The sequence below is a fragment of the Vibrio sp. Vb1026 genome, assembly GCF_033338745.1.
GTDB lineage: Bacteria > Pseudomonadota > Gammaproteobacteria > Enterobacterales > Vibrionaceae > Vibrio > Vibrio alginolyticus.
This window is the reverse complement of record NZ_JAWOTH010000002.1, coordinates 346,030-403,700: the sequence shown is the minus strand read 5'-3', so window position 1 is coordinate 403,700 and position 57,671 is coordinate 346,030. Positions and strand designations below refer to the sequence as shown.

Sequence of the window (57,671 nt, the reverse complement as noted above, 5' to 3'; positions counted from 1 at the left end):
CAAAATACCTTTTTCAACAGCAGGAATGAGCGCGGTTGGAATGGCGCCACCCACCACTTTGTTGATGAACTTAAATCCGGCACCACGTTCGAGTGGACGAACCTTCAATTGCACTTCACCAAATTGGCCTGCACCGCCACTTTGTTTTTTGTGTCGATAATGCCCTTCGGCAGGTTTGGTGATGGTTTCAAAGTATTCGACGCTTGGTTGGCAGGTTTCGACGTCCAGTTTGTACACGTTCGCCATCTTTTCTAATGCGACTTTGAGGTGAAACTCCCCTTGGCCGCTGATGATGGTTTCGTTGGTGCGAGCGCGATGTTCGATGCGCAGAGAAGGGTCTTCACTGGCAATTTTATTCAGCACATCTCCTAATTTTTGCTCATCTCCACGCTTAAGAGGCTTCAAGCACAAAGAATACATGGAGTCAGGAAGATCCAACGTTTTGAGTTGAACTCCATCTTCTTCGTGAGAGTCATGAACGATTGAATCGAATTCGAGATCATCCACTTTGGCTAAAACGCAGAAGTCGCCCGCAAGCGCGCGAGGGATCTCGGTTCTATCTTTGCCCTGCAGTTGATATAAGTGCCCAACTTTAAATGCCTTGTTGCTTTCGCCAATATAAAGCTGGCTGCCCGCATTGATTTCCCCCTGATACACACGTAAGTAGGCAAGTTTTCCCATATATGGGTCGACGCTGACTTTGTACACGTGTGCGACGGTGTGCTCTAAGGTTTCGCAATTTACTTTGATTTTTTTGCCGTTCTTTTCCAGTTGAGGAGGGTTACCCTCGTTTGGCATGGGCATGATCTCCGCCAAGGTGCGCAGCAGCAACTCGACGCCCGTGCCGGTTTGTGCTGAGACAAAACAGACCGGAATCACATGTCCAGTTCTCAGTGCTTCTTCAAACGGATCATGCAGTTGCTCTGCGGTGAGTTCGGAGCCTTGTTCCAGATACAGTTCCATCAGTTCTTCATCGACTTCGATGACTTGGTCAATTAAGGTCTCATGAGCTTCATCTACCGTTGCAAGTAAGGTTTCTCGTCCCAATTCTGGTTCGAAATAGCAGTCAACTACAGATTCCCCGTCAGCCGAAGGTAAGTTGATCGGCAAGCAGTGGTCCCCAAAATGCTCAACGATGTTCTCCATCAATCTCTCTAACTGATTACCGTGGTTATCGAGCTTATTGATGATGATCATCTGACATTTTTGCTGCTCTTTAGCAAAGGTGAATAAGCGATCGGAAGTTTGGTTAAGTGGGGTTTGAGGGTCGATGACAAGGGCAGATGTTTCAACGGCAGGAAAAACGCTGATAGTACGGCCAAGTAACTCGTTTTGTCCCGGAGTGTCGATGATATTGAGCCGGTGTTTATTCCAGCGCAGTGCGACTGGCGTTGCTTCAATACTGTGTTGATATTGGATGGATTGAGGGTCGAAGTCGGTAACGGTATCGCCTTTTTCTACGCTGCCTAAATGGTGCGTGGCATCGCAGGTGAAGAGCAGTTTTTCTATCAGCGTGGTTTTACCGGTCCCGGTTTGGCCGACAAAAGCGATATTGCGTATTTTGTTGATAGGCATAGAGCCTCCTTGCAAGATGGCGTGAAAAACCTACGAATTGCTAGGAAGTGGGTTGTTATAGAAACCCACGCACTGCATTGGAGTAGGGCGGGATTACCGCCTATTCGTTTTCCACGTCATTTTCCGGATGACTCGATGCATAAGACCACCTTCTTGGACTACTGGAATCTTAGCATGCCTCAATAACCATATAATTTATGTGACTTATTTCATGATGGGGCTGATTGTCTTTTAATCGAGATCATAAACTCAGAGGTTCTGACTTTTGGAGCAAAACCTCTGGATTGTTTAGGCTATTTGGAAAGAACGATTTCGCCGTCGCAATAAACCAAGCTTGGCGTTACATCTTGTCCGAGCAGCACCGGGCCATCAAGATCGACAACGCTTGCCTGAGTTGCAATAGGTAACGCGGCTCGCATCGCCAGCGACGTCCCCAACATACAACCGGACATGAGGCTAAAACCGAGTTTTTGGGCGTCGTCGGCTAATAATAGTGCTTCAGTGAGCCCGCCAGTTTTATCTAGCTTAATATTCACCATTTCATATTTGCCAACCAACTGATGCAATTGCTCTCTGGTGTGACAACTTTCATCGGCGCAAAGTGGAATGGGGTGCGGAATGCTGGCGAGTACGTCATCGCAGTCTTGTGGCAACGGTTGTTCGATCATGGTGATATCTAGCGGTTCGAGTTGAGCAAATACCGTCGCGAGGTCGAGGCCTTGCCATGCTTCATTCGCATCTAAAACAATTTGCGCGTGCGGCGCAGCATCGCGTACTGCTGCAACGCGATCAAGTACGTGTTCACCATCCAGTTTTACCTTTAGCAGTTTTGCGCCTTGACTAACGTAAGCTTGCGCCTGTTTGGCCATCGCTTGCGGCGTGTCGATAGAAACCGTCATCGCCGTCACAATCGCCTCTGGTAACGTAAAGAGGTCGTTAACCTGCTGCTTGTGGCTCAAAATCGCGTGAAGATGCCAAAGGGCGCAATCCAATGCATTTCTTGCCGCCCCTGCGGGCAATAACGATTGAAGCTGGCTTTTGAGAGCCATGACATCAGCTTCGCCTTTGGCGTACAAACTTTGCAGTTCATGCGCGGCGTGAGAAATCGCCTTAATTACCGATTCAACCGATTCACCATAACGAGGGTATGGCGTGCATTCTCCTTGGGCGATCATGCCTAGATGTTCAATTGTCACGCGGACTACGTGGCACTCTGTCCGACTGCCGCGAGATATGCGAAATGGTGTCGCCATGGCAATCGTGACAGGTTCTACATGAATTTTCATCTCACTAGTTTTCCCTAAACCGCAGTTATTTTCTAAACCGTAAATGTTTCCTAAATCGTAAGGATCTTATCTGCAACCGCATCAACGCCAAAACGCACAGGGTCGGTGACGGGCACCTGATATTTGTCGCTCCAATCCTGGCATAACTGGGCAGCATCTTCTTCGTTGATCGCCGAAGTATTTAAGCAAATACCCACTAATTGAGCGTTTGGATTTGTTAGGCGAGCCGCGGCCAGATTCGCTTCTATCGTTTGTTCAATGGTTGGCAAGCTCGCATGTGGTAAGTTGCGGATGTGCGGGCGACCAATCTCATGGCACAGTACCAGAGCGTCCGCTTGTGCGCCGTGAAGTAAGCCCAAACTTACGCCAGCAAACGAAGGGTTAAATAACGAACCTTGCCCTTCGATGATGTCCCAATCGTGGTCAGTGAAGTCAGGGCTGATCGCTTCTACTGCGCCGGAGATAAAATCGGCAACTACAGCATCAATCGAAATGCCACTGCCTGCGATGAGAATTCCGGTTTGACCCGTTGCTTTGAACTCTGCACGACAGCTTTTACGCTTCAATGCATGCTCAATGGCAAGGGCAGAGTACATTTTGCCAACGGAGCAATCTGTCCCTACAGTAAGTACTCGCTTGCCTGCGCGAGCTTTGCCATTGCCGACCTTGAGCGGGGCATCATAATGGCGAACATCATACAGTTTGGTTAATCCGCGTTGTTCTAGATCGGCAAGAGGAGCAAATTCCGCCAAACGTTGGTGCATGCCCGATGCAATTTCAAATCCCATTTCTGCCGCTTCAAGTAAGGTTGCTTGCCAAGCTTCGGGAATGACGCCTCCTGGATTTGCTGTGCCAAGCACCAACGTTTTTGCTCCTTGCTGCTGCGCTTGTTGTAGTGTCATGTCGGTTAAACCAAGCGATGCGGTTTCTGGTGTCAGGCGGATTTGGCCAAGACAAATCTCAGGTCGCCATTGGTAAATGCCACGCGCGGTTTTTGCTGCGAGTGGATCGGTTACATCGCCAAGAAAGAGTAGGTAAGGTTGAGCAATTTGCATGATGGTTCCCTTCGTCATCGTTATTGCTCATTAATGTAGTCAGACTAATTTAGGAAACCGAATGCTTATTTGTTAGGCAGGTATAACTTCAAGTTATACCTTTAAACCATCTGTTGTTTTAGGGCGGTGATAAATTGCTTTGTCGCAATGGATTGAGGTGTGTGCTCTGCGAATAAAATAGAGACAGAGAAGGACATGTTTGGCTCCAAAGCATGCACGGAGACGGCATCATCTTGGCGATATTGTTTTGCAGTCCATGGGTCTACAATGGCGAACCCTGCTTGGTGTTTCACCAGTTCAGCCGCTGCGGAGTAGCTGCGTACAGTGATGGCATGTTGATAATGCTCGTCACGTGCCGATAAGGTTTGATGCAGCAGTAAGCCCAGAGGGTCTCGGCTATCTAAACCGATAATGGATAAATCGTGACTGATGAGTTCTTCTAAAATGACGGTTTTTTCTGCGGGTATCGCTGCGCTTTTGGGAGCGATCAGTGCTAAGTATTCTTTCAATAACACGTGCCCCATGATCGCTGGTGGTGTTTCTTCACCAAAAGCGATAGCGACATCCAATTCATGTTTCAGCAACCCAGAGCACAGCTCATCGCGATTGGCCGTTAATAGCTCAAAGGAGATGCCGTGCTCTTTCGACAACAACGCGACAGTCGGCGCTAACAAGTGCGCGGCCAAAACAGGCGGGGCACCGACTCGTAAATGTTGAGTTCCCTGTTTGACTTTGTTGGTCAGAGAGCGAAATTGTCCGAGTTGTTGATAGACCTTTTCTGCCTCTGGCAATAAGGCTTTGGCTTCTTGAGTGGGAACGAGACGCCCCTTTACACGCTCAAATAAAGCGAAGCTCAGTTGTTGTTCTGTATGGGCGAGAACTCGAGTGACATTGGGCTGGGAAACGTGCAGTAAGCGAGCAGCACCAGACACCGTTCCAGCTTGCATAATGGCGTAAAAGACTTCCAATTGTCTTAAGTTCACTGCGATTTCCCTCTGCTCATGTTGGTCTCCTCAGAATACCCAACCTTGCTGATGAGCGATAGAGGCAAAAGTGCTGGTGTAAAAAATAGGAAGACGATGTTGGTTGCCTTCCTATCTCGCTTTTTCAATTTCTCAACTTCTCAATTTCTATGCTTCACTTTGCTGCTGCATGAAGGGGCAGGTCGTTAAACGGCTCGACGTCTCGGCTGAGTAATCCCATCAAAACCACTGCTAACACCATGACAACAGCTGCTATTGCAAAACCGTATTGTGTTAGCTCGTAATGACTCAACATCGCGATTAACACGTAACTGAGAGATTGAATGGTGGTGGCAAACATGCTGATACCGCCATCGACGCGACCTCGTTGATGAACCGCTACGGTGTGATGCATCCAGTTGACTCTCGCAATGCGATTTAGCGCGTTAAATACGCCAAACAGCGCCGTAAACAACAAGATGATTAGAGGGGTCATCGCAAAACTCATTCCGATAAACGCTAGAGATACCATGACCATCGAAGCAAACATAATGTGGCTATGGGGAGCACGGCTTAGCACTTTGGTGACAATGAAACCTGTTAGTAACGAGCCGAGACCAAAACTGATGTTGAACCCTGCAAACCAATCGCCAGAGATGCCTTGTTCAGAAAACCAAATCGGCACCAATTTGCTCAAATACGTCAATGCAGGATAAGAGAGGCAAGAGAGCAGAATAAAGCCATAAAAGCGGGGTTCGAGACGGAATATTTGTTTGCTCTCTTTGAGCTGTGCGATGAAAGCAACGGACTTTGATGCCCTCAATTGTTGGGTATACGGCGTCAGAATATAAAACATCGCCGCCAAAGCGGATGCGCTGGCCGCAAACAAAGCAAACTCTTTCATGCCCCACATTTCAAGCAAAACAATACCCAACGCGCCAGCTCCGAGGGTTGTGGATTGCATTACAATTTCTTGCTGACCCGAAATTTTTGCGTATTCGTGATGCTGATAATTTTCTTGGGTGAAGGCGTTGTTGGTCGTCCATGCAAAGTTACTCGAAACCCAGTACACCAATTGCGCAAAAGCCAGCAGCCAGTGGGACTCAAACCCTAACCAATAAGCAATGAACACCACCAAAGCCATACCCGATTGAATCCATTGATTGAGCACGAGTAGTACTTTGCGTGAATGTCGGTCAATTAAAGTGGAAAAGAAAGGCGTTGCTAGAAAAGAAATCGCGGTGCAGCTCAGAGAAACTAAAGCGACGAATGTACCCATGTTAGGTTCGGAAAGCATGACCCATGGCAGCGCCATCATGAATAAGCCAGAGGAGATACTGTCGAAGAAGCGGCCAGCTAAGTACGGCTGAGTTTTATTTTTCATTATGTTTGCCTCTAACTCCCGATGTATTTCAAAAGGTTGATGTCCAACTGTCTTGTGTTTAACAACCAAGTCGTTCGCGCTGAACACATTATCTTGAGCTCGCCGGGGTTTAGCGTTAATTAAGATGGTGCAACTTTAAAACCTCAAGTAAACTTGAGGTAAAGCGTTTTTTTAACAAAATTGATATACAGGGAGTCAAGGATGGAAATCAGCGTAGGAGAAGTGGCAAAACGTTCTGGAGTGAAAGTATCTGCCCTACATTTTTACGAGCAAAAAGGACTGATTTCGAGCTGGAGAAATCAAGGTAATCAGCGTCGCTACCATCGCAGTGTGTTGCGCCGTGTTGCGGTGATCAAAGCAGCGCAGCAAGTTGGGTTGTCGTTAGAAGAAATTAAACATGCGTTAGATGAACTGCCGAAACACCAAGCCCCTAACAAAGCGCAATGGGAAGAAATGGCAAGCCATTGGCATGAACAGTTAGAGCAAAAGATTCAAAAACTTAAAGCGTTGCAAAACGATTTAGGAGGATGCATTGGCTGCGGGTGCTTGTCGTTAGAAACCTGCGCACTGCGAAACCCAGAAGATGTATTAGGGAAAGACCACTCGGGGTCGAACTTAACGTTAGAAGAAGAGTAGCGATTATCTCTATTCTTTGTCGAAACTGTCGACTACGATCGCGCCCATCGAAGCAGGCATTGTGATGACGATAACGCGCTTTATCGCAACCAAAGGCTCATTCATGAGTGGCAGTTTATCAAGACAGAAAAGAACTAACGCTACCACAACGGCCGCAATGAGGTACGCGATAACCACACGAAAAATAAAGATGGATACGCGATTCTTGATGTGGCTTTGAAACACGCTTTGATACGCGAAAAAACTGAGGAAAATGACAGAAAGACTTAACAGCATGAGCAAGTTTGCCATTGGTAGGCTCTCACCCAATCGCCACGCTTCCTCCGAAAATGAGATCGGGACTGCTAGGGCAAAAGCGCCAACCAATACTTGGCTAGCGTCTTCTAGATTAAAGTGGCTGCTCATGCTGTTTATTCCATTATTCGCTTGCTAGATGTAAGAGCTTTTCAAAACGCTCATTACCGTGCAGCAATTCGAGGTCTCGTTCTTCGGCAAGTAAATCACGAATGGATGGGCTGTATTCAATTGCGCGTTCCAAGTCTTCAATAGCTTGCTCTTCGATACCAAGGCGAGAGTATGCACACGCGCGTTGATACAGTGCAGGGCCGTTGGTGTAATCGACTTCAAGTACGCGGTTACAAATGCTAAGTGCCCAATGGTATTCGTTGATTTCCATCGCTGCGTCGGCTTTGTAAGTCAACGCTTCTAAATCACCTGGACGAATTAATAAGATTTCATCATAGATTTCAATACGTTGTTCTGGAGTTTGAGAGCTTTGTGCACGTAGCCATAAGTTATGGATCTCGTTGATTTTCTCAATCTCTTTGTTGTTTTCGCTGATAATGCGAGTTTTGCGTTTTAAATCTCGCTCAAGGGCGACAAACTTTTTCTCGTATTCTTGGGCGATCTTCTCCAATCGTTTATCAGCCATCTCTTTGGTGTTGTGTTTAAACTCGCGCAGAGATTGCCATCCGACAAAGGCAATCAGCGATGCGACACCAGCAATGATGTAGAAGAAGTATGTAACGGTCACGTTGGCATAGTTCAACGATTTATCTGCGACCGTTAGCTCGCGATCGGTGATCTCTGTAATCATTCGCTTTTCTAGGCTTTGATAGTCCTGACGCAGCGCTTTTAGTTCATCTAAAATATAGCGTTCCATTAATGGTCTATCTAACAGATCCGATTCTGAATACTTTTCCTCCGATGCCATTGTTGGCAAGGCAAGTATCAGCGAGAAAAAAATACCAATAAATAAGCGCATATAACGTCCTTTCACGAGAAGAGTACAGATAGACCATGCAACAATAGCAAATAGCACAAACGTTTAGCAAAGTTATTACAAAAGAAATAACAGTCGTCTTCGTAGAAGTCATATTCTTGTTGTTTTTCAGTTTGTTCCTGGTGGTTATTTGTGGTGATATCTTTTATCCTCCTTACGAATTTATGATTAATGGAGTGAGCATGGACGCGCGAGCTAAGGATTACTTAGAACAATTCCTAGAATTATTATCACCAGAACAAAGGGAAGCTGTACCATCAGTCAGTGCTGACTATTATTGTGCCGACGAATACAACGCGAATGTATGCGCAGATTTGGTTCGTATTGGACAGAAAACTGCATCGTGCAGTTTGGAGCTTTGGTATCGAGAACATGGTGAAACCATGCCCCAAGTCGGTCATTTACAAGTAGTGACGAATTGGGATGGGGACCCGGTTTGCGTGATACGAATTACTGACGTAAGTACATGCAAATATGAGGATGTAACCGCAGAGTTTGCCTTCGCAGAAGGCGAAGGTGATAGAACCTTAAACTGGTGGCGTGATGCTCATACTGCATTTTTTAAAGCTGAATGCGATGAGTTGAACATCGATTGGCATGAGAAACGTACGCTGGTTTTAGAGCGTTTTGAAGTGGTGTATCCCGTCAATTAATCTCTGATAGCAGCACTGATTTGAAGTGCTGCTTTCTTTATCGAGAGACCATTTTTAGCGCTTTCGAGCGGTCACACTAAACATGTGCCAATGTTTTTGGCTTCCGACTACAGTGGTCCCGTCTTCATCTCTTTCATGCAATGAAATGAGGTCGTAACCTTCGAATAAGCTTTCCACTTCCTTTTTCGTTAATGTGGTAATGTTTGGATGCATTTCGGAGGTCACCCAGGAGTCTTTCACTCCCAAGAAATCGCCGCAGAAGATACCGCTCGGTTGTAATGCGCTGTCTATTTTTGTCCAGACTTGTTTGAAGCCTTTGTCAGGGCAAAAGAACAAACTGGCATTTACGATAACCAAGCTGCACTGAGGATAATTAAACTCAGTAAAACAGCACTGCGAAACCGAAAATCGTTTGTTACCTTCAAAGCGTGTTAAACAAGTTTTTACTGCATCTTCATTGCTATCACATGCGTGAACCTTAAATCCCTTTTCGAGGAGAAAGTGGCTGTCTCGACCTATTCCGCAGCCAATATCAAGAGCGACTTTGCCTTCTATCTTAAGTTGGTTTACGGCATTTTCCACGTTTGGGCGGTGAGGTTGGCTTAAAATTTTCTGATAGTATTCATTCCATTGCGCTGGCATTGAACTTCCTTATGTTGGTTGTGTCCCCTGCCCAAAACTAGCGTCCATTTTGTTTTGCTTGACTGGGGAGGTTTGCAGTATTGGCAGCTGTTATAGCTGATCTTCAATCGGTAATATTCCGGAGAACCAAGCGCCCATTTTTCGCCATACTCCTGCTTCTGGTTCGGAGTCGTATTCTTCGCCTGTTTTTACGTCGGTCCAGACAATGTCCCCGTCGCGCAGAGTTAAGGCATAGGCGTTACTCGACAGTTGACTCGGCAGTTGTTCTAGAAACATTTGCACATATTCTGGCTGTTCGATAACAACGGCCATTTCGGTATTCAAAGCGGCCGAACGTGGGTCCCAGTTCATCGAACCAACGAAAAGTGTTTTGTTATCAATCGTCATTGCTTTAGCGTGTAAACTTGCTCTGCTACTCCCCGTGAGGCTCCACTTACTTTTGAGTTTCGCGCTCGCTTTTACTTCCCAAAGCTTTATTCCAGCTTCGAGTAGATCTTTTCGATATTTTGCGTACCAACCATGCACGGCAAACACATCGTTAGACGCGAGGCTATTGGTCACAATCGTGATATCAACGCCTCGCTTGGCCGCGTTACTTAATGCTTGAGTACCTACTTTAGTTGGAACGAAATAAGGAGAAATGAGCACAAATGAATCCTCAACACTTTTAACCAGTTCCGACAAATTATCAATAAGTTGGCTCTCTCGGGTTGCGACTTTATCGGGCAGATCAAACCATACTTTCGCTTCTCCCCAGTAGAGCTTGAGTTTGCCTTGTTTTAGATCTTGGTACATATCCAGTTGTGTGAAGTCATAGCGGCCGGTTGAAAACTTTTCCTCTAACCGGAGTTTATTGACCTGCTTTTGAATCGCTTGGTCGGTAATTTGCTGTGAATTCGGTGTAATCCATTCCATTGGTATCGCATAGGCGCTATTCCAGTAGAGGTCGAACTGATCGGCAGTTTGTTGTACCGCCTCACCATAGAGCAGAAGATCAAAATCACCAAACTCAACTTGCGATTCAAAAGAGAAGTATTCATTGCCGATATTTCTACCTCCGACAATGGCGGAAACACTGTCTGCAATCAGAGACTTATTGTGCATACGACGATTAAGACGTTCAAAATCGCTAGCAAGAGCGAACCAACGGGAGTCGCGATACTGATGCGGGTTAAATAAGCGGATTTCTATATTAGGATGTGCATTGAGGGCAGCCATCACATCGTCGTTTCGCTTTTGCATATCGTCAAGCAACAGCCTTACTCGAACACCACGCTTTGCCGCTTCATACAAGCGCCACGTTATTAGCTGACTCGTTTCGTCACCACGGTAAATATAGTATTGAAGATCAAGGCTTTTCTGGGCGGACTCGATCAAAGAGGTTCGAGCAAGAAGGGCATCGTGTCCCTGATTTAACGGTGCAAAGCCAGTTATGGACTTAGGGTCTCTCCCGTAAGCTTCAAAGTACTGCGCAAGAACAGAATCCTTTTGATAACCGAGCTGAAAGCTGGTGGACTTTTCACTGGCGTCATTCAACGATACGGATGAGCATGCCGATAAAATAGTGAGCAGCGAGGGGAAGAGCAACTTGGCGAGTGTTTGTAACAAAGCACATTTCCTTGTCTTACAGAGTGTTACCTACTCCAAATTATAGACTTAAGCTGACGCCACATGCACCCAGAACCGTTTGATAACGAGCGATTAATCAATGAATTGCCATAGAGCCTGCACTAAGTTCAACTTTTAGAGCGCAGATAATCATTTATTTTAATTATCATTATGGCCGTATTGGTCATAATCACTAATATCTGGTGATTATGACCAATAGCACACTGGATAAAATAATGCTTTTTATATAACCATATGATTTTTAATAAATAAATGCTTGGCATGTCATTTGCTGTTTAGAACAAAAGTTAAGTCAGAGCAACTTGCGCAGTTGGTTAATTTTTTGTTAATTTTATTAACTTTGAATTGGCAATAACTATCTAGTTCGCTGCTTAAAAGACTAGGCAAGCGCCGCTTTGATGTTTATTCAAATTCAATTCTCTCATCACCATGCTTACCGGGAGCAATGGACTGAATAAAAGTGTGGTGTTGAAAACAACAATAAAAAAGGATTTTCGATGTTAGCAAAACCCATATTACGTTGGCTTTTACCCTTCGTCGTCGTTGGAGGCTCTTATGCAGGATATGCTGCAATTGCCGCAACTGCGCCGGAAAAAGAGTCAACCAAAGATGCAATTACAGAACCTACTGTTCAGGCTTCTTCTCTTTTTCCTACTGATCACAAAGTGGTGATTACCAGTCACGGTGAATTAGTCCCTTTTGAAAAAACACACCTTTCCGCGCAAGTCAGTGGTGAAGTGATAAGTTGGCACCCGAATTTTGTAACGGGTGGCATCGTGAAACGAGGAGAGGTTCTTTTCACAATTGAAAGCGACAACTATGAAGCGTCGGTTTTACAAGCTGAAGCCGATTTAGCTAGTGCACGCGCAAACTTGATTGAGGAACAAGCGAAAGCCGAAGTGGCAAAACGTCAGGCAAAGAGACTGAGCGATAAGCAAGTGACGGATCTGTATTTACGCAAGCCTCACGTTTTGAGCGCACAAGCGCAAGTAAAGTCGGCTCAAGCGGCACTCAAACGAGCAAAAAGAGAGTTAGAAAATTGCAAAGTCGTTGCACCTTACGATGCGCTGGTTGTTGAGCGTGATATTGGTGTTGGTCAATTTGTTACATCTGGTTCTCGAGTTGCCACGTTAAACAACATCGAAGTGGCAGAGGTGCACGTACCCATTGCCGGTTTTGATAGTGCATTTTTACCCGAATCCATTGGTGAACTCACTGCGACAGTGACGCAGCAAGGTGTGTTTTCTACCACTAGAGAAGGTCGAGTAGTTCGTGATTTAGGCATGATTGATAGCGCTACCCGAATGATTAACATGGTCATTCAAATCGCGGACCCATACGGTGTCGATAACCAGCAGCCTCCAATTAAATTCGGCTCCTACGTTGAAGTGAGTTTCACTGGTAAGGAACTTAAGCACATCTATCGCTTACCACAGGAATTAGTTAAAAACCGTACCGTGTGGGTGGTTAATGGCGATAATCAACTTCAACCCAGAACTGTCACGGTTTTGAGAGCAGAAGGTGAGTTTTTGCTGGTGGGCGAAGGCTTAGAGCAAAGTGATAAGTTGGTACTGACCTTACCAGAGTACCCTCAAAAAGGCATGGCGGTACAAATCGCAAAAAAGAGTGACGACTCCGAAACCGTCGTACAGTAAGTAGGAGTTTGTCATGGAAGATACTAAACAAAAGGGCTTAATTGCCTATTTTGCGAATAACCCCGTCGCTGCCAACCTTTTGATGGTGTTCATCATTATCATGGGTGTGGTGAGTTTTCTCTTTATTCAAAGGCAGATGTTTCCGAATATTGAGGTGAACTACATTGATGTTCGTGCGGCTTATCCTGGCGCTTCTCCTCAAGAGATAGAAGAGAGTATTCTCGTTAAGGTCGAGGAATCGATTAAAGACGTCACCGGGATTAAAAAAGCAGTCTCAACGGCCTCTAGAGGTAGCGCGTATGTTTCTATCGAGGTAGACGTTAATGCCGATATCAAGCGTGTCTTAGATGATGTAAACCAACGTATTGATACATTGTCTAATTTACCAGCGGGTATGGAACCAATCAATGTTTACCAAGTTGAATGGCGCCAAGATGTAATCGAAATGGGGTTAGTTGGGGACCGACCGCTCGAGGAGCTTAAACCGCTTGCTAAGCAAATCGAAGATGAATTACTTCAGTTAGAAAACGTCATGCTGGTGTATCTGAGTGCGCCAGAAGAAGAAATAGCGATTGAAGTTGACCCACTTGTTCTTCGTAAATACGACCTGACGTTGAGCGATATCAGCAGCGCGATCAGCCGTTACTCAGCCAACTTTTCTGCGGGCGAAGTAAAAACAAACTCAGGGATGATTGCAGTAAGGATTGAAAACCAATACTACCGTGGTGATGAGTTTAGAAATATTCCTGTAAAGCTTGGCGCAAATGGTGCGAAGGTTTTACTGCAAGATATCGCCACGATCAAAGATGGCTTTACGGAAGAAGAGCGCTATTTTGAATACTCAGGGCAAAATGCGATCTACATGTCTGTTGAAGCAACTCGTGATCAGAACATTATCCCTGTTGCACAGTCCGTTCGTAATTATATTGAAGCAAAAAACAAGACATTGCCGCAGGATGTTAAGCTCAAAGTCTTAGTTGATACGACTTATTATTTAAATGGGCGTCTCGACATGATGTTGAAAAACTTGCTGCAAGGTGCTGCATTAGTCGCGATTATGCTGACCATTTTCCTACGTTTCCGCTTGGCTATGTGGGTAATGATTGGGCTACCTGTCTGTTTCCTCGGTGCTGTAATGATGATGCCAGCTTTGGGTATTACAGTGAACATCGTCTCGCTGTTTGCTTTCATCATGGTGCTCGGAATTGTGGTGGATGACGCCATCGTCATGGGAGAAAGTGCGTACAGTGAAATCGAAGAAAAGGGCGGCGGTGTCGAGAACGTGGTACGCGGTGTCAAACGTGTTGCTACGCCAGCGACATTTGGTGTTCTGACAACGATTGCTGTATTCGCACCATTCTTGTTGTCTAGTGGTATTGATAGTGCCTTCTTTTATGGTATCGCGGGGGTCGTGATTCTGTGTTTGATCTTCAGTTTGATTGAATCGAAGCTGATCCTTCCTGCACACCTTGCGCATACTCATTTTAAGCCAGTTAAACCAGGTGGTTGGCGTGACCGATTTAACCAACGTTTTTTTGGTTTTGTAAATGGTCCATATCGGAACTTTGTAACAACATGCACCCATTGGCGCTGGACAGTGTTTGCGGTGTTCTGTGGTTTACTGCTGATCAGCGCGGCTTTGATCAACGCGAATTATGTTCGGGTGATCCCCAACCCTAAAGTGCCGACTGACTATCCTGCGATCACTATTGAAATGAATGATACCGTTTCAAGTGAGCAGACAATCAGTGCACTCAAGACTATTGAACGTGTCATGCAAAAGATCGAATCTGAGACCATTGCAGAACATGGTCAAGGAATGATTCGTGATGTGCTGTCGTACAACAGAAGCCGCACCGAAGGTCGTGTATTAGTACCTCTGGTTGATGAAGAGTTACGCCCGTTCAATACATTTGAACTGGCTCGACGTTGGCGTGAAGCTATGCCTGTTATTCCAGGTATGAAGAGCATCAAAATCCGCGAGCAGAGTGCGGGTGGTGGTGACAGAGATGAGTTTGGCTACTTGTTGTTTGGTTCTAACATCAATGAGCTCAACGAGGCTGGGCGTTACTTGATAGAGCGTTTACAGCTGGAAGAAGGGTTATATGATATTTCATCTTCTATTGATTCTGGAAGCAAAGAAGTACTCCTGTCTCTTGCGCCTGTAGCGTACGATCTCGGTCTGGATCTCACCATGATCGCAGAGCAAGTTGGTGGCAGCTTTTATGGTGGCGAAGCACAGCGCATTATTCGTGATGGTGAAGAAATTAAAGTTATGGTGCGTTACCCGCAACTGACGCGTGAAGCATTCTCATCATTGCGTTACGCCGTGATTACAACACCAGCAGGTAAGAAGGTCATGCTAGGTGATGTGGTGAAGATCAACGAGCAGCCGGGCGTGAGTAGCATTCGACGTGAAGGCGGGTATCAAACCGTTTATGTCTATGGTTCGATAGACGAAGAATTGGTTGAACCTCAAGAAATCGTGAAGGTCATTGACGACAATATCTTACCGGATATGAAGCAAGCGTTCTCGAGTGTGAAAACAGAATTGGGTGGTGATATTGAAGAGCAGGCTGCGCAGCGTAATGAACAGATTTTGTTCTTTATTGCAGGTATGATCATCGTCTACATCTTGTTAGCTGTACCGTTAAAAAGTTATACCCAACCTTTGATTGTAATGTCCGTCATTCCGTTTAGTCTGACGGGGGCGATTTGGGGCCATTTCTGGCTAGGTTTAGACATCAGTATGATGTCGACATTTGGTTTGATCGCTGCTGCTGGCGTGGTTATCAACGACTCTCTGGTTATGACAGATTACGTAAACCAAGTGAGAGAAAGGGGTATGAACATCAAACAAGCGGTTGTTGAGGCGGGTTGTGCTCGTTTTCGAGCTATCACGCTCACCTCAATAACGACGTTTGCGGGTGTATTGCCGATAATGTTTGAAACGAGTTTGCAGGCGCGTTTTGTCATACCGATGGCTGTCGCTTTGGGCTTTGCGGTGTTGTACGCAACGGTTCTGACTTTAGTGTTGGTGCCTTGTTTGTATTTAATGCTTGAAGATATTAAAAATATTTTCAGATCGATTAAGAGGTTTATCCATCGTTTGATTAATCGTTTCAGAAAGTCGCCAGTGACGTCGAGCGTTGAAGCAAGCGTATCGAGTTAACAAGCTTGATGTTAACGATTAGGAGCAGCCTTCGGGCTGCTTTTTTGTTTCCGTATTTTGATTCAAAGCGATTTTTTAGTGGGCAGTTACGTAATTATCTGATGAGAAAACTGCCTGACAAAGCATTTCTAATATGTATGTTTCTAATGTTTTAAATTCGCATGGTTAATTTGACACTTGGTTAGCGAAATTTACCAGACGAAGATAACGTTGAATATGAGGTTTTATTTAACTTGTTGAAAAATAACAAAATAAAAGTTGGCATCGTATGTGCAATATATAAATTGTAATTAAAATTAACTGCTAATCCTCAAGGAGCTTATTATGAAAAGCGTATTTCTATCTACTCTAAGTCTTATTGCTGTAATGTCATCACCAATCGCTGCTGCTAACACTTTAGACAAAGAGGAGTGGAGCTCAGATTTACGTCAGGACTTTTCTGAAATGAAACATGAAGCTATAGCAGATATTCAGCAAATGAACATGGATGCCATTCACGCACGTGATGAGCGTATCGTGAAAAACATTAAAGATGAGCAAGAACAGTTAGTAAAGGTAACGTGTCACAAAGAGAAAGCAAGCAAGTCATAAACGCCGATAAAAGAGACTAACAGACGAAAATGAATCCAATACGAGTTCGGTGTTAGTTAGCAGTAAGCACTGACCTTGTTGCTCTACTTGCCAGCCTTTTAAGGCTGGCTTTTTTGTTTCTCATTTCATGGGTAGGGATCAGATCCTCAAGCTCATTATCAATAGTTGGCGTGTTTGATGAGCTATTGCTGGATGGAGCGGATGTAACTTTTAAAAGTGTAGATTTCAGTAAAGTGGAGGTGATGTTAGATATTTAAAATTTTGAAAAGATCCGATCTCCTTTTTGACCTTCATAATACCTTAGTATGTGGCTTACCTTTACTTGAATTAGAACTCATATTTCAGGCGTTCGTTTAAAGGTATTGATGCATATTTGAAGAGTAAGAGATAGACATATGAGTTTTATTAAAATGTGTAAAGATGGTTTTAGAGGAAAGCCGGATTTCTCTGACTTATTACATAATGCGTTCCAGATAGATGACTTAGTGCTGTCATTTGAGTGTCCGAACAACATATATGAAGGACATGTATACCAGGATCTTGTTAATTTAGAACAGTTCGATGTTGAATCAAAAATAGAGAGGCATGAAAGGTTTGTAAAGTTAGCTACGGTATATTTTTTGTTTCAGAAGAAAATATTAAACCCTTTGCTTCCTATTAACAAACAAGGTGGATTATATATTAGGCTACGGGTTAAATCTACTGGAGAAGATATTGATAATATTAGTCAATTGTCCTCATTTTTAGAGAGAGAATATTATGATTTTTATCATGCCCCGGAGCAAAGTGAAGGCTCTATGAGGGGGTATCATACAGACTTGATGAAAGAATTGACTAAGCGTGCGAATAAACAATGGGGAGAAATTCCAGAAAGTGAAGACCGAAAAAGAGAAAAAGAAGAATATTTAATTAGAGGTTTCTTAAGTAGTTATCCACCAATAAAGTGTGAGATAGTTGAAGTTGGAAAAAACAAATACTCAAAATACTCAGAAGGTAATCTTAAGTATAAGAGTGAATTACGAAGAGTATACAATTTACCCATAAAAAATGAATTCTACCTGAGCATCGAGTTTTGGTATAAGTACGATTCGATGTTTGCTAAGCAGAAGTTTTTAGATTGGGTGAGAAGTGCGGATGAAACCTTTGAAAAAAAAGTATTGGAATTACTGGATTTGTCTCCGCTCATCGACTCGTATACAGCCAAAGCAGTAAAGGGGTTGAACGAAAAAACTAAGGCTGAGTAACACAGCGTCAGTGTCAAGAAAAGCTAGCAAAGTATGTAGCCATGAGAGAAAAATGAATCAAATTGGATGTCTATTTACCTTTGTACGCCATGGCGCATATAAAGCCAATGGATTTAGTATAGAGCTTATCACAAATATCAATACATATTTAAATAACAAGAGATATAAATATGAATTTTATCAAAATCTTTAAAGATGGGTTTAGAGGGAAACCAGATTTTGCACACTTGTTACATAATGTATTCCAGATAGATGACTTAGTACTATCATTTGAATGTCCGAACAATATATATGAAGGTCATGTATACCAAGATTTTATTGAATTACAACGATTCAATATTGATTCAAAAGTAGAGCGGCATGAAAAGTTTATAAACTTGGCCACGATTTATTTCTCTTTTCAAAATAAAATAATAAATCCACTATTACCAATCAATAAACAAGGTAGCTTATATATTCGGTTAAGGATTAAATCTTCAGATAAATATATTACTAGTGTTAATCAACTATCTTCATTTATAGAGAAAGAGTACGTGGATTTTTATCATGCTGTAGAGTCACCTGACGGTTCTCAAAAAGGTGATCATACAGAGTTGATGAATGATGCCATTGCGTATGCAAATCATCGTTGGGGAATGGACCCGATAAACGAAGAAAAAAAGAGAGCGAAAGAAGAGTTCCTTGTAGGAGAGTTTCTTCGTGGTTATCCTCCAATCAAATGCCAAGATATCAAGATTGGTGAAAATACATTTTCAAAATATGTAGAAGGAAATTTGGAGTATAAAAAAGACTATCGAAGAGTGTACAATTTGCCTATCAAAAATGAGTTTTACTTTAGTATTGAATTTTTATATGAAATCGAGCCTATGTTTGCTCAAAAAAAGTTTTTAGATTGGGTAAGACACGCGGATGAAATCTTTGAAAAAAATGTTTTAGAGTTGCTAGCACTGTCTCCGCTTATTGATTCGCATACTACCTCCAAATCCGAAAGGTTGGCAAAAAAAAGTTGATCCAGAGCGTTCATACTTAACTTAAAGAAAAAAGCCCGCGAAGAATACCTTCACGGGCGAAAAAAGGGCACCAAATTGGGTGTCTATTCATTTTGGAGGTGGTCGAACGTCCATATAAAACTGACAATAGGCTTGGTGAGAGGCTTACCACCAGCGCGACCAACGAGGCTAAAGTTAACATTGTTGTAATGATTGTTAAAATGTTAATTCTTCAATCAATGTTTTCATTATCGTGAGTTTAAATTGTGAATGTGTTGCCTACGTGTATTTTTACTCTGTGAAATGCCGTTTTTGACAATAAAACATATTATAAATCTTGTGTTGGTTATTTGATTCGGTTATATAAAGCTCAACATACTTAATTCTTAACTGTTCATATTCACACTTAATGCGATACAATAACCCTCTGTTTGTTAAGTGATTGTGTGTTTTTTAACGTATTGGTATTGAACAAAAAGCGATCTAAGCCGCTCTTGTTCATTTTGATAAGTTTACTTATCAGTCGTTTTAGATTTCTTCGTGTTTATGAACTAGGCCGAAGTCAGCTAAAATGGCATACGCAGCAGGGATCATAAACAACACCAGCAGAGTGGATGCGAAAATACCAAACACGATGGAGATAACCAGTGGTTGGATAACCTGTGCTTGCAAACTGGTTTCAGTCAGTAACGGAAGCAAACCTGCTGCAGTGGTCATTGATGTTAGGAATACTGCTCTAAAGCGTTCCCGACTGGCTTTGACTACTGAGTCATGTACATTATCCCCTTCATCCACATGATGGCGTATGTACTGAACTAACAGAATCGAGTCATTCACCACAATCCCTGCTAATGAGACGAAGCCCATCATACTTGGCATACTTAATGAGTGACCGAGTAGGATGTGTCCCCATACCACGCCAATAAAGGCGAGGGGAATCGCAAGCATGACCACGAATGGTTCCAAATAACTGCGGAATTGGTAACTCAGAATCGCAAACACGCCAAACAAACCAAGCAAGAAGCCTTTACCCATTGATGCCCCAGTTTCAGCGGTATCTTTGGCTTCGCCTTCAAAATCAAAGCGAAGACCAGGATACTTTTGCATAAGCTTTGGCGCTTCATCTTGTTGGAACTGACGAATAATGGCGGTTGAGTTGGCTTTCGTATTATCGATATCGCCAAATACGCTCACAGTCCGCAAGCCATCAATGCGTTGGATTCTTACGTAATTACGTTGGAAATCCAAAGTCGCAATGGTCGCGAGGGGGATTTGACTGCCGTCGGACAAGATAATTGGGAAGTTTGCCAATTGCTGTAAGTCACCGGCTTGCGCTTTATCGAGGCGAACTTCGATGGAAATGTTTTCTACCCCAACTTGGATTTCGTCTGCGGTTTGGCCAAAGAAAGCCGCACGCAATTGATTGGCGATGAGCTGGCCGTTAATCCCATAAGCTTCCGCACCCGGACGCAGTTTAACCAAGACTTCTTCTTTACCCATGCGCATGTCATCCAACACGCCATGGACACCGTCAAACTCATTCAAGTATTGCTGAATGTCGATAGAGGCTGCTTTGAGCGCATCCAGATCATCATGTTTCGCTCGAATTTCAATCGCTCGTCCACCCGGCCCCATGGTCGGTTGTTTAAATACCAGCGAGATAGGATCGGCAAGTTCACCAATGTCTTCGCGCCATGCATCGATAAATTCATCGATGAGTGTGTTACGACTCTCGGCGCCCAGCAAATCCAGACGTACCGTGGCAATGTGAGGGCCAGATTCGTTCGCGTCGGCGTTAGCATTGAATTGACTGGTGATGTGCAGAACCAATGGATTGCCGTCTTCCACTTTCTCTGTCCATTCTTTATCTAGCTTTTGAGCGGAAGCGACGATCTTATCGACGACGGCTTCCGTTTGAGACAGAGAAGAACCCGGAGGAAGAATAATGCGCGCTTCTGCAATGTCGCCATCCAACTCAGGGAAGGGTTGGAACTTGAGTAAACCACCTACTAACGTGGCTGCGGAGATAAGAAGTAATGCAACCACACCACCCATAAAGGCATAGCGATACTCGACCACCTTATCGACTGCGTTAACCAAGGTGGTGTTGCGGAAGTTTTCAAAAGAAGCGAGCAGCTTTTGTTTGAACTTCGGTGTCTTTCGCTCTTGCTTTTGTTTATGCAGTGAATGAGAAAGGTGGTTAGGTAGGATCAAGAAGGCTTCCACCAAACTCAAACTCAGTACGAGGATCAGAACTTGAGGTACCGCTTTAAGTACCGCACCCATTTCACCTTGCAAAAATAACAAGCTACCGAAAATACACACCGTAGTTAAAAAGGAAGAGATGACCCCTGGCAGTACCTTTTTCACGCCTTTGATAACGGCATCATCGATCTCTTCTCCTCGGTCGAGGTGAGCGGCAATCGATTCGGCAATAACGATGGCATCATCCATCATGATACCGATGGCCATGAGTAACCCGACCAAAGACATGATGTTGATGGACAGGTCAAGTTGCGCCATCAAAAATAAGCCACCTAAGAAGGCTACGGGCAAACCAGCTGCGACCCAAAAAGAGTAGCGAAAACTAAAGAACAACCACATGGTGGCGAAAACCAGAATGATACCTTGCCAACCGTTTTTGACCATCATGGTCAGGCGATCCCAAAGCACAGATGAAAGGTCATTGGTCATTTGTAGCATCACACCGTCTGGCGCGATAGCTTGTTGTTCTTCGACAAATTGAGCAACCCGTTCCTTGATACGCAGTGCGTCATCTTCTTTGTTTTTGCTGACTTTTAGTAGGGCAGAAGGGTGACCATCGAAGAGGACTTTCTGTTCGTCCAATTCAAACCGGTCGGTAATCGTCGCAATATCTCTTAGACGGATGATTGAGCCATTTGTACCAGAGCCCACGACGATAGTCTCAAGCTCTTCCGGCGTCACGCGTCGTTCGTCAAAGCGGATCAGAAAGTTCTTATCTGGCGTTTCGACATTACCACTTGGCAACTTGACGTTTTGACGACCAATCTGCTCCGCAATATCACCAACACTCAAACCAAGTTGTCGGATAGCTTGAGTGTCTAACTCTACTCGGTATTGGTGGTCAGAGAAGCCAGCAACTTCAACCAAAGAGACATCGTAATCGATTTTTAACGTGCGTTTAAGCTGTTCGGCATACGCTTTTAGCTCTGGCCATGTGGTATCTGCGGTGATCGCGACATCCACAACTGGCTCGTTCCAATCGAGCTCTTGTACCACAGGAGATTCAATCTCTTGCGGGAAGTCATTAATCGAGTTGATCTGAGTTTGAACGTCGACCAGCATGCGCCCGATGTCGGCTTCTTCATTTAGTTTTAAGATAAGACGCGCAGAGCCTTCAATCGCTTCACATTGCGTTTCTTCAATGTTAGCAAGGCCATCAACAGCATCTTCCATTCGGACACAGATACTCTCTTCGACTTCTTGCGGGGAAGCGCCGGGGTAAACCACACCAGCTAGGATGTAGGGCGGATCAAACTCAGGAAAAGTTTCACGCTTAATCGTGGAAAGTGAAGAAATCCCCAATATCAGCAGCGTTAGCATCAGCAAGTTGGCTGCTGTTGGATGCTTGGCGAAGAATCGGATCATGAATCAGACTCCTCAATAGCCGTTTCTGACTGGTCAGGTGACTCTTTCAATAGCATGCCGTTAATCGCAGGGAGCAAATCGTTGATGATCAGCTTCTGACCTTGCTCTAGTTCACCATCGATCACCACTTGGTTATTGCGGCGATATAACACTTCAACCGTGACGACTTGCAGACGGTTGTCATCTCCCATCAGGTAAATCTTATCGCCATGAAGCGCACGCTCTGGGATGACCCAACTCGGGTTCTCTTGTCCCTCAATCAAGGCACGCACAAACATGCCGTTCACCAATGGAGGCGCAGACGTTGGGTTTAATGCACGGTAGTCTTGTTCAATTTCCAGAATCACACCGGCAGTCGCTTGGCTTGGATCAACCGTTTCACTGATGCGTGCAACTTTCGCAGGCCAGCTTGCAGAGAGGTTACCGCTGCTGAGTTCAATGTTGGCATGAATTGCATTCATATCAGGTTGTGGAATACCAGATTCATCGCGGACAAACTCACCGATGCTCGCCGCCAAAGTTTGCATGTCATGAATGGATAGTTGAGCTTCCACTTCCATGACATCAATACCATGTCCTGTCACCATGGTTTGTTGGAGGTTAACCACTTGCTTTTTCTCAATTTCTACGTCAGCAATACGCAAATCGTAAGGAAGCGTGATGATGGTTTTATCAAGCGAGCGTTCGGCCTCATCCACTTTTGATGCATTAACTTTAACTAGGGCTTCCGCGACTCGTTTCTCATCCGGCATCAAACCAATTTGATTTTCAATATCCAGTACTAACTTACGTTGAGAGAGCGCGCTTTGCTCTTGCTGATCTACATCCGATTGCGAGGTTAAGCCTTTCTTACGTAGGTTTTGTTTACGGTCTAACTCTTTGTTGGCGATAACCAGACGGTTGGCTTCTATCTTGAGTGTGCTTTTGAGATTCGCTTCTTCTTGGTTCAGCTTAGCCAGAGAGGTTTGGGCAGATTTGAGATCGGCTTGAGCTTGAACCAGTTTCAGTTCGTAATCGAGTGGGTCGATTCGCAAGATTTCTGTCCCTGCTTGCAACACTTGTCCTTTTTCCAGCTGCGGATGGCGGTAGACCACTTTCCCCGTCACTTCGGCTATCGCTTTCCATTCCACTTTTGGGGCGATCTTGCCAAACCCTATGGCTACTGGAGCAATGGCTTTGAGCTCAAGTGGAATCGTCTCGACCAACCGTGCACGATCTCCAGCGGGTTTTACGGGCAAATCTGGTTTGAGGCTAATCGCCAAAAACAGAATGACGACCCCCACCGCAAGAGCAGGAAAGAACAGCAGCTTTTTATTTATCTTCATATTGGTCGCCCGAGTCTAAAAATCCATGTTTCATCAGTTGTATGTTGTGTTCGAATAATCGGTTCAAGAAGGCTTCAGAAAGTTCAATGCCATGAATGGCGAGCAGTGCTGGTGGTGCCATAAAAGGAAATACCATCAAGCTGATGTAAGAGACGCGACAAAGTTGAGGGTCGGCGTCTTTTCGTAAAACGCCACTGTCGATCAACTTATCAAAGATCACGCCTTGCATTGGCTTGCTGATATCTGCGAAGACTTTTTCGAGCAGTTTGCGTTGGGTTTCCGATGGGGGCATATTCATAACTTGGGCAACTAAGCGTGGGAACTGTGGTACCTTGATCATTTCGCGGTAGTAGGTGCGCATTAGATCGAGAAAGTTTTGCTCGTTACTGTTGGATACCAACGTCTGCATCTGCTTTTGCATCGGTGACAGTGTTTCGCGCAACATGGTCTCGAACAAGCCTTCTTTGTTGCCAAAGTAGTAACGAATCATCGCCACGTTCACGCCTGCTTTCTGCGCGACTAGGCGAGTAGAGACCTTGTCATAAGCCATAATGGTGAAGAGTTCGCGCGCGTGGAAAATCAGTTTTTCCCGTGCGTCGATATTATCTGTGGGTCTTCCCGCCCTTCGATGCGCTTCCGTCACAATCTTCTCTCAAAATATTAAACATTTGATTAATTATAAGACGCTGATTTCTCATGCGACATGTGAAAAATTAATCAGTATTTAATCAAGTGATTAATTTGTGATGAAGAGAAGTAAAAAAGAGCAGAAAGAACTGCTCTTTGAACAAATAGAAAAGTATTTACTTAGGAAGAACGGCCTTTTGAGGCTAGATCACCCCCAACTTAACACACTCCAATTCGGTCTGTTGGCGTGTTCTTTTAGTTGTGGGCATGGATTTACCAGATAAGCGTAGTTCGCGTATTCACAAAGCGGTAAATCGTTGATTGAATCGGTATAGAAATGGATTTCGGAATAAGGCTCAGGCTGATTTTCTAGCCACTGTTTTAATCGCGTGACTTTGCCTTCACGATAACTCGGAATACCGTCGATTTCAGCAGTATAACGGTTGTTTTTCTCGATTAAATCAATTCCGAGTGCGGTTGGAATATTAAGACGGCGACCAACGGCTTCCACCAAAAAAGTGACGCTGGCAGAGATGATAACCATATCTATACCATCACGAGACAGTTGCTCAATCAGGGTTTTGGCTTGAGGAAACTGTTTAGCCAGAATATGGCTTTCAACACATTCTTCAACCAAGGCGTTTACTTCTTCAATCGGCATGTTTTCTAGTGGCTTCATGGAGAACGCTAGGTAATCTTCCATGTCCATTTTGCCTTCAGAGTACAAGGCCATTAGACGCTGATCTTCCATAATAAATAAAGGATCAGTCGCGATGCCTCTATCAACCATAAACTCGTTCCAAATCATTGCGCAGTCAGCGTTTATTAGGGTTTCATCCATATCAAAAACATACAAAGGTTTGGACATGTTTAGGCTCTCACTGGTTGAATTTCGTTTAGGTTAAAGAGTAGCTCTAGTTGGCTGCCATTCGCTAGTAAGCGTTCTGAAGAGCGGTTAAGCAAGTCAACAGTGAGCTCACACTCTTCAACGTTCACTTGATAGCGAATAACATTACCTAGAAGCTGGTGGTTGGTGATCGTACCTACTTGTGGCGCTGAGATGTGGCTATCATATTGACGACCTTGCTCTTTTACATATATAGACTCTGGGCGAATCGCTACTTTCCATTCGGTATCAATGTTGAAGAGTTGCTTGGCTTTATTGGCCTCTACAAGGTTGTAGTGCCCCATGAAACCGGCCACAAACTCGTTAGCAGGATGAGTATAAATTTCTTCAGGTGTTCCTGCTTGAACAATTTCCCCTTTACTCATTAGGAAGATACGATCAGACATAATCATCGCCTCTTCTTGGTCATGAGTTACGAAGATAGTGGTGAGATTCATCTCTTTCTGAATGTCTCGGATTTGCTGACGAAGGTGTTTGCGGATTTTGGCATCAAGCGCAGAAAGTGGCTCATCAAGCAATAATATGCGAGGTTTCACCACCAACGCTCGAGCGAGTGCGACACGCTGGCGCTGACCGCCAGAAAGTTGATGCGGATAGTGTTTTTCTTTACCTGCCAGATCCACCAGTTTGATGACTTTAGCCACTTCACGTCGAATATCATCATTCGCAAGCTTTTTCATTTTTAAGCCAAATGCAATGTTGCCTTCGACGGTCATATTGGGAAACAGCGCATACGATTGAAAGACCATCCCAATACCACGCTCTTGCGGGACTTGATGCGTGATATCTTCTCCGTTTACCCAAATCTCGCCTCCATCGACAGGGTTAAGCCCAGCAAGGCTGCGAAGTAGTGTCGATTTACCACAACCGCTAGGGCCCAAAAGCGTAATGAATTCACCTTGCTCGATGTTAAAGTGAATGTCCTCAAATACGGTGTTATCACCAAAACGTTTAGTCAGATTTTTCGCTGTTACGTAGCTCATTGTTTGACTCCTCGGCTGAAACGACTTGCCAACCAAGTCAGTAAAAAAATAAATAGGAAGTAGGTCATCACTAAGGCAGACGTAAAGTGGCCGCTCGTCTGACGCATGTTATACAAGTAGATTTGCAGGGTTTCATAACGTGTGCCGACTAAAATATTGGCGAACACAAACTCTCCCAATAGAAATGAAAATGAAAGGAAAAGCGATGCCATCAGTCCTTTTTTGAGGTTAGGTAAAATGACCATCAAAAACGCTTTGGTTGTGCTTGCTCCTAGCAAGTGTGCAGCGTCCATTAAATCGTTAAGGTTAATTGCTTCGAAGCTATTAGAAATCGCACGATACATGAACGGTAACGCGATGGTGAAGTAAGTACCTACTAGAATCCAAGGAGTACCGATAAGGGAGATTTCACTGTCAGCATAAAGTTGAAGCAAGCCGACGGAGGACACCACTGGTGGTACAGCGAATGGTAGCAAAATCAATACGTTCATGAGCTTATCGAGCTTCGGAAAGTAGTAAAACACCACGAATATCGCTGGCAGAACCAGAATCACACTGAGGGTTAGCGAAGCAATACAAATAAACAGCGAACGCCCAAACGCTTGCAAAAAGCGTGGGTCGGTCAGCAATTTAACGTACCAATCAAAAGTGAAACCATCTGGAAGCACCGTGGCGCCCCAGCGTGATGAAAGCGAATAGACAAAGGTCGCTAAAATCGGGATGAGCATGATCCCAACAATGGAATAAACCACTGTTTTATGGAATCGAGTATTAACGTTGTGCATGACTACTTCCTACCTGCATAGCTTTTCGAAATGAGCCATTGGTTAATCAATGTGATAAAGGCAAGTAACACCATTAGAATCACCGAAATTGCAGCGGCGAGATTAGGTTCAAGGAACAGGTCTCCCGATACCAGACTCGCAATTCGAATGGTGATGACGTTATAGTTACCGGAGGTCAACGCATAAACACTCGCATATGCGCCGATTGCGTTGGCTATTAAGATAATAAAGGTACCGAATAAGGCTGGTGAGAGCACTGGCAGCGCGATTTTCGCCCAATACTGTGATGTTTTGGCTCCCAGTAGCGCAGCAGCTGTTTGCCAATCATCACTCAACGCATCGAACGCAGGGTAGAGCAACAACACCGCCAGCGGGATTTGGAAGTAGATGTAAATGGCCAGCAGACCCCATTTACCATAAAGGTCGAAATCACCGAGTAAGCCATACTGCTTGAGCAAAAGGGTAATCGCCCCATTGGTGCCCAAAATAATGATAAAAGCGAATGACAGAGGTACGCCTGCAAAGTTGCTGCTCATGTTCGTAAACGCAATCACACCGTCGCGGACTTTAGAATCGACTCTGCGTAGAGAAGAGACCAACAGAGTCGCAATGGCTAAGCCAAAAATGCTCGACCATACAGCTAACCACAAACTGTTGCCAAACGCCTGCATCATAAAGGCGGAGTCGAGCACTTCAATGTAGTTATCGAAGGCAAACTCGCCATCGTAGATAAAGCTGTTTAACAGTACCCAAATCATCGGTGCGAGTTGAAATAGGTAGAAAAACAGCGCGAAAGGCACCAACCAAATGGCTGGCTTAAAGCGCTTTAACCAAGTACTTGCCAAATTTGAGCGTGATTCGCTGGAGCTTGGGGAGAGGACTGAACTGCTCATAGTGCTAACAATTCCTGAGTGTATGGCTTCGTGTGGTCAAGGTTTAGCAATTGACAAACGGTGCCACAAATATCAGTTTGCTTAATATGACAATCTTGATGGGTAAACTTATCACCAATGACAAACAGGGGAACTTCTCGCTCTTCAGGTAAAATCCCACCGTGAGAAAGATCGTTGTTCATGCCATGATCGCTAGTCACAATGATTTGATACCCATCAGCAAGCCATTGATCGATGTAGTTGGAAAGAATAATGTCTGCACCTCGCGCACAATTGCGGTATTGGCGAGAGTCTAGGCCAAACTTATGTCCTGTATCGTCGATATTCATCGGATGGATCAGTAAGAAATCAGGTTGATAGTTGCGGCGTAAATACTCTGCGTCCAGGAACAAGGCTTCATCAGGATAATGATCCCAATGGTAAAAGCAGCCGTGCTGGATATTCAGGGTTTCATCATGCGTGAAACGATCGCGAACAGGTTCAAACGGCGCGCGATTATAAAGCTCACTTACCCAGTGGTAGGCAGCCGCAGCGGTCACTTTTCCTTGGGCTTTTGCCAAACTGAAAATGGAATCGTGTTTGGATAGACGAACGATATTGTTGTTTACGATGCCGCTTTCTACAGGGCGAACGCCCGTTAAAATGCACTCATAAAGTGGGCGAGACATAGAGGGCAGCTCACACTGCACAGGATAAAGCGTTGCGCGAGTTTCTTGTTGGGAACGACTTTGTTCTAGAAGACCATTGAGGTAGCCCATGCAATCACGGGCTACCTGATAGTTCAGTCCATCTAGAACAACAAGGATGACCTTATTGCTCATAACGACTTACTCTTATTGCTGGTGGATTAAGACACTTTCTTGCCATTGACGTGGCAGCTTACGTGCGGACTTTTCCCAAGCTGAGAAGTCAGTCACTGGGTGAACATTGCTGTATTGGTCATTAGCAATTAGCTTGTCTTGCACTGCTTGAGGCAGTGTGATGTTGGTGCGGATTGGACGCGCATAACCTTCTGCTAAGTTGATTTGCCCTTGATCGCTGAAGATGTATTCACGAGCAAGCTTTGCTGCATTAGGGTTCTTCGCGTATTTATTGATTATGGTTGTATAACCAGAAATCACAGAGCCATCTTGAGGAATGCTCACTGTAAAGCGGTCGCGGTCAATTTTGTCGCGGTAGTTCAATGCATTGAAGTCCCACATGATCGCCACTTCCACTTCGCCTTTTTCTAGGTTGGCGATGTTCGGATCGGTAAATGAAAGACGACCTTGCTTCGCGAGTTCAGAAAAGAATTTGAGCGCAGGCTTGAGGTTGGATTCGTCCCCACCGTTGGCGAACGCTGCGGCGAGAACCGCGTTGTTTGCCTGTGCTGCTACGCCTACGTCACCTACGGTCACTTTGTAGTCGCCTTTTAATAGGTCATCCCACGTTTTTGGCGCGTCTTTTACGAGGTTATTGTTGGAGATAAAAGAAATAGTGCCAGTGTAAGCAAGTGCCCAATGACCATCTTCGTCTTTTGCCCAATCTGGGATGTCATTCCAAGTTGTTGGTTTATATGGCTGAGTGACGCCTTTTTTAACCGCTACACGTGCGAAGGCAAAGCCTACGTCACCAATGTCTGCGGTCGCGTTTTTCTTCTCAGCTTCGAATTTTGCGATTTCTTGAGCCGAGCTCATATCCGTGTCTTGGTGCTTAAGGTTGTAATTTGACTTTAAATCAGCCCAAGTGTCTTTCCAGTTTGCCCAACTGTCAGGCATACCCACACTGTAAACCGCCCCTTCTTTTTGTGCTGCTGCTACCAAAGATTCAATATCGGCTTCTTTCGCTACTGTTGGCGTAGCGAGCGTTACCGCAATGATTGCCGCTGGTGCGGTAATTGAACGACTTAGCAAAGTTTTCATTGTCTCCATCCTTCTGGACTAGGTCAGTAAGTTCGCTTTGTATGCTATGGATGGAATGTGACGATTTAGCGCAAGTAATTTGACAGTTTTGCTGATTTTATATGGCACTTATATTTCATACGTTCAGTATGTGTTCTGTTGATTAATGTCATATTTTTGTTACGTAAACGCCTTATGTTATTCGTCAAATTATCGTTGGACTAGATCAGAATGAGAGCGACAGGCACCGGACAATTTGGTACCCAATTAGGAAAAATTAGAAGCAGCTTAAAACAGCAGATTCTTTCCGGCATCATGTCGGAAGGACAAAAACTGCCGTCAGAGAGAGAGCTCAGTGAGCTGTTTTCTACGACTCGAATCACTATCAAAGATGCGTTGGTGTCTTTGGAAACGGAAGGTCTTATTTATCGAGAAGAGCGCCGGGGTTGGTATGTATCTCCTGAGCGTATCTGTTACAACCCGTTGTCTCGTTCTCACTTCCATCAGATGATTCGAGAGCAGCATCGTATTGCAGAAACCAAGTTACTCAACGTACGAAGTGAAATGGCTGCAGGTGAGTATGCCAAATCGTTAGAGGTTGAGCGAATTACCCCAATTTATGTGATTGAACGGTTACGTTTTATTGATGGGCGAGCGGTATTGTTTGTTGAGAACGTGCTCAAAGCGGCACTGTTTGAGGGTATATTGTTTGAGAACCTCACCATGTCCCTGACGGGCATTTATCGTGAGAAGTATGGTTACGAGACAAAGCGCTCTCGTTTTGATGTGATTCCCACGTCAGCGCCTGCTCATGTCGCTAAGGCGTTGAACCTAGCTGAAGGACAACCCGTTCTGAAAATTCGGCGGGTAAACTACAAACAAGATGGGCATTTAATGGACTGCGAATTCGAGTATTGGCGTCCAGACGCCGTGATGATTCGCATTGATAGCGTAGGATAAAGCGCAGAATTAAAAAGAGCCCAATGAAGGGCTCTTTTTCGCATATTGGTTAGAGAGGCGGTTTAAACGAGGCCTTGCTCTTTTGCCATTCTGCTTGCAATGCCGGGTGCTTTCCAAATGCTTGGCAGCAAAATGAAAGACACAGGCACGGCAGTAATTACAATGAAAGACTGCAATGCAGAAATACCACCAGAGCCCATTGAGATAAGCGCAATAGCGACAATACCCATAATCAGACCCCAGAACGAGCGAATCACTGCGTTTGGTTCTGTTGAGCCCGTCATCACTACACTGATTGTGTAAGTCATCGAGTCACCCGTCGTCACGATAAATGTTGTCGTTAAGATCAGGAAAAGAACCGAAATGATCATTGGGTAAGGTAATTCACCAGTAATCGCTAGCAGTGCTGCAGGCAAGTTAAAGCCTTCAAACGCAGATGAAATCAAACCAGGGTTATCAAGTTCAAACGCAAGGCCACTGCCACCAACGATACTAAACCAGAAGCAAGTAATCAGCGGTGCCGCGATGCTAATAGACATGATTAATTGGCGAATTGTACGACCACGAGAGATACGAGCAATAAAGATCGCCATCATTGGGCCATAACCGATAAACCAACCCCAGAAGAATACTGTCCACCAACTTAGCCAGCCTGTATCACCACGGTAAAGTGCCATAGGGAAGAAGTTATCCACCATACGACCAACGCCTTGCACGTAGCCATCAACGATAAAGCTTGTCGGCCCGAAGAACAGGATGTAACCAATTAATAGTACAGACAAAATGATGTTGTAACGACTGACGATTTGAATACCCTTGCTCAAACCGCTCAGTGCGGAAAGGGTATACATCAGGATCGCCGCCATAATAACCATACTTTGCGTTACGAACGTATCTGGCAGGCCAAACAATGAGTTTAGCGCGTAGCTAATTTGTAAACCTAAGAAGCCGATAGGACCGATGGTTCCTGCTGCTACTGCAATGATGCTACATGCGTCAGCAACATCACCAATCCAGCCTTTAATGGCTTTATCACCAAACACAGGGTAAAGCAGAGTACGCGGCTTAAGAGGCAGGCCTTTATCGTAATGCAAGTGCATTAAGACAATGGAAGATAGACCACCAAGGATCGCCCAAGCTAAGAAGCCCCAGTGCATAAAAGACTGAGATAGGGCATTGATTGCGGCAGTTTTCGGTGAGGCTTCCCCGTATAGAGGCGGAGCAGTCACAAAGTGCGCGATAGGCTCAGCTGCGGCCCAGAACACACCACCACCTGCAAGTAGAGTACAGAGTACGATTGACAACCACTTAAAGTTATCAATATCAGGTTTCGCTAGACCACCTAGGCGCACATAACCAGTGCGACCAAACGCAAGAGCCAAACCAATTAGGAAATTCAGAAGAAGCAGTACTTGCCAGTAAGCTCCGAAATATTTAGTAGCAAAGCCGAAGCCGGTGTTAACCATTGCGGTTAGAGAGTCGGTATTCGTTAGAGCAAGTAAAACGAATAGAGTGAGGAAGCTACCACTTAACCAAAAGACAGGATTGGTGAGTTCGAGGCGCTTGAGTAAAGATGGGGGATGAATAGCAGAATAGTCAGCATCCTGAATAGGCGCTGTGTGGGAGGCGGCATTCGTCATATTTGACATAATTACTTCGCTTTTTAGGGCTATGAAGCCGTGCATTTCCCCTCACATCGTTTCAACGAAAAGTGTGAGGATGTTCAAAAAGCCGATGATGTTAACATGTCGAAGTTGCAAATATAACCTTAGATTTCGATTAATTTTTAACAGGTTAGTCAAGTTGCTGATTTTTGGGTAGAGATCAAAAGAAAGAGTTTTTACGTGAAATGCACCGCATTTCGTATGTAATTAACATTTCCCTTATTTTTGCATGGGATTATCAGGATTACATTGAGAAAACATGTTTTTCCCAAGCTAAGGTTTAACTCAATGGCTCACTTCGAACTTAACGGGCAGTGGATGCTTACCTCGCCACAGCGTCCCGATCTTGAAATTCCGATGTTTATTCCGGGCGATAATGTGTCGGCGCTTTTACAAGCAGAGCAGATTCCAGATCCTTATTTTGCCGATAATGAAAACAAAGTTCGATGGATTGAAGAGTGTGAGTGGCATATCTCACGTGAGTTTGAAGTCGACGCGTTTACGTTGTCTGCCAAGCAAATTTGGATGACGCTAACTCGTCTCGATACCTTGGCAACCTTCTATGTTAATGGTGAGTTAGCACTAACTTGCAGCAACATGTTTACCCAGCAACGTGTGGATATTAAACCGCATTTAAAGCAAGGTACTAACACGATTCGGGTTGAGTTTGCTCGGGTGGATTTAGAAGGTATCGCAAGAGCAAAAAAATTGTCATTTCCTATTCCATCGGCAATGGGCAACAACCAAATTCCACACATGAACTTGATCCGCAAAACACAATGCCATTCCGGATGGGACTGGGGCATTTGCTTGATGGTATCGGGTATTTACGACCCCATTCAAATCGACATTGTGAATGAGCTTTGGCTCAAAGGCTTCTCGACAGAGCAGCAATGGCAAGCCGATGGGAGTGTGTTTCTTGATGTAGTAGTTGAAGTGGAAACGGACAGTCAACGCCATGAAATGATTGTTGAATTTAATGGTGAGCGTCAATGTATTCAAACAAAAGGAAGTGGTCACTATCATTGCCAGTTCCACATTTTGGAGCCTCAACGCTGGTGGCCATCGGGTTATGGCGAAGCGTATCTCTATCCCATTACCATTTCTTGCAGAGAGCAAAAGTTAACGCACAACATTGGTTTGCGTCAGTTAACCCTAAATAACCAAGCTGATGAGCACGGCTCTGCAATGGAATTTATCGTCAATGGCGTACCGATTAATGCTAAAGGTGCCAACTGGATCCCTATTGACGCAATGCCGGGGCGAGAGTACGAAACACGTTATCGCAACCTTTTGCAAAGTGCGGTTGACGCCAACATGAACATGATTCGCGTATGGGGCGGTGGTCAGTACGAGAGTGAAACCTTTTATAACCTTTGTGATGAACTTGGCTTGTTGGTGTGGCAAGACATGATGTTCGCCTGCTCGTTGTACCCATCAAACGACGAGTTTTTAAAAGAGGTAGAAGAAGAACTTAGATTCCAAATCCCGAGGCTCAAGGAGCACCCATCAATCGCACTTTGGTGTGGTGACAATGAAGTGATTGGAGCTATTGGTTGGTATGACGAATCTAAGCGCAGTAAAGTCAAATACACGGTTAACTACGATCGCCTCAACCGCATGATTGAGAAGGAGATTACCGAGCAAGATAGCACTCGCCGTTTCTGGCCAAGTTCCCCATGTAATGGTGAACTGGATTTCGGTGATGCGTGGCATGATGATAGTAAAGGCGATATGCACTTTTGGGACGTTTGGCATTCAGGAAAATCATTCAGTGCCTACCTTGACGTGAATCCTCGTTTTTGCTCTGAGTTTGGTTTTCAATCTTGGCCATCTTTTGCTGAAGTTAAGCGGTTTGTCCCTGAGCAAGACTGGAATATTACATCCCCAACTTTCGAACAACATCAGAAGAACCTTCGAGGTAATAGTATTATCACAGAGATGTTCACGCGCTATTTTCGTTTTCCCTCTGGATTCGAGAGCATGCTGTATTTAAGTCAAGTTCAGCAGGCAATCGCGATCAAAACTGCATGCGATCATTGGCGTGCCATTTCTCCAGTTTGTCGCGGCATGCTGTACTGGCAACTCAACGACAATTGGCCTGTCAGTTCTTGGTCTAGTTTGGAATACAGTGGTCGATGGAAGCAGTTGCACTACCATGCGAAGCGATTTTTTGCGCCACAGTATTTGGTATTTTCCGAGCATACAGGCAAGTTGAGCCTACATTTGCTCAATGATGCCAAAGAGTCCGCAAGCGTCAACGTACTGCTTAAGTGGGTAGATTGGCAAGGGGAAGAAAAGCAATGTTGGAGCTTAGAACAAACAGTCATAGCAGACAGCAATACGATTTTGTGGCAATTGGATGAATCGATCGAGAAGGACGAACTTACGTCAGGCTTCTTCTATGTTGAAGCGCAAATCGGTGAAGACAGAATAAGCAACACATGGTTTAGTACTCACGAGCTAAAAACCTTGCCGATAGCGAAAGCCAATATAGGTGTCTCTATTGAAGGGAGGAAAATTACATTGATTGCGGATAAGCCTGCGTTTTTTGTTCATTTGGAGAGTGATGCTGATGGAAGGTTCAGTGACTCTAGTTTTACTCTGTTGGCCAAGGTTCCAATGACGGTTGAGTATTTAGGTGATGATGTTTCAGGTATGCAGCAGTCGTTGAGGGTATGCCACCTTAATGATTAAAGCGGGCATAGAACATCTACATGCTGATAACTAAAAAGGGAGCGTTTGCTCCCTTTTTAGTTACCAAGTATCCGTTATTAAGCTCAGGTTGAGACAGAAGTTTATTTAAGTTTCTGATGGACCCGATAGCTAACGACAAAGCCAATGTAGAATAGTGCAGCAAGAGTAATCACTGCCGTCGCGTACGCCAGCAGGCTGTTTAACCCTAAACCAAAAGCCAAAGTGAAGGCGATACCATGAATGGCTTCCGCAGGGATTCGGTACCAAGCAGCGTGGACGGAAGATCCGAAGAGGATAAAGGTACTAAGTAAGACAATCGTGCCGCCTATAAAGCCGACCCATCTGCTGTTGTTCATGTTGCAGTCTCAGGGGTTACCGAGGTAACGTAACAAAATATTTCAGGATCGTATTATACAACCGATCATCGCGAAAAGCGCTAGAGAAATTTCGCGGATAAAACAGAGTGTTTTAATTCGAACAAAAGAATACGACCATAGCCAACTTAATACAGGAATAACAAAACATGTTGAGATTTATACAACGTCGTCGCATTAAGAAAGTGATTAAACTAATGAGTACCAGATTGGTGGTGGGATACGGCAGTCGTGAGTATTTTTCGGTTGGTCAGGTAAAGACGAGCACCAGTGAGTTAAGCGCGTGCCAACAAAAAATTGCGTTAGCATTATATGCGGATCCGCAAGATCTTGATTTGGAAAATCAACCAGAGTTGCAAGCAATACGCTCAGACGTGGCGCATGATTTCTTTTCTGGTGCCGACTATACCGCTCAAGATGTGCTTAATTTACTCGGCTCTGGTGGCTGGAAAGGCGGCCGAATGGAAGATGGAATGTCTCATCATTTTGGTATGCACAGTCGATATTAAAAACATGCGTTAATTTTATAAATTCGATAAATATTTTTGCTGTTAAAGATTAATTAAATTTTCTTTCAATTGGGTAACAATTACCTAATTATGCACCCGAATCCCAGCGCGTCGCTGGACTGGTTGGATTGCATACCATGAAATTAATCATCAAAGGATTGGGGCTGAGTGCTCTTGTGCTCAGCATGTTTGCTCATGCAGATAGCAAAACGTTGAACGTTTATGCATGGGGTGGCTATTTGCCGGAAGCATCGTTAAAAGCGTTTGAAAAACAAGAAGGCGTTACGATTAATTATTCGACATTTGAGAATAATGAATCAATGTACACTAAGCTGAAATTGCTAAAAGGTTCTGGCTACGATGTGGTTTTTGCTTCTGCGTACTTCATTGAAAAAATGGGTCGAGAAGGGCTGCTTTCGAAAATAGATCACGCTCAAGTGCCAAACATGCAAGACACAATGGACGGTTTACTTGGCCAAGCGCACGATCCGAAAAATGATTACTCTCTGCCTTATATTTGGGGCATTACCGGGATCAGCTACAACGAATCCATGGTTGAGCAACCAGTGAAAAAATGGGCTGACTTATGGGAGTCGCAATACGAACAACAAGTCATGTTGATTGATGATGTCCGCGATGTGTTCGGTATGGCGCTGAAGAAAAATGGCCATAGCGTGAACACCAAAGATGAAGCTGAAATCGAGCAGGCTTTTGATTCTCTAGTAGCGCTGAAAAACAACGTATTACTGTATAACTCAGATGCGCCGCAAGTCCCTTACGTGTCCGGTGAAACATCGGTCGGCATGCAATGGAACGGCAACGCATTCCAAGGACAGGTTGAAATGCCTGAGCTGAAGTTCGTGATGCCGGAAGAGGGCGCGGTATTGTGGATGGACAACTTCACTATTCCGTCTGGCAGTAAAAACAAAGCATTGGCGCATAAATTTATTAACTTCATGTACCAATCAGAGAACCAAGCGGAAATCGTGACCAGTTTGGGTTATGCGTCGGCAACGAACGCTGGGCGTGACAAATTGCCAGAAGAATTGAAAAACAACCGTACTATTTTCCCTTCATCAGAAGACATGAAAAAAGGCGAGTTTATTAATGATGTTGGCGCAGAAACGTTAGCGATTTACGAAAAGTACTGGCAACGTTTAAGAACGCAATAAGCAACGCCTTTGCCTATTGTTAGGCTTAAAATCGTTCAAATTTGAATTCCCCTCATCACGAAAGCGGTGAGGGGAATTTTTTATGGGCTTTGTACTTCGAGTGTTACTACGCGGCACGCTTCACGAGGCAGAAGTGCTTTTTACCGCGTTGCAGTAACCAATATTGATCAAACAGTGGGAAGCTCAAACTTGGGTTATCAGCCGCCACTTTTTCACCGTTTACACTGATGGCGTTGTTGCTGATGTGTTCGCGTGCAACACGCTTCGAACTTGCTAAACCCGACTCAATCAACAGCTCAACCAAATCTTGTTGTGCGCTCTCAATGCTTGGTAAACCATCCAACTCCAATTGTTTTAATTCACCCAAACTCAGTTGTTGCACATTACCGTTGAATAAAGCTTGAGTGATGCGCTCGGCACTGGCGAGGCCGTCTTCGCCATGAACAAATCGCGTCATTTCTTCAGCGAGAATACGTTGTGCTTGTGGCTTGCTTTGGCTTGCTTGGTCTTGCGCTTCAATGCTGGCAATTTCTTCGCAGCTCAAGAACGTGTAGTAACGCAGGAAGTGGTAAACGTCGGCGTCTTCTGCGCCAAGCCAGAACTGGTAGAACGCGTAAGGAGAGGTTTTGCTAGGATCTAGCCATACTGCGCCGCCTTCGGTTTTGCCAAATTTGGTACCATCGGATTTGGTGATCAGCGGCAGAGTTAAGCCAAATACTTGCTCACCATTTTGACGGCGAGTTAAATCGATCCCGCTGACGATGTTTCCCCATTGGTCATTGCCACCGATTTGCAAACGGCAACCGTATCGACGGTTTAGCTCGGCAAAATCGTACGATTGCAGTAGGGCGTAGCTAAATTCGGTGAAGGAGATACCTTGGTCAGGTCGTTGCAGGCGTTGTTTTACCGATTCTCGGTTGACCATAGTATTGATCGAGAAGTGCTTACCCACATCGCGGAAGAAGTCGATCACATTGATCGCTTTCATCCAGTCAGCGTTGTTCACCATGATCATCGGCTTGGTCAGTTGGTGATTCATCAACTGATGAATTTGATTAGAAAGATCGTTAACCCAGCCTGAGACGATTTCCTCTGAGTTCAGACTGCGCTCAGTCGCTTTAAAGCTTGGGTCGCCAATCATGCCCGTTGCACCGCCAATCAAGGCAACAGCTTGGTGTCCGGCATCTTGAAAGCGCTTAAGCATAATCAAAGGCACGAGGTGGCCGATATGCAAGCTGCCAGCTGTAGGATCGAAGCCGCAGTAAACGGTTTGTGGCTGTGAGAGAAGTGTCTGAATTTCTTCCAAATCGCTGGCTTGTGCAATCAAGCCACGATCTTGTAAATCTTGCAGTAATGGTGTCGTCATTCTTTTTGTCTGTTTTAGTGGTTGTTGTATTCAGACTAAAACGCGACACCTTTTCTCGATATATCCCTTAAGGGACAGTTTTTTATCTTGAATGGAGAATGAGGTGATTGAGGAAAAGCTGGAATAACTCACTCAATGAAGACACATTTAATTGCGAGTAAATTCGCTTTCGATGATTTTTGACCGTGCCTTGAACTAAGTGTAACCGCGCGGCAATTTCTTTGGTGTCAAACCCTTGAGCGAGAAGCGAAGCTACCTCTTGTTCGCGACGGGTGAGTGATTCTACGCCAAACGTTGCTAAAGCTTGCTCAATGGCTAATCGCATACTGCCAGAATAAGCACTCTGTGCAAAAACAGGCTCAGAAAAGGTAAATTCCGTTTGTTTCCAATGCTGCTGACAAAGCGACTGAATTATCGGGAAATAGGGCTTTAGCTTATTGATTTGTTGCTGAGAAAAGTATTTTCCATCAGTCATATATCCGAAGTACAGCATGACCCAACGGCCAGATTCAACTTCGACTAGCATGCTAAGCTCGTCTTTCCACCCTGTTTGATGATAGAACTGCTCGCAGTATGAGGTGAAGTCAACGCCTTTACGCGCCACGTCTTTGAGCGTAAATACGCCTTGTTGCTTTGTCTCGTTTAGTTTGAGAAAAAAAGGGTCATTTTGAAATGAGTCAGTAAGGTAGCGTTGAAAAAGTAACTCTCGCTCGTTCTCAATTGAGTCGTAGAGATAAATAGGATGTTTACCTTCTCGGTAACCTAAAATAACTGCGCAATCAAAATGAAAAAGAGTGCGAATGACACGCATAAGTTTAGGAGTAAAGTTAGGCGTGTTAAGAGCAGAAATTGCTTCTGCTAGCAGATTATTAAAGTTATTGTCAGGCATGGGATACCGAATTGCAGGTGGTTTTGCGCAAGCATAACCAAAAGCAATCCAACGAGAAAGGGAAGTCGCCATCTTCAGGTGACTTCCATAGAGAAAGTTGCGTAAGTGCTCAGTTTTGAGGAATCATATCCCCGTTAACTTATTGATAAGGTTGCATAACAACGGTTTTATTTAAGCGATTAGTTGCTATGCATTACTGCGAGTTAGTGAGCTCTTCGTTAACCCAATATTTAGAACCAGACACGTTAGCATCGATGAGCAAACCTTTAGCGTTCAACTGATAGACGGCGACGCCGCTGTTAAATTGTTTTGAAAGTTGCTCTGAATCTTCGCCCGCAACAGCAGAGGCTTCACTTGTGGCCTCCCATCCTTCGTTGACGAACGTATCAAAGTCTTCTTTGCTCTCAAACAGAACCACTTGTTGGTAAAATTTGCCGCCAGCCCCAAGTGCAACGCCCAAACCAAACATATTCATATAAGTGCGTTCTTCTGTTTCCTTATTCACTGCGACTCCTGACCCTGAGTTGGTGTGAAACAGCAAAGATAATTTACGAGAATCAAAGACCGCGTAGCCGTACGCGTTGTCGTAAATAGCTTTTGCCTCCGGCTTTTCATTAAATAACTTGAGCAAAGCGCTATCTGCCATTAAGTCCACGGCTTGGCGAGCTTCTTCTGGCGTATCGCCTTCCATCAGCTCATCAATTTTTTTGTCGGCAGCATCTATCCATTCTTTGCTCTTCTCGATGCTGGCTTCTGTCCATTCGCCTGCGGTATTGATCGCTTCCTCGGACCAATTCGTGAAATCTTGCCACGCTTGTTTTGAAAACGCTTTGGTGTCGTCCCAAGCATCTTGTGCAGTATCAGAAACTGCGTCGCCAAGCTCAGACATTTTATTGGAAATTTCATCCCAATCGGCATAAGCAGGGGATGCCAGGAGCATCAATGTAGTAAGGAGTGCGATAGGCTTTTTCATCAAATTCTCTCTGGAGTTATCGATATACCATTCATTTTAGGTCATCAGACTTTGATAATGAAATTGACTAAATGACGAATTTGAGAGAGGAATCACGAACTGATTGTGAAATGACGTGTGAATAACAAAGCCCTCACAAGGGGAGTGTGAGGGCTAGAGTTTATCGTGTGTTACTTGCTGCTAACTTTACCTAGTTTTAACCAAGTATCGATAACCGTATCTGGGTTTAGTGATACAGAGCTAATACCTTGATCCATTAGCCATTCCGCTAAGTCGTCGTGGTCTGATGGGCCTTGACCACAAATACCAACGTATTTGCCTGCTTTTGTTGCCGCATCAATCGCCATCTGAAGCATCACCTTAACCGCTGGGTTACGCTCATCAAATAGATGTGCGACATCGCCAGAGTCACGGTCAAGACCAAGCGTTAGCTGAGTCATGTCGTTTGAGCCAATCGAGAAGCCATCAAAGTACTTCAAGAACTCATCGGCAAGGACCGCGTTGGATGGCAGTTCGCACATCATGATGACTTTAAGACCCTGATCGCCACGGCGCAGATCAAACTTCGCTAGCAAATCTATCACTGATGCAGCTTCGCTTGGTGTACGTACGAATGGGATCATGATTTCAACGTTCTTCAGACCCATTTCGTTACGAACGCGCTTGATAGCTTGAGTTTCTAACTCGAAGCAATCTTCAAACACTGGAGAAATGTAACGAGACGCACCACGGAAGCCGAGCATTGGGTTTTCTTCATGCGGTTCGTAGGCTTTACCACCAACCAAGTTGCTGTATTCGTTAGACTTAAAGTCAGACATACGAACGATGACGCGTTTTGGCCAGAAAGCAGAAGCGATAGTCGCGATGCCTTCAGTCAGCTTGCTCACGTAGAAATCGATAGGATCTTTGTAACCACGAATGCGCTGTTTAATTTCTGCTTTTAGCTCATCGCTTTGCGCATCAAAGTTAAGTAATGCTTTCGGGTGAATACCGATCATCTTGTTGATGATGAACTCTAGACGAGCAAGACCAACACCTTCGTTTGGAATCTGAGCAAAGTCGAATGCGCGATCTGGGTTGCCCACATTCATCATCACTTTGGTCGGCAGTAGTGGCAGTTCATCAACAGAAGAGCGTTTTACATCAAACTCAAGTTCACCTTGGTAAACGTAACCCGTTTCGCCTTCTGCACAAGATACGGTCACTGTTGCGCCATCAGTCAGTTTGCTTGTCGCATCGCCACAGCCAACGATTGCAGGAATACCAAGTTCACGAGCAATGATTGCTGCGTGACAAGTACGTCCGCCACGGTTGGTAACAATAGCAGAAGCTTTCTTCATCACTGGTTCCCAATCTGGGTCAGTCATGTCTGTAACTAGCACGTCACCTTCTTGGACTAGAGACATTTGGTCCAGAGAGTCAACCAAGCGAACCACGCCTTTACCGATGCGCTGACCGATTGCACGACCTTCAACCAAAACATCTGCTTTGTTTTGTAGTTCGTAGCGCTCAATCACATTTTGTTCCGTTTGCGAACATACGGTTTCAGGACGCGCTTGAACAATGTACAGCTTGCCATCAATGCCATCTTTTGCCCATTCAATGTCCATTGGACGCTGATAGTGCTTTTCGATGATCATTGCTTGCTTTGCGAGCTCTTTGATCTCGTCGTCGTTCAATGAGAACGTGTTGCGCTCTTCATCAGGAGTATCAACGATATCAACTTGTTTGCCGATTTCTTGGTTATCTGAGTAGATCATTTTGATCAACTTAGAACCAAATGTTTTCTTAACGATTGGGTGTTCGCCTGCTTCAAGCATTGGCTTGTGAACGTAGAACTCGTCAGGGTTTACTGCACCTTGAACGACCATCTCGCCTAGACCCCATGAAGAGGTGATGAAGACAACTTGGTCGAAACCCGATTCAGTGTCTAGTGTAAACATAACACCCGACGAGGCTTTATCTGAACGCACCATACGTTGGATACCCGCAGATAGCGAGATGCCACGGTGGTCGAACCCTTGGTGAACGCGGTAAGAAATCGCACGGTCGTTAAATAGAGAAGCGTAAACGTGCTTAGTTGCTTCTAGTACTGCGTCGATGCCTTTCACGTTCAAAAACGTTTCTTGCTGACCAGCAAAAGAAGCATCAGGTAGGTCTTCTGCCGTAGCAGATGAACGAACTGCGACTGAAAGCTCAGGATTGCCTTCGATCAGTTCTTGGTAATTTTCACGAATTTCTTGTTCAAGGTCCGCAGGGAAAGGGGCCTCTAATACCCATTGACGAATGTTTGCACCTGTCTTACGCAGAGCTTCTACATCTTCAACGTCTAGTTCATCGAGTAATTGGTGAATACGCTCATCCAAACCTTCGTGGTCAAGGAATTGGTTAAACGCGTATGAGGTTGTCGCAAAACCATTTGGTACAGAAACGCCTGCGTTTGCTAGGTTAGAAACCATTTCGCCAAGTGAAGCATTCTTACCGCCGACTTTGTCGACATCATCCATGGATAGGCCATTGAACCAGAGGGTGTTCTTTTGCATGTCTTTCTCCAGAAACATTGCAGCTTAGTAGGGGGACTTAAATCGATCTAAACAATCGCATGTTGGCTGTTATTACACGTTGACCATACATTGCTTCATTTAGATTGATATCAAAGGCAAACGATTACGTTCTGGCTGAAAAAAATTCAAAAGAATTTTTAAAGCTGTGGTGAACCTAACTGAAAGCCAAACTGATTTATTAATATTATGTGTACCATCCTACTCAAAAGATTTTGAAAAATTAAACAGAAATGCAAATAAATAACCAAAGTCGTGATGTGTTCTATGTTTCTGACGGTACGGCGATAACATGTGAGACATTAGGGCATGTTGTTCTCGGTCAATTTCCGTTCATTCCTAACGAAAAAACCTTTCCGTTCGTAGAAAGCCAGGACAAAGTTGCTGACGTTGTAAAAGAAATTGAAACTTCCTACCAACGCAATGGCGTCAAACCTCTGGTGTTTTTCTCTATCGTGGTGCCAGACGTACGTGAAATGCTGCTGGAAGCGCCTGCATACAGCTACGATGTGTTGGAAAGCATTGTACAGAAAGTGCAAGACGACATTCAGATGGCGCCAAAACCCAAGTTGCAACGCTCTCGCAGTGTGGGGAAAGATTCCGATACCTATTTCGATCGTATCGCGGCCATTGAATATACATTGGCGCATGATGATGGCATCACGTTAAAAGGGCTGGAACAAGCCGATATCATCTTACTTGGCGTGTCGCGCAGTGGAAAAACGCCCACTAGCTTGTACATGGCGATGCAATTTGGTTTACGTGTTGTGAACTATCCGTTCATTGCGGAAGATGTGAAGATGATGCGTTTGTTGCCTGAATTTGAGATCCATCGTCATAAGTTGTTCGGGCTGACTATTGATCCCGAGCGCTTGACTGAAATCCGTGAAAATCGTTTGTCTGGAAGTGATTACGCTAGCACAGAGCAGTGCAAGCTGGAGCTAGACACTGTTGAGGCGTTGTTTAGAAGAGAGGCGATCCCATATATCAATACGTCCTCTCTGTCTGTTGAGGAAATTACTACGCGTATTCTGGAAAAAGCAGGAATGAAGCGTCGCTTGTTTGGCTAACAAGAGACGCTCATGTCGCTATGTGTAAGAGGAGGTAAGATGTATACCTCCTCTATCGAATGAACCTTAGACAGAATTAATAGTATTGGAACATCTTTTGGATGTCTTGATAGTTTTTGGTCTGAGTTAGTGACAGCATCAGTAAGATACGTGCTTTTTGTGGGTTCAATGTACCAGCGGCAACAAAGCCGTATTTTTCGTCATCAATTTCAGCATCCAAAGTGGTTGAGCCGCTAGGCGTTCGGGAGCTTCTTACAACAACAACGCCATCTTTACTCGCTTTCTCTAGCTCATCAAACAAAGTGTGGTACAAGTTACCATTACCGACACCAGCACTTACGATGCCGTCAAACTTCGCATCCACAAAGGCTTTCACTGGCAAATTGGAGGCATTTGCATAGTTATAAACAATACCGACCTTAGGCAACTTAGTAAGCTTTGATACATCGAATGGGGTTTCTGTCGTATGTTTACGCTCTGGGCTTCGTTGATATTTGGCATCGCTATTATGAATGTAGCCGATAGCACCAAAGTTGGGTGACTGGAAAGTGCTGACGGAGGTTGTATTGGTTTTTGTCACATCTCGCGCATCGAAAATCGTGTCATTCATTGCGACTAGCACGCCACGTCCTTCTGAATCTTCATCGGTGGCTGTTACGACTGCATTGTATAAGTTGACTGGTCCATCAGCACTCATTGCGGTGGAAGGACGCATTGCACCGACGATCACGACAGGCTTTTTGCTCTTGACGGTCAGATCAAGGAAGTAAGCGGTTTCCTCTAACGTATCCGTACCATGAGTAATGACGATGCCGTCAACATCATCTTGATCGAGTAGCTCATTAACTCTTTTCGATAATTTTAGCCACACTTCATCATTCATATCTTGTGAACCGATACTGACCACTTGCTCTCCAGAAATATCGGCAATCTTGGTCATACTCGGCACCGCAGAAATCAATGATTCAACGCCGACTTTACCTGCTGTGTAGTTTGATTCTGTTGCAGATTGACCTGCGCCTGCTATGGTGCCGCCAGTGGCAAGAATTTTAATGTTCGGAAGATCGGATTGCGCGAAAGACAAAGAACTAAGGCACAAACCAAGGGTTATCGTACTGAGGCGGAAAAGATTTTTCGTCATGGGAATCACCTGCTGTTAGGTTGGATGTTGGGGAACTCATCTATCCTAAAAACAGCGGGTTAGATTTTTTTGAGTACTAGTTCAACAAATTGCAGATGAAGATCGTGATCAACTAATCACTTAAAGAATATCAAATCAACCAGTTAACCTAATTGACGTGCTTCTTTAACAAGTGAGATGTGCTAGTAACGTGCACAACGTGTTAAGTCCTATAATTTATTGATTTGTAAATAAAGGAGGTGGGGGGCTCGTGATGAGGTTATTAAACATGAATTTAGCCGTGCAATTTTCCAAAGTTTACAGTGTAAAAAAAAAGCGGCTTTACCCCGGAACAGATAAAAGCCGCTTGCCAATGATGTGTTAATTCACATCTTATCGCATAATCATTTGTTCACGACCAGGACCCACAGACACCATTTTTACTGGTACGCCCATGAGTTCCTCAATGCGTAGAACGTATTTCTGTGCTGCTACTGGAAGCTCTTCAAACTTACGACAACCAGTGATGTCCTCGCTCCAGCTTTCCATCTTCTCGTAGATTGGTGCAAGAGAGGCAGTTTGAGGCCAGATTGGGTTTTCGTTGTGGTCGCCTTCGTAGCCAACACAGATTTTCAGATCGTTAAGGCCAGTCAAACAGTCTACTTTAGTTAGCGCAATTTCAGTTGCTGCTTGCAGTTCAACACCATTCTTAGTAGCGACTGCGTCGAAGTAGCCCATATCGCGTGGACGACCTGTAGTTGCACCGAACTCGCCAGCAAGTTCGCGGAAAGCGTCTTGCTCTTCCATTGCAGTGATCAACGTACCAGTACCCACTGATGAGCTGAAGGCTTTTGCAACCGCAATAACGCGTTCAGGACGAAGTGCCGGAAGGCCACTACCGATACCCGCGTACATTGATACAACGTTAGAAGATGTTGTCCAAGGGTACTCACCGTAAACAAGGTCACGACCCGCGCCAAGCTGCGCTTCGAACAATAGAGTTTTGTCTTTCGCTTGTAGTTCTTTTAGAGGAAGCGTTACGTTGCAAATTGAATCGCGCCAAGGTGCAGAGACTTCTAGCAGCCAGTTCGCCAGTTCTTCAGCGGTTTGTTCAAACTCGAACGTCGGGTAAAGTGCACGCAGTTGCGGCAGTTTCCAATCCATCATGAATTGAAGGCGTTCAACCAATACTTCTGGTTGCTTCAACCAACCAACTAGGATGCCTTTCTTCATTACGCGGTCACCGTAAGCAGGTGCAATACCTTGACGAGTTGAACCGTATGCTTTGTCGCCTAAACGTTGTTCTTCTAGCGTATCTTCTAGTGCATGTAGAGGTAGACACAGTGTTGCGCGATCAGAGATGCACATATTCACTTTTACGCCTGCTTCTTCAACTTCCGCAATCTCCTGAGACAGCAACGCAGGGCTGATAACCATACCCGGACCTAACACTGCCAAACAGTCTGGGTTGAATACGCCACTTGGTAGCTGGTGCAGCTTAAACGTACCTAGATCGTTAACCACGGTGTGACCCGCGTTGTTACCACCTTGGAAACGAATGCTCGCAGAAGCTTGCTCTGCCAAAAAGTCAACGATGCGGCCTTTGCCTTCATCACCCCAGTTTGCACCCACAACAACGATAGACGACATAATTTAATCTCCAAAAACAGATGCAAAAATCTTAAGGTGTTCGCCATAATAAGAGAAATTAATTATACTCATTAACTTGATAAGAATTTCATATCGGAATTGGCAATGTTAGATTTGAACTGGCTGCGAACCTTCGTAACTCTTGCAGAGGTAAAACACTTTGGTAAAACAGCGACGGAACTGCACATGACGCAGCCGAACGTAAGTTTGCATATCAAGCAGTTGGAGCAAGCCACGCGCACGAAATTGATTGAGCGAAATCCTGTGCAGTTGACGCAAGCGGGGAAGCGTTTGTTAGTTACGGCGCAGCGGATGCTCAATGAGCTGCAAATTTGTCAGTCGGATCTCAATGCCATCAACGATCTTACGCAGGGGACGCTTTCTATTGCGGCGAGCGATATTGTTTCACGTTTACTGCTTATCAAACCATTTCAGCAATTCAAAAGTGAATATCCGGGGATCGACTTGGCATTGTTCAATACCACATCTTCTCAAGCGGTGGATTTGGTGAAAAGTGCGCGTGCCGATATCGGCTTTGTTATCGCACAAAAAGAGAGTCAACCGCTGCATTTTACGCCTCTCACGCAGATTCACTGGTGTGCGTTTGGCGATAACATTTTTGAGTGGCAAGACAATCGAAAAGAGAGCCAGACGCTGATCCTGCTAGGGCACGATACTCGAACCCGAGAGCTGATTGATGCGTCTTTACCTGAACTAAATCTGCCTAAGCATCGCGTGATGGAAGTGGGCAGTGTGGAAGCACAAATCGACTGGGCGGAAGCGGGGTTTGGGACTGCTATTGTGCCGGATTTCTCGCTCGATCCGAGATTAAAGCTTTCTCGTGAAGTTACGCCTTTGCCAAGTTTTCCAAACACTGATTTCGGCTACATCGTGCGTCAAAATCAGGTGTTATCCAAAGCGGCAAAACAGTTGTTGGCTTGGGTTGGCGAGAATGTGTCGGTGGTTGAGGGCTAAGACGATGAAAGAAAAGGCCATGAAAGAGACGAAGATTACGATTTCGCTCCAATCCTTGATTCACCGTATTGGGGGCGACCATGCCAAGCGAGCGAAAACACTCGCAGCAGAAAAACAGTGCGATCTTAAGAGAATTAGACGATCTCGTCACTGGCAAATCTCAGGCGAGGCTTTGGATGTAAAAGCGTTTTTAGAGCATCTCAAAAACGAAGAAGCAGAGACGATGCGATTTGCGATCAACAAGATCGAACAAGCTCTACTTGCTCACCAAGACAAATTGGAACCTTTGGACGTGAAGTTGATACGTTTGGTGAGACAAAACCCAAACATCACCTTAGCGGAGCTGATGGCTGAAACGAACTGCACGTTAGTTCAAGCTCGCACGGCACGATTTGATGCTGAGTTGCTTTAAGATCGGTTTGTGGTTTACTCACTTTATTAACAGATGTTAGGGTACCGATCAAAATCACTCACTAAGACCATTTTATTATGGATATTTGGCAGCTTCTCCTTTTTATTCCTGCTTGCTTTGCTCTCAATATGGCTCCTGGCCCAAACAATTTATTGGCAATGAATAATGCGCGTTGTTACGGCTTTAGGGCCGCGTTTACGGCCAGTTTAGGCAGAATTGCTGCTTTTTCAGCGATGATTGCGTTGTCTGCATCAGGTCTGGCTGTGATTTTGTATACGTCAGAAATGCTATTCTTGGCAATAAAGTTGGTAGGGGCGTTGTATCTACTGTGGATTGCGTTCAACCTTTGGCGTTCAGAGTCCAGCCCGATCTCTGACTTGGACAATTCGCGCAATTACGCAGGACTTGCGAAGCAAGAATTTACGCTTGCTGCTGGCAACCCGAAAGCGATACTTATTTTTACTGCATTCTTGCCGCAATTTGTTGATGCCAATGCCAACGTTCAAGAGCAGTTTTTTGCCCTTGGCTCCACGTTTTTGATATTAGAAATGGTCGCCATTTCAATCTATGCCATCTTTGGTTTGTACTTGAGACACTGGTTTTCAAATCCAAAAATGGCGAAACGTTTCAATCGCGGATGTTCGTTGTTTTTAGCCGCATCAGGTGCGAATTTGCTACTAAGTAAGCAATAACAACACATCATCTCTGTAGATTATTTTTCTATAAAAAAAGCCGCTGATGTTACATCAACGGCTCTTTTCGTTGATGCATCGATTAATTTATTGTTACCACATCAAATCGTCAGGCACGACGAAATCTGCGTATGGATCGTCTTCTGCTGGAATGTCCGATTCAGGTTCTTTTTGTTCGATGATGACGGACTCATCACGTTGAGCAATTTTATTCGCTACTCCACGTGGAATGACAACATAGCTTTCACCAACAATTGCGATTGCCAAAATACCTTTGATCAACTGCTCGCGGATAAGTGAATCTACATAAAGTGATTTCACTAGCGTACCGTGAGTGAAGTTGTATTTGATGTCGCCATCTTTTAAGTCGATCTTGTTCACCTCAATCAATTGATTGATCTGCGCTTTGATCTCTTTATTTAATCGCTCAGCATTTTGTTGCTCGCTCAATTGTTTATCACGCTCTAACTGTTGGCGTTTATTCTCTTCAACCGCCGCTTTTACTTCGCGTGCTTGAACGCGTGATTTTTTAGAGCCTTTCTTCGCTTTCTTTAGTTTCTTTTCATTAACTAAGCCAGCTTTCAGCATTTGTTCTTGAAGGGTAAGTTTTGCCATGTTTTATCCAGTTAGTGCGCAATTTGGGGCATTTTACCCACTATTGCCACTTGTAGTAAATAATAGTGCTTTCTATGGGTCTAAAATGTTTGGTTGGCTTGTTATCTCTTTAATGGAAAGTGCAAAGCGGGCCTTCTCCAAAGCCCGCGAGCATTACTGAAATCTAGGTGGGTTATGGCTGCCACTGTTTAGATGTGACGAGGTTATCCATCACTTTGTTTACCGCTTGATGCGCTTTGTCGACAATGGTGTCTATATCGTTGCGATTCGCGATAAGCGGTGGAGCAAAACCGAGGATGTCACCATGTGGCATAGCGCGAGCGATTAAGCCTTGCTCTAAACAGGCCGCCGCGATTTGCGGGCCTACTTTCAAGTTTGGATCAAAGTGTGCTCGGCGAAGCTTGTCTGAAGAAAACTCCAACGCATGCAACAAGCCAACGCCACGAGTATCACCGACTAATGGATGATCGTTAAACGTCTCTGCCATACGTTGCTGCAAGTAAGCGCCGACTTCGGCCGCGTTTTGCACTAAGCCTTCACGTTCAATGATATCGAGGTTGCAGTTCGCGGCTGCCGCTCCCATTGGGTGACCAGAGTAGGTATAACCGTGTCCGATAGCGCCCCATTGGTCGGTGCCGTTTTCTAGCACACTCCAAACTCGTTCACCGACGATCACGCCAGACAGCGGTTGATACGCTGAGGTTAACCCTTTCGCTACCGTGATGAGATCTGGTTTCATGTCGTAGTGGAGTGAGCCAAAATCGGAGCCGAGGCGACCAAAGCCACACACCACTTCATCCGCAATCAAGAGTACATCGTATTTGTCGAGTACTTTGCGAATCGCCTGCCAGTACCCTGCTGGTGGTGGCACAATACCGCCAGTACCGAGCACTGGTTCCGCAATCATTGCTGCTACCGTTTCTGGGCCTTCTTCCAAGATCATCGCTTCGAGTTGATCTGCGCAATATTGAGAGAATTCAAGCTCAGACATACTCTCGTCTTCACGGCGATAATAATATGGCGCGATGGTATGTTTGATACGCTCAAGTGGTAAATCAAAATGGGCGTGGAACAACGGTAAACCTGTCATTGAACCGGACGCGATACTTGAACCATGGTAGCCGCGGTCACGCGAAATGATTTTTTTCTTCTCTGGTAGACCACGAGCATTGTTGTAATACCACACCAACTTAAGTTGAGTTTCGTTCGCGTCGCTGCCTGACATGCCGTAGTAAACTTTGCTCATGCCTTCAGGCGCCATTTTGATGATGCGATCTGACAGTGTCACGAGCGCTTCGTTCGTATGGCCGACGTAAGTGTGGTAGTACGCCAGTTCTTTGGCTTGTTCATAAATCGCATCGGCCATTTCAGTCCTGCCATAGCCAATGTTCACACAATACAACCCGGCAAAGCCGTCTATCAGCTCGATGCCTTCTGAATCGGTGATGCGTATTCCGCTTCCGCTCGAGATAATTCTTCCCGAAAGCTCCCCGGCCGCATACTGCTTCAGGTGGGTTGAGGCATGAAATACTCTCTGACGATCGATCTCTATAAGTTGTTGGGTTTTGTTACTCATGATCCTTCTCCTCGAATAATTGGATATCCATATTTCGTGCCTCAACTGCCACTGACGGTTGGTAAAGCGCCTAAGCAGCAGTATTTGATTTCGCTGTATTCTTCAAATCCGTGACGGCTTCCTTCTCGTCCAAGACCAGACTGTTTCACGCCGCCGAATGGGATAGGGTGCCCTGTCATTTTGACGGAGTTCACGCTCACCATGCCAAACTCCAAACCGCGCATGCAGTGCCAAATTTGGTGAATATCGTGACCATAAACATAGGCAGCTAAGCCGTACTCAGTGTCGTTGCTCATTTCAATCACGGTATCTAAGTCTTGGTAAGGCAATACGCCTGCCACAGGACAAAAATTCTCTTCGCGATACATCGCCATTTCTGGTGTTACATCGGCTAGCAATGTCGGCGCGAAGAAGTTTTCGCCTGGTACGGGCTGGTGGTATCCCGCTACCAATCGCGCGCCTTTGTCGAGCGCGTCACGCACCAAATCATGCGCTTTATCCACCGCAGTGCGATTAATAAGCGGTCCCATGGTGGTTTTTTCGTCTAAGCCATTGCCCAAAACGATGTGGCTCATTTCTTTGGCAAACGCTTCCAAAAACGCTTCGTACTTATCGTCAGGGACGAAAATACGGTTTGCGGCCAAGCAGTCTTGTCCTGCGGTTTGAAACTTCGCATCCACGGCGGCTTTGGCTGCTTGCTCGACATCCATATCTGGCAGCACGATGAAAGGGGCGTTACCACCGAGCTCCATACTGCACTTCTTCACGGTTTGTGCCGCGTCGCGTAGCAATAGTTTGCCTACTCGAGTTGAGCCTGTGAACGAGAGCGCTTTGACTTTATCGGAGTGACACAAGGCTTGTGACACCATCACCGCATCGCCAGTGATCACGTTAAAGACACCAGGTGGAAAGCCAGCTCGGTCTGCTAACTCTGCCAACGCTAACGCAGAAAAAGGCGTTTCACTGGCGGGCTTAATGAGCACCGGACAGCCTATTGCTAGTGCGGCAGCGGCTTTGCGTGTGATCATGGCATTAGGAAAGTTCCATGGCGTAATCAGTGCTGCGACACCAATCGGCTCGCGCACGGTTGATAGCTGCGCATTCGGAATATGACTTGGGATGGTTTCACCATAGCTGCGGCGTGCTTCTTCGGCAAACCAACGAACAAAGGATGCGCCGTAGTCAATCTCACCTACAGCATCACCTAGTGTTTTTCCTTGCTCCATCACCATCAAATGAGCAAGATCTTGCTTTGATTCTAGAATCAGGTCGTGCCAACGCATGAGAATTTCAGCGCGCTCTTCTGCTTGCATTTTTCGCCATTGACGAAAGGCTTGGTCGGCTTTATCAATCGCTTGATAGAGTTGTTGCTGAGATAGCTTAGTGATGTAACCGATGACCGTGCCATCTGCTGGATTATCCACCGGATGAAATTGATCACCACTTACCCATTTGCCATTTACGTACGCTAAACCTCTCACCAAACGTACGTCTTTCATTATCGCCATCATGTCGTGCGAGGCTTTTAATTCCTCTGCATGTAAGCTGTGCAGTGCTGTCATAAGTCCTTCTCCCAGCATCGTTGTCCATAATGAAACTGTAATGGAGAAGTGACCGAAATAATTTCTGATACCGAGGTTTAAAACGTCAGAACTTTCTTTTTAGTGCCGTTAAATATGGTGTTTTTTCTGTTCACGTCTGATGCGCATTTTCCCTTTTATAACAAAGCGTTTTGGTTTACTTCGAATGTGCCCGCATCACGTTTGATTGTTTTTGTCACAATGTAAGTAAAGTAGCGCTCAATGCCCACATCTGAGTCTAACCAGTTGTCGATAAGCCGCTGATATTGGTCGATATCTTCTGACTGAATTTTAAGGATGTAATCGACACCACCGCCCGTGGCATAGCAATCAGTGACTTCTGGTGAATGTTGAACCAGTTGCTCGAAGCGTTTGAACGCTTGGGCGTTGTGTTCTTTGAGCGTAACTTCAACCATAACCGACGTTCGTTTGAACAAAATATCGGTATTTACTCTTGCTCCGTAGCCTTCAATGATGCCTGCTTCTTCCAGTTTTTTGACGCGCTCCCAGCAAGGGCTCACGGATAGGTTGATGGCCTCGGCAAGGTGAGATTTGGTGATACGACCATTATCATGAAGTATTTGTAGAATTTTTACGTCGTAGCGATCGAGGCGCATTATGAGTCTCCCTGTTGAATACTAATCATTTCATAAAGGCTGATGACTGGTCGCTGTTATAAGGTGCTTTCCAGTTTGCTTCTGGTATGCCATTTGTTTTGATTTCTTTAGTTGGCTTTTCAATCAGCCTATCTCGCCGCAGTCTTCGGCTATAACTGCGATAGTGTCACCGATATTCACCATAGCAGGAAAACGACGTGCCGCGAAAATACCATTGCGCTGTGACTTGTACTCAACGGGGGCGGTACCTGTGCGCTCGGTCGAGAAGATTCTCACTAATACATCTCCCTTTTTGACGGTATCGCCAAGATCAAATAAGTATTCTGTGATGCCGTGGTGCTGGCTTTGCACATAACAACTTGCATCAGGCATATCTAATAACTTAGTTGGTTGGGTTGGTTGTTCGTAGTCACCGGGCAAGTTGCCTGAGAAGCGCAAGAAGTTGCGAATGCCACGGTCGGAATAAGCGATGGTTTCTGGAGTGCTGGTTCCGCCTCCTCTGAGTTCGGTGGTAACAAAGATTTTTCCCTGAGACTCCACGGCAGTGTCATACAGGCTGGTGGCGTCCATTTCGAGCAAGATCATGGTGTAAGGTGCGCCAAACAGTTTTGCACCTAATATGCAGGCTTCTTCTTGATCGAGATTGTCGAGACGATGGGCAGCGGCGAACGGCACGATATCTAACGTTTTACCACCTGAGTGAATGTCTAACGCAAAATCGCACTTAGGAACTAGGTAACGAGTAAAATAATCCGCAATTTTCTCGGTCACTGTGCCTATGGGGTTGCCGGGAAAGCTGCGATTTAAATTCCCTTTATCGATAAACGACGTACGTGAGGCATTTTGTACCGCAGGTAAGTTCATCATGGGTACAATAATGACACGACCTTGGATTTGATCTGCCTGAAGCGAGTTCGTCAATTTTAGCAGGCTGGTGATGCCTTCGTATTCGTCTCCGTGATTACCGCCAGTAAGCAGTGCGGTTGGTCCGTGACCATTTTTGATCACGGTGATAGGTATCATAATACTTCCCCAAGCGGAGTCGTCATGTGAATAGGGCAGCGTTAAAAAGCCGTGCTGTACACCTTCTCGGTCAAAGTCTATGGTGGCTGTGATCGAGCTTTTTTGCATATCAAGTCCTTTTAGTTCTCAGACCTAGCTCAACAGAGCTTGAGGTTTGAAAAATTAGTGTTTAACAAATAAGTGGCGTGGAAAGTCACACAGCGTTTTTGCTCCATCATGGGTAATGACGATACTTTCCGTTGTTTCTAACCCCCAATCTTTGAACCACAGCCCCGGCATAAAATGGAATGTCATGCCTTCTCTCAAGATGGTTTTATCGGTGTCTCGCAAACTCATGGTTCGTTCCCCCCAATCTGGCGGGTAGCTCAAACCTATTGGATAGCCACAACGGGCGCCTTCGCGTGAGAATCCCGCTTTATCGAGAACCTGGTTTAGTGCATTGGCGATGTCGGCGCAGGTATTTCCGGGCTTTGCCACTTTTAGGCCTGCTTCAAGTCCTAAAGTTAGGGCTTCGTCGGCTCGTTTGAACTTGTCGTCAGGCTCGCCAAGAAAAATAGTGCGTGAGAGTGGGCAATGGTAACGGCGGTGCGCCCCTGCGATTTCAAAAAACGTCCCTTCACCTTTCTTGAAGGGTCTGTCATCCCAAGTCAGGTGAGGTGCGGAAGCATCAGAACCTGATGGCAAAAGCGGCACAATCGCGGTGTAATCGCCAAAGTGGTCTTCATGCCCGAGCACGGCTTGGCGGTTAATCTCGGCAACAAGGTGGTGTTTCGGTAATCCTGGTTCAATCATGTCGAACGCGACGCGGTGCATATTTTCAACAATGCGAGCGGCACGGTACATGTACGCCAGTTCTTGATCGGATTTAACGGCGCGGCACCAGTTGACTAGTCCAGTTGCATCGAGAAGTTGAGCATTCGGTAGGTGCGTAGTGAGTGATTCGTAAGCGGTGGCGCTAAAGTAATAGTTATCTTTTTCTACGCCGATGCGACCACGATCCCAAAGGCGCGGAGCCAGTACGGCTTCGACCAGGAAATCCATCGGGTGTAGCGGCGGATTCATTACATAATGGTCTGGATAGTAGGTGATGTTTTCTGCCGACATATACGCAGTCCTGTATGCTCCGTTGGCATCTTGGCAGCGTCCAAACCAAACGGGTTCATCAGATGGACCAACAACGACACATTGTGGCACGTAAAAAGACCACCCATCATAGCCTGTCAGCCACGCCATGTTAGAAGGGTCATGAATGATAAGGACATCCAATTCTCTTTCTTCCATCGATTGCCGAACTTTCGTTAACCGATCCTGGAACTCATCCAGTGTAAAATGCAAAGCAACGCCTCTCATATTTTCTCCTTGTTAGAAATCCGACGCCTTATGGGCCTTCGGAGACGCTGAGGTATTTCTACCTTCTACCAGCTAGCCAGATCTGCGTTAAAAATGATTGCAATTTACCTCTGGGGTTGTATTTGGATTTAACGATGCTGTTTAACATGTTTGTTTAACCCATACATTTCATGTCAATCATTACAATTGTGGTTTATTTTTGTGCATTTCACCTCGTTTTGTGAGTTAAAGTTCGCCATTTGTTAAATGGAAGTTACAATGAGCGTTAAAAATGAATCAATTAAAATATTGTGTCATGACAATTTCTTTGAACCCGATCATTCGGCCAGGCACCGCTAAATACATCTCCATTGGTAACTATCTTGTCGAATGTGTCCGCAGTGGTTATCTAAAACCGGGGACTCGATTACCCACACATCGTGAGTTTGCAGAGCAAATTGGCGTCAGCGTACAAACGGTGAGCCATGCATATGGTTATGCAGAGAAAAAAGGGGCGATCGAGTCTTGGGTTGGGAATGGTACTTTTGTCAAATCAGGTTTTGTGGATGAAAGTACGGACACGGAGTTCATGCTGACACAAGAGATGAAAGAAACGCCGGATGAAATTGATATGTCGATTGCACATCCAGTGGTGACCGATCGCCACATTACGCTTTTTAATCAGGCGTTAATGGAGATTGCTGGGCAAACAAACAATCGTGGTTTGATCAGTAAAGCAAAGCCGGTAACAGGTCAGCCTCATCATATTGAGTCAGGAGCACGATTTCTAAGTAGCCAAGGGTTGGATGTGGGTGCCGATCAAATATTACTCACAAATGGCGCATGCCATGGTTTAACGTTGGCTTTAAGCACAGTTGTTGAACACGGCGATTTAGTTGCTTGTGGTCACTTGGTTGATCATGGCTTGATCTCTCGCTCGAGAATGCTTGGATTTAAGTTGCAACCACTTGAAATGGATGAGTTTGGTATAACGCCGGATGCATTTGAATGGGCATGTAAACACAAACCAATCAAGGTATTGTGTTGCACACCGAGCATGGCTAACCCGACTAGTGCGCATATGGATGTTGAACGCCGAGAGGCGATAGCGAATATTGCGCAGCAATACGACATCTATGTCATTGAAGATGACGTGTATGGAGCACTAGAACCTAACCGTGTCCCACCCCTTGCCACATTGTTACCCGAACAAGCTTTCTATGTCACCAGTTTAACCAAAGTTGTAGCGCCAGGCATGCGCACTGGCTATCTGACGGTCCCACGTCATTTTTTGCAGCACGCGATTGGTCGTTTAGCGGCAACGAGTTGGTCCGCGACTCCATTACCATTTGAAGTCGCTCATTTGTGGATCGAGAACGGTACGTTAAATCGACTTATTCGCTTTCAAGTCAATGAGTTTGCTAAGCGACAGCGAATAGCAAAAGCCGCTTTAGAAGGGCATGTTTATAGCTCGCACCCGAATGGACAGCACATTTGGTTGAGACTACCCGAGCAGTGGAATAGCGATGACCTGGTTGCTTCGGCAAAGCGTTCAGGGGTGCAGATCACGGGATATAAACCGTTTGTTCTCGATACAAATCAGCCAATGCCTTACGTGCGAATCAGCTTGGGAGCAGAAACAAACCGAGGCTACATCAAACACGGGTTATCTGTGATTGCTGAAATTCTCGATACCAACCCTCCCACCTCACACTTTTTGGTCTGAGCGATAGGTTATTTATGCTTTTATCTGATGGGCTTAAACGTTTGTAACTGAGTTTTTTCTTGTCGCCATTGTCTCGGCGATTTCCCCGTCCAACGGCGAAAGTGGCGGCTGAAGACCGCAGTTTCTGCATAGCCCAGTTGCAACGCGATATCGGTAATACTCTGGATATTCTCATGCAATCGCTGTTCGGCGAAATCCTGACGCACTTGTTGTAAAAGCTGCCGATAATTTGTGCCCTGTTGTTTCAGCTTGTTTTGCAGCATTCTCGGATGCAGGTCCAATGCTCTTGCAACGCGCTCAACGCTGCATTCTCCGGTTGAGAGCAGACGGCCAATC

The 57,671-nt window shown here is 45.1% G+C and carries 49 protein-coding genes (2 of these 49 only partly in view); 16 read left to right on the top strand and 33 right to left on the bottom strand.

Annotated elements, in window-relative coordinates:
- The 5 genes from fusA to R7E47_RS05660 form a co-directional block, all read right to left on the bottom strand.
- On the bottom strand, positions 1 to 1,575 hold the 5' portion of the coding sequence (gene fusA, locus R7E47_RS05680) for an elongation factor G (protein ID WP_318083962.1). The gene continues 450 nt to the left of window position 1, outside the view; only the first 1,575 of its 2,025 coding nucleotides appear in the window; its start codon is at positions 1,573 to 1,575; its stop codon lies off the left edge, out of view.
- 293 nt (positions 1,576 to 1,868) lie between these two features.
- A complete protein-coding gene (gene dgcA, locus R7E47_RS05675) occupies positions 1,869 to 2,861 on the bottom strand; it encodes an N-acetyl-D-Glu racemase DgcA (protein ID WP_318083961.1) in 993 nt (330 codons plus the stop codon).
- A 50-nt stretch (positions 2,862 to 2,911) separates the two neighbouring features.
- Positions 2,912 to 3,916: an N-acetyltransferase DgcN gene (gene dgcN / locus R7E47_RS05670; protein ID WP_318083987.1), complete on the bottom strand. Its 1,005-nt coding sequence runs from the start codon at positions 3,914 to 3,916 to the stop codon at positions 2,912 to 2,914.
- Between the two features lie 101 nt (positions 3,917 to 4,017).
- The gene (locus R7E47_RS05665) at positions 4,018 to 4,899 is read right to left on the bottom strand and encodes a LysR family transcriptional regulator (protein ID WP_318083960.1); all 882 of its coding nucleotides are present in this window, start codon (positions 4,897 to 4,899) and stop codon (positions 4,018 to 4,020) included.
- Positions 4,900 to 5,053: 154 nt separating this feature from the next.
- Entirely contained in the window at positions 5,054 to 6,262 is a 1,209-nt protein-coding gene (locus R7E47_RS05660) for an MFS transporter (RefSeq protein WP_318083959.1), read from the bottom strand.
- Between the two features lie 201 nt (positions 6,263 to 6,463).
- Here R7E47_RS05660 and soxR point away from each other — a divergent pair, with 201 nt between their 5' ends.
- Positions 6,464 to 6,898, top strand: a complete 435-nt coding sequence (soxR, locus tag R7E47_RS05655; RefSeq protein ID WP_005373898.1) for a redox-sensitive transcriptional activator SoxR — start codon at positions 6,464 to 6,466, stop codon at positions 6,896 to 6,898.
- Between the two features lie 9 nt (positions 6,899 to 6,907).
- Here soxR and R7E47_RS05650 read toward each other — a convergent pair whose 3' ends face one another.
- Positions 6,908 to 7,303 carry a DUF2391 family protein gene (locus tag R7E47_RS05650; protein ID WP_005373896.1) on the bottom strand — a complete coding sequence of 132 codons (396 nt, stop codon included), beginning with the start codon at positions 7,301 to 7,303 and terminating at the stop codon, positions 6,908 to 6,910.
- 13 nt (positions 7,304 to 7,316) lie between these two features.
- Positions 7,317 to 8,162, bottom strand: a complete 846-nt coding sequence (locus R7E47_RS05645) for a tetratricopeptide repeat protein (protein ID WP_005373890.1) — start codon at positions 8,160 to 8,162, stop codon at positions 7,317 to 7,319.
- 200 nt (positions 8,163 to 8,362) lie between these two features.
- On the opposite strand from R7E47_RS05645, the gene R7E47_RS05640 reads away from it, so the two are divergent.
- Positions 8,363 to 8,833 carry an ASCH domain-containing protein gene (locus tag R7E47_RS05640; RefSeq protein WP_005373887.1) on the top strand — a complete coding sequence of 157 codons (471 nt, stop codon included), beginning with the start codon at positions 8,363 to 8,365 and terminating at the stop codon, positions 8,831 to 8,833.
- 54 nt (positions 8,834 to 8,887) lie between these two features.
- On the opposite strand, the gene R7E47_RS05635 is transcribed toward R7E47_RS05640, so the two are convergent.
- Positions 8,888 to 9,475, bottom strand: coding sequence for a class I SAM-dependent methyltransferase (locus tag R7E47_RS05635; protein ID WP_318083958.1), 588 nt, complete (start codon positions 9,473 to 9,475; stop codon positions 8,888 to 8,890).
- Positions 9,476 to 9,565: 90 nt separating this feature from the next.
- Positions 9,566 to 11,083 (bottom strand): phospholipase D family protein, encoded by a 1,518-nt coding sequence (locus tag R7E47_RS05630; RefSeq protein ID WP_054729935.1) that lies wholly within the window; start codon positions 11,081 to 11,083, stop codon positions 9,566 to 9,568.
- Between the two features lie 518 nt (positions 11,084 to 11,601).
- On the opposite strand from R7E47_RS05630, the gene R7E47_RS05625 reads away from it, so the two are divergent.
- The 5 genes from R7E47_RS05625 to R7E47_RS05605 all read left to right on the top strand — a co-directional run bounded on the left by R7E47_RS05625 (position 11,602) and on the right by R7E47_RS05605 (position 18,776).
- On the top strand, positions 11,602 to 12,759 hold the full coding sequence (locus R7E47_RS05625) for an efflux RND transporter periplasmic adaptor subunit (RefSeq protein WP_025767993.1): 1,158 nt from the start codon (positions 11,602 to 11,604) through the stop codon (positions 12,757 to 12,759).
- Between the two features lie 13 nt (positions 12,760 to 12,772).
- Entirely contained in the window at positions 12,773 to 15,931 is a 3,159-nt protein-coding gene (locus R7E47_RS05620) for an efflux RND transporter permease subunit (protein ID WP_086047539.1), read from the top strand.
- A 324-nt stretch (positions 15,932 to 16,255) separates the two neighbouring features.
- Positions 16,256 to 16,522, top strand: a complete 267-nt coding sequence (locus tag R7E47_RS05615) for a hypothetical protein (protein WP_005373876.1) — start codon at positions 16,256 to 16,258, stop codon at positions 16,520 to 16,522.
- Positions 16,523 to 16,917: 395 nt separating this feature from the next.
- Positions 16,918 to 17,766 (top strand): DNAase, encoded by an 849-nt coding sequence (locus R7E47_RS05610; RefSeq protein ID WP_318083957.1) that lies wholly within the window; start codon positions 16,918 to 16,920, stop codon positions 17,764 to 17,766.
- 170 nt (positions 17,767 to 17,936) lie between these two features.
- Positions 17,937 to 18,776 carry a DNAase gene (locus R7E47_RS05605; protein ID WP_256902804.1) on the top strand — a complete coding sequence of 280 codons (840 nt, stop codon included), beginning with the start codon at positions 17,937 to 17,939 and terminating at the stop codon, positions 18,774 to 18,776.
- Between the two features lie 507 nt (positions 18,777 to 19,283).
- Here the strand turns inward: R7E47_RS05605 and R7E47_RS05600 are convergent.
- The 9 genes from R7E47_RS05600 to R7E47_RS05560 all read right to left on the bottom strand — a co-directional run bounded on the left by R7E47_RS05600 (position 19,284) and on the right by R7E47_RS05560 (position 29,806).
- Positions 19,284 to 22,385 carry an efflux RND transporter permease subunit gene (locus R7E47_RS05600; protein WP_115386498.1) on the bottom strand — a complete coding sequence of 1,034 codons (3,102 nt, stop codon included), beginning with the start codon at positions 22,383 to 22,385 and terminating at the stop codon, positions 19,284 to 19,286.
- Complete coding sequence (locus R7E47_RS05595; protein ID WP_115386499.1) at positions 22,382 to 23,710, bottom strand: efflux RND transporter periplasmic adaptor subunit; 1,329 nt, start codon at positions 23,708 to 23,710, stop codon at positions 22,382 to 22,384. The genes R7E47_RS05600 and R7E47_RS05595 overlap by 4 nt, the downstream gene beginning before the upstream one ends.
- On the bottom strand, positions 23,697 to 24,353 hold the full coding sequence (locus R7E47_RS05590; protein ID WP_021707693.1) for a TetR/AcrR family transcriptional regulator: 657 nt from the start codon (positions 24,351 to 24,353) through the stop codon (positions 23,697 to 23,699). Before R7E47_RS05590 ends, R7E47_RS05595 begins: the two co-directional genes overlap by 14 nt.
- A 192-nt stretch (positions 24,354 to 24,545) precedes the next feature.
- Positions 24,546 to 25,205 (bottom strand): HAD family hydrolase, encoded by a 660-nt coding sequence (locus R7E47_RS05585; RefSeq protein WP_005373864.1) that lies wholly within the window; start codon positions 25,203 to 25,205, stop codon positions 24,546 to 24,548.
- A gap of 2 nt (positions 25,206 to 25,207) precedes the next feature.
- Entirely contained in the window at positions 25,208 to 26,227 is a 1,020-nt protein-coding gene (locus R7E47_RS05580) for an ABC transporter ATP-binding protein (protein WP_005373862.1), read from the bottom strand.
- Positions 26,224 to 27,012 (bottom strand): ABC transporter permease, encoded by a 789-nt coding sequence (locus tag R7E47_RS05575; RefSeq protein ID WP_115386500.1) that lies wholly within the window; start codon positions 27,010 to 27,012, stop codon positions 26,224 to 26,226. Before R7E47_RS05575 ends, R7E47_RS05580 begins: the two co-directional genes overlap by 4 nt.
- Positions 27,013 to 27,014: 2 nt before the next feature.
- Positions 27,015 to 27,905: an ABC transporter permease gene (locus R7E47_RS05570; RefSeq protein ID WP_115386501.1), complete on the bottom strand. Its 891-nt coding sequence runs from the start codon at positions 27,903 to 27,905 to the stop codon at positions 27,015 to 27,017.
- Positions 27,902 to 28,726, bottom strand: a complete 825-nt coding sequence (locus R7E47_RS05565; protein WP_005373854.1) for an alkaline phosphatase family protein — start codon at positions 28,724 to 28,726, stop codon at positions 27,902 to 27,904. The genes R7E47_RS05570 and R7E47_RS05565 overlap by 4 nt, the downstream gene beginning before the upstream one ends.
- Positions 28,727 to 28,738: 12 nt before the next feature.
- Positions 28,739 to 29,806, bottom strand: coding sequence for an ABC transporter substrate-binding protein (locus R7E47_RS05560; RefSeq protein WP_005373851.1), 1,068 nt, complete (start codon positions 29,804 to 29,806; stop codon positions 28,739 to 28,741).
- A gap of 210 nt (positions 29,807 to 30,016) precedes the next feature.
- Here R7E47_RS05560 and R7E47_RS05555 point away from each other — a divergent pair, with 210 nt between their 5' ends.
- Complete coding sequence (locus tag R7E47_RS05555) at positions 30,017 to 30,745, top strand: UTRA domain-containing protein (RefSeq protein ID WP_064354534.1); 729 nt, start codon at positions 30,017 to 30,019, stop codon at positions 30,743 to 30,745.
- A gap of 62 nt (positions 30,746 to 30,807) precedes the next feature.
- On the opposite strand, the gene R7E47_RS05550 is transcribed toward R7E47_RS05555, so the two are convergent.
- Positions 30,808 to 32,394: a BCCT family transporter gene (locus R7E47_RS05550; protein WP_005373846.1), complete on the bottom strand. Its 1,587-nt coding sequence runs from the start codon at positions 32,392 to 32,394 to the stop codon at positions 30,808 to 30,810.
- Positions 32,395 to 32,697: 303 nt separating this feature from the next.
- Between R7E47_RS05550 and R7E47_RS05545 the strand changes: the two genes are divergently transcribed.
- Positions 32,698 to 35,106, top strand: coding sequence for a beta-mannosidase (locus tag R7E47_RS05545; protein ID WP_318083954.1), 2,409 nt, complete (start codon positions 32,698 to 32,700; stop codon positions 35,104 to 35,106).
- Between the two features lie 101 nt (positions 35,107 to 35,207).
- On the opposite strand, the gene R7E47_RS05540 is transcribed toward R7E47_RS05545, so the two are convergent.
- Positions 35,208 to 35,462, bottom strand: a complete 255-nt coding sequence (locus R7E47_RS05540) for a hypothetical protein (protein WP_005387084.1) — start codon at positions 35,460 to 35,462, stop codon at positions 35,208 to 35,210.
- Between the two features lie 167 nt (positions 35,463 to 35,629).
- On the opposite strand from R7E47_RS05540, the gene R7E47_RS05535 reads away from it, so the two are divergent.
- Positions 35,630 to 35,989, top strand: coding sequence for a DUF6559 family protein (locus R7E47_RS05535; protein ID WP_017819807.1), 360 nt, complete (start codon positions 35,630 to 35,632; stop codon positions 35,987 to 35,989).
- A 137-nt stretch (positions 35,990 to 36,126) separates the two neighbouring features.
- Positions 36,127 to 37,161: a PotD/PotF family extracellular solute-binding protein gene (locus tag R7E47_RS05530; protein WP_005387081.1), complete on the top strand. Its 1,035-nt coding sequence runs from the start codon at positions 36,127 to 36,129 to the stop codon at positions 37,159 to 37,161.
- Between the two features lie 106 nt (positions 37,162 to 37,267).
- Here the strand turns inward: R7E47_RS05530 and tyrS are convergent, their stop codons facing one another.
- The 4 genes from tyrS to ppsA all read right to left on the bottom strand — a co-directional run bounded on the left by tyrS (position 37,268) and on the right by ppsA (position 42,932).
- Positions 37,268 to 38,527, bottom strand: coding sequence for a tyrosine--tRNA ligase (gene tyrS, locus R7E47_RS05525; protein ID WP_318083951.1), 1,260 nt, complete (start codon positions 38,525 to 38,527; stop codon positions 37,268 to 37,270).
- Positions 38,528 to 38,609: 82 nt separating this feature from the next.
- A complete protein-coding gene (locus tag R7E47_RS05520; RefSeq protein WP_021707696.1) occupies positions 38,610 to 39,416 on the bottom strand; it encodes a response regulator transcription factor in 807 nt (268 codons plus the stop codon).
- Positions 39,417 to 39,609: 193 nt separating this feature from the next.
- A complete protein-coding gene (locus R7E47_RS05515; RefSeq protein WP_005373824.1) occupies positions 39,610 to 40,389 on the bottom strand; it encodes a hypothetical protein in 780 nt (259 codons plus the stop codon).
- Positions 40,390 to 40,559: 170 nt separating this feature from the next.
- Positions 40,560 to 42,932, bottom strand: coding sequence for a phosphoenolpyruvate synthase (ppsA, locus tag R7E47_RS05510; RefSeq protein WP_318083948.1), 2,373 nt, complete (start codon positions 42,930 to 42,932; stop codon positions 40,560 to 40,562).
- 251 nt (positions 42,933 to 43,183) lie between these two features.
- On the opposite strand from ppsA, the gene R7E47_RS05505 reads away from it, so the two are divergent.
- Positions 43,184 to 44,020 carry a pyruvate, water dikinase regulatory protein gene (locus R7E47_RS05505; protein ID WP_005392709.1) on the top strand — a complete coding sequence of 279 codons (837 nt, stop codon included), beginning with the start codon at positions 43,184 to 43,186 and terminating at the stop codon, positions 44,018 to 44,020.
- A gap of 76 nt (positions 44,021 to 44,096) precedes the next feature.
- Here R7E47_RS05505 and ansB read toward each other — a convergent pair whose 3' ends face one another.
- Both ansB and R7E47_RS05495 read right to left on the bottom strand, forming a co-directional pair.
- The gene (gene ansB, locus R7E47_RS05500; protein ID WP_318083946.1) at positions 44,097 to 45,161 is read right to left on the bottom strand and encodes an L-asparaginase 2; all 1,065 of its coding nucleotides are present in this window, start codon (positions 45,159 to 45,161) and stop codon (positions 44,097 to 44,099) included.
- A 372-nt stretch (positions 45,162 to 45,533) separates the two neighbouring features.
- Positions 45,534 to 46,790: an adenylosuccinate synthase gene (locus tag R7E47_RS05495; RefSeq protein ID WP_017819812.1), complete on the bottom strand. Its 1,257-nt coding sequence runs from the start codon at positions 46,788 to 46,790 to the stop codon at positions 45,534 to 45,536.
- A gap of 105 nt (positions 46,791 to 46,895) precedes the next feature.
- Here R7E47_RS05495 and R7E47_RS05490 point away from each other — a divergent pair, with 105 nt between their 5' ends.
- From R7E47_RS05490 to R7E47_RS05480, 3 genes are all read left to right on the top strand, one after another.
- Positions 46,896 to 47,765 (top strand): LysR family transcriptional regulator, encoded by an 870-nt coding sequence (locus R7E47_RS05490; protein ID WP_054702556.1) that lies wholly within the window; start codon positions 46,896 to 46,898, stop codon positions 47,763 to 47,765.
- A 19-nt stretch (positions 47,766 to 47,784) separates the two neighbouring features.
- Complete coding sequence (locus tag R7E47_RS05485; RefSeq protein WP_262595853.1) at positions 47,785 to 48,177, top strand: ribosome recycling factor family protein; 393 nt, start codon at positions 47,785 to 47,787, stop codon at positions 48,175 to 48,177.
- A 77-nt stretch (positions 48,178 to 48,254) separates the two neighbouring features.
- A complete protein-coding gene (locus R7E47_RS05480) occupies positions 48,255 to 48,869 on the top strand; it encodes a LysE family translocator (protein ID WP_017633575.1) in 615 nt (204 codons plus the stop codon).
- 93 nt (positions 48,870 to 48,962) lie between these two features.
- On the opposite strand, the gene R7E47_RS05475 is transcribed toward R7E47_RS05480, so the two are convergent.
- The 6 genes from R7E47_RS05475 to doeA form a co-directional block, all read right to left on the bottom strand.
- The gene (locus R7E47_RS05475; RefSeq protein ID WP_005387057.1) at positions 48,963 to 49,484 is read right to left on the bottom strand and encodes a DUF2058 domain-containing protein; all 522 of its coding nucleotides are present in this window, start codon (positions 49,482 to 49,484) and stop codon (positions 48,963 to 48,965) included.
- Positions 49,485 to 49,656: 172 nt separating this feature from the next.
- Positions 49,657 to 51,060 carry an aspartate aminotransferase family protein gene (locus R7E47_RS05470; RefSeq protein ID WP_213891505.1) on the bottom strand — a complete coding sequence of 468 codons (1,404 nt, stop codon included), beginning with the start codon at positions 51,058 to 51,060 and terminating at the stop codon, positions 49,657 to 49,659.
- Between the two features lie 41 nt (positions 51,061 to 51,101).
- Positions 51,102 to 52,622 (bottom strand): NAD-dependent succinate-semialdehyde dehydrogenase, encoded by a 1,521-nt coding sequence (locus tag R7E47_RS05465; RefSeq protein WP_318083943.1) that lies wholly within the window; start codon positions 52,620 to 52,622, stop codon positions 51,102 to 51,104.
- A 155-nt stretch (positions 52,623 to 52,777) separates the two neighbouring features.
- Entirely contained in the window at positions 52,778 to 53,257 is a 480-nt protein-coding gene (locus tag R7E47_RS05460; RefSeq protein ID WP_054576150.1) for an Lrp/AsnC family transcriptional regulator, read from the bottom strand.
- A 123-nt stretch (positions 53,258 to 53,380) separates the two neighbouring features.
- Entirely contained in the window at positions 53,381 to 54,388 is a 1,008-nt protein-coding gene (doeB, locus tag R7E47_RS05455; RefSeq protein ID WP_005373782.1) for a N(2)-acetyl-L-2,4-diaminobutanoate deacetylase DoeB, read from the bottom strand.
- Positions 54,389 to 54,442: 54 nt separating this feature from the next.
- On the bottom strand, positions 54,443 to 55,630 hold the full coding sequence (gene doeA / locus R7E47_RS05450; RefSeq protein ID WP_005373780.1) for an ectoine hydrolase DoeA: 1,188 nt from the start codon (positions 55,628 to 55,630) through the stop codon (positions 54,443 to 54,445).
- A 271-nt stretch (positions 55,631 to 55,901) separates the two neighbouring features.
- Between doeA and R7E47_RS05445 the strand changes: the two genes are divergently transcribed.
- Positions 55,902 to 57,335 (top strand): PLP-dependent aminotransferase family protein, encoded by a 1,434-nt coding sequence (locus R7E47_RS05445; protein ID WP_080996739.1) that lies wholly within the window; start codon positions 55,902 to 55,904, stop codon positions 57,333 to 57,335.
- Between the two features lie 20 nt (positions 57,336 to 57,355).
- Here R7E47_RS05445 and R7E47_RS05440 read toward each other — a convergent pair whose 3' ends face one another.
- A protein-coding gene (locus tag R7E47_RS05440) for a helix-turn-helix domain-containing protein (RefSeq protein WP_115386513.1) crosses the window boundary here: on the bottom strand, positions 57,356 to 57,671 show its 3' portion. It continues 707 nt past the right edge of the window; 316 of the gene's 1,023 nt are visible here — the last part of the coding sequence; its start codon lies off the right edge, out of view; the stop codon is at positions 57,356 to 57,358.

Bases quoted from the DNA above. Each gene is read 5' to 3' on its own strand.
- dgcA (WP_318083961.1), bottom strand. From the start codon at position 2,861: ATGAAAATTCATGTAGAACCTGTCACGATTGCCATGGCGACACCATTT.
- dgcN (WP_318083987.1), bottom strand. From the start codon at position 3,916: ATGCAAATTGCTCAACCTTACCTACTCTTTCTTGGCGATGTAACCGAT.
- R7E47_RS05660 (WP_318083959.1), bottom strand. From the start codon at position 6,262: ATGAAAAATAAAACTCAGCCGTACTTAGCTGGCCGCTTCTTCGACAGT.
- soxR (WP_005373898.1), top strand. From the start codon at position 6,464: ATGGAAATCAGCGTAGGAGAAGTGGCAAAACGTTCTGGAGTGAAAGTA.
- R7E47_RS05650 (WP_005373896.1), bottom strand. From the start codon at position 7,303: ATGAGCAGCCACTTTAATCTAGAAGACGCTAGCCAAGTATTGGTTGGC.
- R7E47_RS05645 (WP_005373890.1), bottom strand. From the start codon at position 8,162: ATGCGCTTATTTATTGGTATTTTTTTCTCGCTGATACTTGCCTTGCCA.
- R7E47_RS05640 (WP_005373887.1), top strand. From the start codon at position 8,363: ATGGACGCGCGAGCTAAGGATTACTTAGAACAATTCCTAGAATTATTA.
- R7E47_RS05635 (WP_318083958.1), bottom strand. From the start codon at position 9,475: ATGCCAGCGCAATGGAATGAATACTATCAGAAAATTTTAAGCCAACCT.
- R7E47_RS05625 (WP_025767993.1), top strand. From the start codon at position 11,602: ATGTTAGCAAAACCCATATTACGTTGGCTTTTACCCTTCGTCGTCGTT.
- R7E47_RS05620 (WP_086047539.1), top strand. From the start codon at position 12,773: ATGGAAGATACTAAACAAAAGGGCTTAATTGCCTATTTTGCGAATAAC.
- R7E47_RS05615 (WP_005373876.1), top strand. From the start codon at position 16,256: ATGAAAAGCGTATTTCTATCTACTCTAAGTCTTATTGCTGTAATGTCA.
- R7E47_RS05610 (WP_318083957.1), top strand. From the start codon at position 16,918: ATGAGTTTTATTAAAATGTGTAAAGATGGTTTTAGAGGAAAGCCGGAT.
- R7E47_RS05605 (WP_256902804.1), top strand. From the start codon at position 17,937: ATGAATTTTATCAAAATCTTTAAAGATGGGTTTAGAGGGAAACCAGAT.
- R7E47_RS05600 (WP_115386498.1), bottom strand. From the start codon at position 22,385: ATGATCCGATTCTTCGCCAAGCATCCAACAGCAGCCAACTTGCTGATG.
- R7E47_RS05595 (WP_115386499.1), bottom strand. From the start codon at position 23,710: ATGAAGATAAATAAAAAGCTGCTGTTCTTTCCTGCTCTTGCGGTGGGG.
- R7E47_RS05585 (WP_005373864.1), bottom strand. From the start codon at position 25,205: ATGTCCAAACCTTTGTATGTTTTTGATATGGATGAAACCCTAATAAAC.
- R7E47_RS05580 (WP_005373862.1), bottom strand. From the start codon at position 26,227: ATGAGCTACGTAACAGCGAAAAATCTGACTAAACGTTTTGGTGATAAC.
- R7E47_RS05575 (WP_115386500.1), bottom strand. From the start codon at position 27,012: ATGCACAACGTTAATACTCGATTCCATAAAACAGTGGTTTATTCCATT.
- R7E47_RS05570 (WP_115386501.1), bottom strand. From the start codon at position 27,905: ATGAGCAGTTCAGTCCTCTCCCCAAGCTCCAGCGAATCACGCTCAAAT.
- R7E47_RS05565 (WP_005373854.1), bottom strand. From the start codon at position 28,726: ATGAGCAATAAGGTCATCCTTGTTGTTCTAGATGGACTGAACTATCAG.
- R7E47_RS05560 (WP_005373851.1), bottom strand. From the start codon at position 29,806: ATGAAAACTTTGCTAAGTCGTTCAATTACCGCACCAGCGGCAATCATT.
- R7E47_RS05555 (WP_064354534.1), top strand. From the start codon at position 30,017: ATGAGAGCGACAGGCACCGGACAATTTGGTACCCAATTAGGAAAAATT.
- R7E47_RS05550 (WP_005373846.1), bottom strand. From the start codon at position 32,394: ATGTCAAATATGACGAATGCCGCCTCCCACACAGCGCCTATTCAGGAT.
- R7E47_RS05545 (WP_318083954.1), top strand. From the start codon at position 32,698: ATGGCTCACTTCGAACTTAACGGGCAGTGGATGCTTACCTCGCCACAG.
- R7E47_RS05540 (WP_005387084.1), bottom strand. From the start codon at position 35,462: ATGAACAACAGCAGATGGGTCGGCTTTATAGGCGGCACGATTGTCTTA.
- R7E47_RS05535 (WP_017819807.1), top strand. From the start codon at position 35,630: ATGTTGAGATTTATACAACGTCGTCGCATTAAGAAAGTGATTAAACTA.
- R7E47_RS05530 (WP_005387081.1), top strand. From the start codon at position 36,127: ATGAAATTAATCATCAAAGGATTGGGGCTGAGTGCTCTTGTGCTCAGC.
- tyrS (WP_318083951.1), bottom strand. From the start codon at position 38,527: ATGACGACACCATTACTGCAAGATTTACAAGATCGTGGCTTGATTGCA.
- R7E47_RS05520 (WP_021707696.1), bottom strand. From the start codon at position 39,416: ATGCCTGACAATAACTTTAATAATCTGCTAGCAGAAGCAATTTCTGCT.
- R7E47_RS05515 (WP_005373824.1), bottom strand. From the start codon at position 40,389: ATGAAAAAGCCTATCGCACTCCTTACTACATTGATGCTCCTGGCATCC.
- ppsA (WP_318083948.1), bottom strand. From the start codon at position 42,932: ATGCAAAAGAACACCCTCTGGTTCAATGGCCTATCCATGGATGATGTC.
- R7E47_RS05505 (WP_005392709.1), top strand. From the start codon at position 43,184: ATGCAAATAAATAACCAAAGTCGTGATGTGTTCTATGTTTCTGACGGT.
- ansB (WP_318083946.1), bottom strand. From the start codon at position 45,161: ATGACGAAAAATCTTTTCCGCCTCAGTACGATAACCCTTGGTTTGTGC.
- R7E47_RS05495 (WP_017819812.1), bottom strand. From the start codon at position 46,790: ATGTCGTCTATCGTTGTTGTGGGTGCAAACTGGGGTGATGAAGGCAAA.
- R7E47_RS05490 (WP_054702556.1), top strand. From the start codon at position 46,896: ATGTTAGATTTGAACTGGCTGCGAACCTTCGTAACTCTTGCAGAGGTA.
- R7E47_RS05485 (WP_262595853.1), top strand. From the start codon at position 47,785: ATGAAAGAGACGAAGATTACGATTTCGCTCCAATCCTTGATTCACCGT.
- R7E47_RS05480 (WP_017633575.1), top strand. From the start codon at position 48,255: ATGGATATTTGGCAGCTTCTCCTTTTTATTCCTGCTTGCTTTGCTCTC.
- R7E47_RS05475 (WP_005387057.1), bottom strand. From the start codon at position 49,484: ATGGCAAAACTTACCCTTCAAGAACAAATGCTGAAAGCTGGCTTAGTT.
- R7E47_RS05470 (WP_213891505.1), bottom strand. From the start codon at position 51,060: ATGAGTAACAAAACCCAACAACTTATAGAGATCGATCGTCAGAGAGTA.
- R7E47_RS05465 (WP_318083943.1), bottom strand. From the start codon at position 52,622: ATGACAGCACTGCACAGCTTACATGCAGAGGAATTAAAAGCCTCGCAC.
- R7E47_RS05460 (WP_054576150.1), bottom strand. From the start codon at position 53,257: ATGCGCCTCGATCGCTACGACGTAAAAATTCTACAAATACTTCATGAT.
- doeB (WP_005373782.1), bottom strand. From the start codon at position 54,388: ATGCAAAAAAGCTCGATCACAGCCACCATAGACTTTGACCGAGAAGGT.
- doeA (WP_005373780.1), bottom strand. From the start codon at position 55,630: ATGAGAGGCGTTGCTTTGCATTTTACACTGGATGAGTTCCAGGATCGG.
- R7E47_RS05445 (WP_080996739.1), top strand. From the start codon at position 55,902: ATGAATCAATTAAAATATTGTGTCATGACAATTTCTTTGAACCCGATC.